We start from the raw sequence: 57,671 nt of genomic DNA, 5'->3' as shown, positions 1-57,671 counted from the left end.
TCACCGTTACGGCAAGGCAGCGGCATCTCTTGGCAGGCATCTGGTCCCCGCAGGCTGGGCGCGGGCCGAGGTGCGGTCTTTAAGGGACGGTGCCACCGGGCCGCGGTCGGCAACGGGGGACGGTCGGAGGGGATGTACCGGGGCCCGCCCGCAGGACCGGAGCAAACACCGGGGTACTCAATCCCACATAGCCGCGTCGCCCGCGCCGTGGGGGCACCTCCCGGCCGGAGGCTGGGGGAGGGTCCCGGTGCGTCCCCTCCGACCCCCGCGGCAACCACAAACCCCGCAACGGCACCAGCCACAACACAGCCGCAGCAAAACGCCACAGCCACCCCCGCAGGGGCGCGAGGAACTGCGCGCCCAGCCACAACGCACCCGCAGACAAAAAACACGCACCCCCGGCCGCAGGCCGTACGGCAGCATGGCCCCATGCCCCAACTGACGCGCGACGAGGCGCAGACCCGAGCCCGACTCATCGACGTCCACCGCTACGAGGTCGCCCTCGACCTCACCCGAGGCGCGGAGCGGTTCGGCTCCCGGACGGTCATCCACTTCACCGCGCGCACCGGCGGTGACACCTTCGTCGAGCTCAAGCCCGCCGAGCTGCTCGCCGTCACCCTCGACGGCCGCCCGCTCGACCCCGCGGCCCTCGACGACAACCGCCTCCCGCTGACCGGCCTGGCCCCCGGCGCCCACGAGCTGCGGCTGGACGCCACCATGGACTACTCCCGCACCGGCGAGGGCATGCACCGCTTCACCGACCCGGCCGACGGCGAGAGCTACGTCTACACCCAGCTGTTCATGGAGGACGTCCAGCGCGTCTTCGCCGCCTTCGACCAGCCCGACCTCAAGGCCGTCTTCGCGCTCGCCGTCCAGGCCCCGGAGGACTGGACCGTGCTCGCCAACGCCCGCACCGAGCACCTGGGGGAGGGCCGCTGGGAGGCGGCCCCGACGCCCCTCATCTCGACCTATCTGGTCGCCGTCGCCGCCGGCCCCTGGCACTCGGTCCGCACCGAGCACGCCGGACTGCCCTTCGGCATCCACTGCCGCCGCTCGCTCGCGCCCCACCTGGACGCGGACGCCGAGGAGATCCTCGACCTCACCCGCCGCTGCTTCGACCGCTACCACGAGATCTTCGAGGAGCCGTACCCCTTCGACTCCTACGACCAGGCCTTCGTCCCCGAGTTCAACGCCGGCGCCATGGAGAACCCCGGCCTGGTCACCTTCCGCGACGAGTTCGTCTACCGCTCCGCCGTCACCGACACCGAACGCCAGACCCGCGGCGTCGTGATCGCCCACGAGATGGCCCATATGTGGTTCGGCGATCTGGTGACGCTCCAGTGGTGGGACGACATCTGGCTGAACGAGTCCTTCGCCGAATACATGGGCTACCAGGTGCTGGCCGAGGCCACCCGCTTCACCGACACCTGGACCGACTTCGCCGTCGCCCGCAAGGGCTGGGGCTACGACGCCGACCAGCGGCCGTCCACCCACCCCGTCGCCCCCACCCCCGCGGACGTCCCCGACACCGCCTCCGCGCTGCTGAACTTCGACGGCATCTCGTACGCCAAGGGCGCCTCCGCACTGCGCCAACTCGTCGCGTGGATGGGGGAGAAGGACTTCCTCACCGGCATCAACGAGCACTTCGCCCGGCACCGCTTCGGCAACGCCACCCTCGCCGACTTCCTCGACTCCCTCGCCCGCGCCACCGACCGCGATGTGCACGCCTGGGCCGCGCGCTGGCTGCGTACGACCGGAGTCGACACCCTCACCCCGGTCGTGCAGGAGGCCGCGGACGGCAACTGGAGCGTGTCCGTCGAGCAGACCGGAAGTGACGACGGCACCCGCCCGCACCGGCTCACCATCGGGCTCTACGACCACGACCACGCCGCCACGGGCCGCCTCGTGCCGCGCGAACCGCTGTCCTGGGACGTGCCCGACGGCGGCTCCCACACGGGCACCGGCGGCCGCCCCGCGCTGCTCCTCCTCAACGACCAGGACCTCACCTACGCCAAGGTCCGCCTGGACCCCGTCTCCTGGGACACCGTCCTCGGCGCCCTGTCCGGCCTCCCCGACCCGCTGACCCGCGCCGTCGTATGGAACGCCGCCCGCGACATGGTCCGCGACGGCGAACTCGCCCCCACCGCCTACCTGGACGCCGCCCGCGCCCACCTCCCGCACGAGACCGACCTCGCCCTCGTCCAGGGCGTCCTCGCCTTCGCCCGCACCCAGATCGCCGACCACTACCTGCCCCACTCCGAACGCCACGGCGCCCTCACCACCCTCACCGCCCTCAGCCGCGACATACTCCGCCGCACCGAGGGCCCCGAACACGGCACCGCGGCAGGACTGCGGCTCACCGCCGTACGCGCCTTCATCGACAGCGCCACCACCCCCGCGGGCATCCAGGACTGGCTCGACGACGGCAGCGTCCCCGGCGGCCCCCGCCTCGACCCCGAACTGCGCTGGCGCATCCTCGGCCGCCTCGCCACCCTCGGCGCCACCACCCCGGAGGCAATCAACGCCGAACTCGCCCGCGACCCCAGCGCCACCGGCCGCGAGGGCGCCGCCCGCTGCCACGCCGCGCTCCCCGACCCGGCCGCCAAACAGGCCGCCTGGGACGCCCTGTTCACCACCGACGGCGCGGCCGCCCTCTCCAACTACCTGTTCACGGCCACCGCCACCGGCTTCTGGGCCCCCGAACAGCTCGACCTGCTCCGCCCCTACGTCGACCGCTACTTCGCCGAAGTCCCCGCCCTCGCCGCCGCCCGCGGCCCGGCCCTCGCCACGGCCGCCGGCCGCTACGCCTTCCCGGCGCCCTTCGTCGAGGACCACACCCTCCGGCTCGGCGAGACCTGCCTCACCGACCGCGACCCGACCCCGGCCCTGCGCCGTAAGCTCCTCGATCAACTCGACGACCTGCGGCGGGCCCTGCGGGTACGCGCCGCGGCCGGCCGCGCCTGACCGCCGGCTGAACGCACCGGGTGCCGCCGGACCGGCAGCCGGCGGCACCCGAACATCTGCGGTGCACCCGTACCACTTACGGGTGGTATGACCACGACATCAGTGGATACGCACCGTACGGGGAAAGTAACTTAGGGCCGCCTCAGGGCTCGTCCGTACCGGACCGCGGCCCGAACTCCCCTGACAGAAGAGCACATTGATGCCTGTGCCCCCTGCCGGCACCGCCCTCGCAGGCGGCACCAACGGCCCCCGCGCACTTCGCCCCCTCCTCGACACCGTCCTCGACGCCCTCACCACCGGCGCCGAGGACCGCGCCGGCCCCCTGCCACCCGGCGGCCCCGAGAAGGTCGCCCGCACCGTACGCGACGCCTGCCACCCCCTGCTCCCCGACCACGGCAGCGGCCCGGTCGCCGCCCTGCGCACCCTCGTCCACACCCTCGCCGCCGGCGCAGCCGACCCCGCCGACCCGCACTGCGCCGCCCATCTGCACTGCCCGCCACTGGCCGTCGCCGCCGCCGCCGACCTCGCCGCCGCCGCCCTCAACCCCTCCCTCGACTCCTGGGACCAGGCCCCCGCCGCCTCCACCCTCGAAGCCCTCACCGGCCGCGCCCTCGCCGCGCTGGTCTACCCCCAGGCCACCGACCCCGACGCGCTGATCACCACAGGCGGCACTGAATCCAACCAGCTCGCCCTGCTCCTCGCCCGCGAAGCCGGCGCCCCCGACGGCACCGCGACCGACCCCCACCGGCCCGCCCGCCCCCTCCGGATCGTCTGCGGCGCCAACGCCCACCACAGCATCCACCGCGCCGCCTGGCTCCTGGGCCTCCCCGAACCCCTCACCCTCCCCACCCCCGACGGCATCCTCACCGCCGACACCGTCCACAGCTGCCTGGCCAACCTCGCCGGACGCACCGGCCCCGTCCTCCTCACCGCCACCGCAGGCACCACCGACTCCGGCGCCATCGACCCCCTGCCCGCCCTCGCCGACGTCGCCGAACAGCACGGCGCCCGCTTCCACATCGACGCGGCCTACGGCGGAACCCTCCTCTTCAGCGACACCCACCGCGCCGCCCTGCACGGCCTCGCCCGCGCCCACACCGTCGCCCTCGACCTGCACAAACTCGGCTGGCAACCCGTCGCGGCCGGTCTCCTCGCCGTCCCCGGGCCCGCCACCCTGGCCCCTCTCGCGCACCAGGCCGACTACCTCAACGCCGACGACGACACCGAAGCCGGCCTCCCCGACCTGCTCAGCCGCTCACTGCGCACCACCCGCCGCCCCGACATCCTCAAAATCGCGGTCACCCTCAAGGCCCTCGGCCGCCACGGCCTCGGCGAACTCGTCGACCGCACCCTCGCCGCCGCCCAGACCCTCGCCGACCTCATCGAGGCCCACCCCCGCTACGAACTCCACTCCCGCCCCACCCTCAGCACCGTCCTCTTCCGCCCCACCGGCGCTGACCACACCACCCTCGCCACCATCCGCCGCACCCTCCTCACCGACGGCCAGGCCGTCCTCGGCCGCGCCACCACCCCCACCGGCCTGTGGCTCAAGGCCACCCTCCTCAACCCCCACACCCAACCCGGAGACCTCAGCACCCTCCTCAAACTCGTGGAAGGCCACACCCCCAGATGAGCAGCACGCCACACCCCCAAGGCCCCCTCACCCACGACACCACGAGCCCCGACGAACCCCTCGACCTCGCCGGCATCGGCGTCGGCCCCTTCAACCTCTCCCTCGCCGCCCTCGCCCACCCCCTCACCCAGCTCCGCACCGCCTTCTACGACCAGCGCCCCGCCTTCCACTGGCACCCCGGCCTCCTCATCGACGGCGCCACCCTCCAAGTCCCCTTCCTCGCCGACCTCGTCACCCTCGTCGACCCCGCCAGCCCCTGGACCTTCCTCAACTACCTCAAGACCCGCGAACGCCTCTTCCCCTTCTACTTCGCCGAGCGCTTCCACATCCACCGCGCCGAATACGACGCCTACTGCCGCTGGGTCAGCGATAAACTCCCCACCCTCCACTTCGGCCACCAGATCGACGCCATTCGCTGGAACCACGAACGCGAACTCTTCGAAGTCGACTTCACCCAACTCGACACCGACGGCGAAGCCGAAGCCCTCGGCCGCACCTACGCCCGCAACCTCGTCCTCGGCATCGGCACCACCCCCCACATCCCCGTCCCGCTACGCCCCCTCGCCGACGCCCCCGCCGTCCCCGTCATCCACTCCGCCGACTACCTCGACCACCGCGAACGGCTGCTCGCCGCCGACCACCTCACCGTCATCGGCGCCGGCCAGTCGGGCGCCGAGATCTTCCTCGACCAGCTCCGCGCCCGCCCCGCCGGCCGCGAACGCCTGCACTGGCTCGCCCGCACCCCCGCCTTCGCCCCCATGGAGTACAGCAAGCTCGGCCTCGAACACTTCACCCCCGACTACACCCGCTACTTCCACGCCCTCCCCGAACGCGTCCGCGACGACCTCGTCCCCGGCCAGTGGCAGCTCCACAAAGGCATCGACCACGACACCCTCGCCGCCCTCCACGACGAGCTCTACCGCCGCACCCTCGACGGCGGCTGGCCCGATGCCACCCTCACCCCCGGCGTCTTCGTCCGCACCGCCGGCCGCGTCGGTACCACCAAGGTCGAACTCCACCTCGACCACCTCCAGCAAGGCACCCGCTCCCGCCTCACCACCGACGCCGTCGTCCTCGCCACCGGCTACCGCGAACGCCGGATGGACACCCTGCTCGCCGCCCTCGACCCCTACGTACGCCACGACTCCGGCGCCCGCCCCCGCATCGACGCCCACCACCGGCTGGTCCTCGACCCCGCCATCACCGGCTCGATCTACGTCCAGAACGCCGAAACCCACACCCACGGCGTAGGCGCACCCGACCTCGGCCTCGCCGCCTGGCGCAGCGCCACCATCCTCAACTCCCTTACGGGCAACACCCCGTACCCGCTCCCCACCCGCACCGCCTTCACCACCTTCGGCCTCCCGCAGTCCACTACGAGCCGCGCGGGCACGGTCCCCCGCCAGGGCTCCACCCTCGTGCCCCGCCGCTGACCCGCACCCGCCGCCGCTCGGGGGTGACTTCCCGGCCCCCGGCCCGGACTCAGAACACCGGCACCCCGTCCCGGGTCAACTTCCAGTCCACCGAGGCGAATTGCGCCGGATCGATCTCCCCGGTCCCCTGCACCCACCCGATCATCAGATTCCGGATCTCGTCCGACGTCGACCACACCTGCTCGGCAGCCGCCACATGCGGGAAATTACCGCCACCGCTCGCCCGGTAATTGTTCACCGCCAGCACGAACCGCGCCGCATCATCCAACGGCTTCCCGCCGAACATCAGCTGCCCGATCCGCTGCCCCGCCGGCTTCGCGATATCGACCTCGTACGACACCCCACGCACCACGTCGTAGTTGTAGTCCGGAACACCGTCCGCATTCGTCACCTTCGACGGATCCACCGGACCCCCACCGGCCGGCGTCCGCACGTAATACCGCGCCGAGAACTCCAGATACGCCCGCAGCTGAGCACCCGTCAACACCCGGGCCTCCAGCGTGTTGTCGAACGGATAGAGCGCCGCCATCGACCGGATCGTCACATCCCCCTCCGGCACCCGCGCGGTCCGCGAAAAACACGACGCCTGCGACACCACCGGCAACGACGCATACGCCGACCCCGCCAGCGCCTTGCGCACCACCTCCGCCTGCACCCACGCGATGAAATCCAGCAGGGGCGTGTCCCGCACCGGCGCCTCGGCCGCCGTCATCTCCGCCTTCGACCGGCCGATCACCCGGTTCACATACGCCACGACCTTCCGGTGCTCCGCCCGCAGCAGCCCAGTGATCCGCGCGTCCTCCGCCACCGCATTCGCCTTCATGACCCGCGAACCGAGCGAACCCACCTCCCAGCGCCCCCGACGCCACTCGACCACCACATCGAAAAGCGTCAGCCGCTGCCCCCACTTCAACGGCTCCGACAGCACCACCTCCCGGCCCGACCGCTCATTCCGCACCCGCCGCTCGGGAACCTCCACATGCGCATGCCCCACCAACACCGCATCGATCCCCGGTACCTGCTCCGCCACCAGCGCCGCCGCATTCTCCACATACGGCAGCTGATCCCCGTACGACGACGTACCGCTCATCCCGGAATGCGCCGCGACGAACACCACGTCCGCGCCCATCGACCGCAGCTTCGGCACCCACTTCGCCGCCTGCTCCACCAGCCCCGGAAACGCCAGCTTCCCCTGCACATGCGCCTTGTCCCAGATCGCGATCCCGGGATTCGTCAGACCCAGCACGGCCACCGTCACCACCCGCCCCCGAGGTGACCGCAAACGCTTCAGCACATACGGCCGGAAAGCCGGGCGCAGGGATTTCGCCTCCACCGCATTCGCCCCCAGCAGCGGAAAATCACAGCTCTCCTCGAACTTCCGCAGCACCGGAATCCCGTAATTGAACTCATGATTCCCCAGCGCCGCCGCGTCATAGCCGATCGCATTCATCGCCCGCGCCATCGGATGCACCGGACCGTCCGGATCCGTGATCGGATCCACCTTGGCGTAGTAATACGCCAGCTGCGTCCCCTGAATGGTGTCACCCGCGTCGATCAGCAGGGTGTGCCGCCGGCCTTTCTCCCGCCGCACCTGGTTCACCAGCGTGGAAATCTTCGCCAGCCCCACATCGTTGTGCGCCGCGTCATCGAATTCCGCATCCGTGGCGTAGTCCCAGTTGAAGATATTGCCGTGCAGATCCGTCGTGCCCATCACCGTGAACGCATACCGCTCCCGACAGTCGTGCCTGTGCCCGCCTGGCTCCCGGGCCGTCACCGCCTCGGCCGTCGGCGCACCGCCCACGAGGGCCACCCCCGCTCCCGTCACCACAGAACTCCCCAGGAACTTCCTACGGTCGAGCGACATACCCACTCCCTCGGACGAACGCGGAACCATGCGGACGAACGCCGCCACACCGGTGGACAACGCGCGTAGATTCTGGCGCAGCCGCCCCGCCCGGAACACCCCTCACACGCGGCGGCCTGACGACCCGCCACCGGCCGCCCCGATATGCGACCCTTCACCACCCACACCCCCGCAATCCGGGAGCCACTCATGACCGACGCCGACGACACCCCCACCGTCCCCACCACCGGCACCACCCCCGGAGCCCTTCCCTACGGGACCCCCGACACCCCCCGCCTCGCCGTACGCGGCGAAGCCCGCCTCGAAGTCGACCCCGAAATCGCCCGCCTCGCCGTCACCGTCAGCGCCCGCGGCACCGACCGCAGCACCGCCCTCGCCGACCTCACCCGCCGCAACGAAGCCGCCCTCACCCTCATCAAGAGCTACGGCGACGCCATCGAAAAGCTCGAAACCGGCACCTTCAGCCTCACCCCCCAGCTCACCGAAAAAGGCCGCCACGAACGCATCCGCGCCTACCACGGACGCGTCACCCACACCGCCACCCTCAACGACTTCACCCTCCTCGGCGAACTCACCACCCGCCTCGCCGACCTCGACCTCACCCGCGTCGACGGCCCCTGGTGGGCGCTGCGCCCCGACTCACCCGCCCACCGCACCGCCCGCACCCAAGCCGTCCACGAAGCCGTCCAGCGCGCCCGCGAATACGCCGAAGCCCTCGGCGCCCGCCTCGACGCCCTCCTCGAAATCGCCGACCTCGGCGCCGAGAACTCCGCCCCCACGGCCGCCCCCGCCATGCGCTCCTTCGCCGGCTACGGCGGCGCCACCCAGGAATCCGCCCCCGCCCTCGATCTCGAACCCCAGCGCCAGGCCGTCTACGCCCACGTCAACGCGCGCTTTACGATGACCCGTCCCGTACTGTGAGACCGCCCGCCGCGAGGGCTATATTCCGCTCATCGGAGCGCCTTCGCGCGCATTTCATTAGTTGTCAACAGCCTTTCATCAAGCGCTCGTTGGGCAGTCACTTTCTTACAGTTCCCTACCGCTCGGTAAGTCATAGAGTCGAAACATGCGCCGAGCAAAGATCGTCTGCACTCTGGGACCCGCCACCGACTCGTACGAGCAGATCAAAGCCCTCGTCGACGCCGGAATGAACATCGCCCGCTTCAACCTCAGCCACGGCACCTACGCCGACCACGAGGCACGATTCGACCGGGTCCGCAAAGCATCCGAAGAAACCCGCCGCAGCGTCGGCATCCTCGCCGATCTTCAAGGCCCGAAGATCCGCCTCGGCCGATTCCGCGAAGGCCCCGTACTTCTCGAACGCGACGACGAGTTCACCATCACCGTCGAGCCGGGCGTGGAAGGCGACCGCCAGATCTGCGGCACCACCTACGACGGCCTCGCCGCCGACGTCACCACCGGCGAATGCATCCTCGTCGACGACGGCAAGGTCACCCTCGAAGTCACCGGCGTCGACGGACCCCACGTCCGCACCAAGGTCATCGAAGGCGGCATGGTCTCCGACCACAAGGGCCTCAACCTCCCCGGCGTCGCCGTCTCCGTCCCCGCCCTCTCCGAAAAGGACCGGGACGACCTCCGCTGGGCCCTGCGCTACGGCGCCGACATCATCGCCCTCTCCTTCGTCCGCAGCGGCCGCGACATCGAAGACGTCCACCGCATCATGCGCGAGGAGAACCGCTTCCTGCCCGTCATCGCCAAGGTCGAAAAGCCGCAGGCCGTCGACAACATCGACGACATCGTCGCCGCCTTCGACGGCATCATGGTCGCCCGCGGCGACCTAGGCGTCGAAATGCCCCTCGAAACCGTCCCGATCGTCCAGAAGCGCGCCATCAAACTCGCCAAGCGCAACGCCAAACCGGTCATCGTCGCCACCCAGATGCTCGACTCGATGATCGACAACTCCCGCCCCACCCGCGCCGAGGCCTCCGACGTCGCCAACGCCGTCATCGACGGCACCGACGCCGTGATGCTCTCCGGCGAGACCAGCGTCGGGAAGTACCCCACCGAGACCGTCAAAACCATGAGCCGCATCGTCGAGGCCGCCGAGGAAGATCTCCTCGCCAAGGGCCTCCCGCCGCTCACCGAGGCCAACAAGCCCCGCACCCAGGGCGGCGCCGTCGCCCGCGCCGCCGCCGACATGGGCGACTTCCTCGGCGCCAAGTTCCTCGTCGCCTTCACCCAGTCCGGCGACACCGTCCGCCGCCTCTCGCGCTACCGCTCGCCCATCCCGCTGCTGGCCTTCACCCCCGACCCGGCCACCCGCTCCCAGCTCAACGTCAGCTGGGGCGTGGAGACCTTCCTCGGCCCGACCGTCAACTCCACCGACGAGATGGTCGCCCAGGTCGACGAGCAGCTCCTGCGGCTCGGCCGCTGCCAGAAGGGCGACGTCGTCATCATCACCGCCGGCTCCCCGCCCGGCGTCCCCGGCTCCACCAACCTCGTCCGCGTCCACCACATCGGCGAGGACGACTCCCCGAAGTAGCCCCACCCGCACCGCGCTCCCGCTGGGCCGAGGTACCTGACTGCCGTCCCTGTCAGTACTTCGGCCCGATGTGTTGATCCATGAGGGCGACGGAGGCCTTGCGGGCTACGGAGATGTTCTCGGCTTTGCGGGATTGCCGCGCCGGCTTCCACTCGACGGCGACCTTGTCGAGCGTGTCCGTGTAGAGCCGGAGGATGTCGGTGGACATGTTGGTGAAGAAGTACCGCGGGTACTCGTAACGCTTCCGTTTTCCGGCGACCGTACGGGTGGCCCAGTTGATGATCCGGCAGCCGTCGGAGTGAACGAGTCCGCGCAGGAACGCCCAGGGATGCTCGTCCACGATCTGCTGCTGCCAGTCTTCGAGCGTGATCCGTCGTTCGTGCTTCTTGCCGGGGCCGTGCTGGGGGAGGAGGCAGGGCCAATGGTGGCTGTAGCTCGTCACCATGACGCACCCTTGCCGCTGGATCACGCACACGCTGTTCATGGGGCGGACGTCCTTGACGGCTTGGCGGCACTCTCCGATCAGCCCGGGCCACGCGTCCGCACACGCGATGCGCAGCGCGTACCCGCCGCGGTGCGGCTGTCGGCTGAGGCACCCGTCTCCCAGGTAGAGGCCGAGTAAGTACGCGTACTGTTCGGCGGATTCCGGTAATCGCGGCGCGGGCTCACACCGAGGGCACTGCGTCGTACGGGAGATGGGCTCGATCCGGGTCCGCCAGGAGCGGATCGCGTACCGGGATATCCCGGTTTGCTTGCTCACCGAGTTGAGGCTGCGGCCTTGCTCGACGAGGGCGAGGGCCCGTTCGCGCGTTTCGCGGTCGTACATGAAGGCGAGCTTGAGCGCTGCCGTACCTTCGCGAGGCAATCGAAGAAATGTTCACCTGGGCGAGTGAAGATCGCCAACGGTTTGGAGACCTTGGAATCGAAGGTGAAGTGCCCCGGGTGGGACTCGAACCCACACTGAATACCTTTTGAGGGTATCGTCTCTGCCGATTGGACTACCGGAGCCCCTGCAATCCGAAGGATAGTGTAGCCCCTCGGTGACTCAAACATACAGGAGATAGGTAGGCTCATGGGGCACCACCTGCCTGGAATGAGGAGTCCCGTGAGCGCCGCCGAGCCCGAGCAGCCCGTCGCCGATGACGATCGGTCGCATGTCCCGCCGCTGACCACGCGCGTCGTGATCGCCGAGGACGAGGCCCTCATCCGTCTCGATCTCAAAGAGATGCTGGAGGAGGAGGGCTACACCGTCGTCGGCGAGGCCGGGGACGGGCAGACCGCCGTGGAGCTGGCCCGGGAGCACCGTCCCGACCTGGTGATCCTGGACGTGAAGATGCCGGTGCTGGACGGTATCTCGGCGGCCGAGAAGATCGCCGAGGAGAGCATCGCGCCGGTGCTGATGCTGACCGCGTTCTCGCAGCGTGAGCTGGTGGAGCGGGCGCGGGACGCGGGGGCGATGGCGTATCTGGTGAAGCCGTTCTCGAAGACTGATGTGGTGCCGGCGATCGAGATGGCGGTGAGCCGGTTCACCGAGCTGCGGACGCTGGAGAAGGAGGTCGCGGACCTCACCCAGCGGCTGGAGACCCGGAAGCTGGTGGACCGGGCGAAGAGCATTCTGCAGACGCAGTACGGGCTGACGGAGCCGGCCGCGTTCCGGTGGATCCAGAAGACGTCGATGGACCGGCGGCTGTCGATGCAGCAGGTCGCCGAGGCGGTCATCGAGGACGCCGAGGAGAAGAAGCAGCAGAAGGATCAGTAGGCGCTGCCGCGCGTGTGAGCGGCCCCGTACCGGTGTTGACCGGTGCGGGGCCGCTTTTGTTGGGGCGCGGGGCGGGTCAGTCCTCGCCGAGGTAGGCCTTGCGGACGGATTCGTCGTGGAGGAGGGATTCGCCGCTGCCGGAGTGGACGATGCGGCCGATTTCCATGACGTGTCCCTGGTCGGCGAGGGAGAGCGCGGCCTGGGCGTTCTGTTCGACGAGGAGGATGGTGGTGCCCTGGGAGCGGAGTTCGCGGATGGTCTCCATGATCTTCTGCATCATGATCGGGGAGAGGCCCATGGAGGGCTCGTCGAGCATGAGGAGTTTGGGGCGGGACATCAGGGCGCGGCCCATGGCGAGCATTTGCTGTTCGCCGCCGGAGAGGGTGCCGGAGGCTTGTTTGCTGCGTTCGCCGAGGATGGGGAAGAGCTCGTAGACGCGCTTGATGTCTTTCTCGATGCCGTCGGCGTCTTTGCGGAGGAAGGCGCCGAGCTTGAGGTTTTCGGCGATGGTGAGGCGGGGGAAGAGGCGGCGGCCTTCGGGGGAGTGGGCGAGGCCGCGTTCGACGATTTTGTGGGCGGGGACGCCGTTGAGCGGTTCGCCGTCGAAGGTGATCTTGCCGGCCAGGGGCTTGAGGAGGCCGGAGAGGGTGCGCAGGGTGGTGGTCTTTCCGGCGCCGTTGGTGCCGATGAGGGTGACGGCCTGGCCTTCTTCGACGGAGAACGAGATGCCTTTGACGGCTTCGATCTTGCCGTAGGCGACGCGGAGGTCCTCGACCTCGAGCAGTGCGGTCATGGGGTGTCTCCGGTCTGTCCCTGGGCCGGCCGGTCTGTGGGGGCCGTCCCGTCTGCTGCGTCGGGTGCTGCTGCCGGGGCCGGGGCGGGGGCCGGGTCCGGGGTGTCGGGGGCGGCCGGGTCGGGCGCGGCCGCGGTGTCCGTGGGCCGGTCCGGTGGTGTGACGTCCTCGACGGGGGTGCCCAGGTAGGCGGCGATGACGCGTTCGTCGGCCTGGACGACGTCCGAGGTGCCTTCGACGAGTTTCTGGCCCTGGACGAGGACGGCGACGCGGTCGCACATGTTGAAGATGAAGCGCATGTCGTGCTCGATGACGAGGACGGCGATGCCCTGTGCGCGGATGGCGAGGACGAGGTCCTGGGTGGCGCGGGTTTCCTGGGGGTTCATGCCGGCGGTGGGTTCGTCCAGCAGCAGCAGTCCGGGTTCGCTGGCGAGGGCGCGGGCGATTTCGAGCTTGCGTTGTTCGCCGTAGGGGAGGTTGCGGGCGAGGTGGTCGCGTTTGTGGGCGAGGCCGGTGAACTCCAGGAGTTCCATGGCGCGTTCTTCGCTGGTGCGTTCGGCCTTTTTGAAGCCGGGGCTGCGGAGGAGCGCGGACCAGAGTCCTTCTTTGGTGCGGGTGTGCCGTCCGACGAGGACGTTTTCCAGGACCGTCATGTTGGCGAAGAGGCGGATGTTCTGGAAGGTGCGGGCGACGCCGGCCTGGGTGACGAGGTGGGGTTTGCGGGAGAGGCGGGTGCCGCGGTAGCTAACGGTGCCTTCGGTGGGCACGTAGAGGCCGGTGAGGCAGTTGAAGAAGGTGGTTTTTCCGGCGCCGTTGGGGCCGATGAGGCCGACGATTTCGCCGGCGCCGACGGTGAGGTCGACGCCGCGTACGGCCGTGAGTCCGCCGAAGCGCATGGTGACGCCGTCGGCCTTGAGGACGGTGTCAGTGGCGGGTGCGAGGCTGGGTGCTGTGGTCATGGTCGTCACGCCTTTGCCTTGGTGGCGCCGAGGGTGGCGTCTGCGTCCGGGAGGCGCTGGTCGGGCACGTCGAGTTGGCCGGTCTCGTGGAATTCCAGCTGCTTCCTGCGGTCGGGGATGAGGCCCTCGGGGCGGTAGCGCATCAGGAGGACGAGGGCGATGCCGAAGAGCAGGAGTTGGTAGTCCTGGATGAAGTCGAGCTTGGCCGGGATGAGGAAGAGCAGGGCGGCGCCGACGAGGGGTCCGCTGAGGGTGCCCATGCCGCCGAGGATGACGGCGGCGAGCAGGAAGGCGGAGTTGGGCGGCTGCGGCCCGGCGAACTGGAACTGTTCGGGGGTGGCCGTGGTGACGACGTGGGCGTGCACGGTGCCGGCGAGTCCGGCGAGCGCGGCGCCGAGCGCGAAGGCCAGGAGCCGGAGCCGGAAGCTGTTGATGCCCATGGCGACGGCGGCGGTCTCGTCCTCGCGGATGGCGATCCAGGCGCGGCCGATGCGGGAGGCCGCGGCGCGCCGGAAGACGAGGACGACGAAGGCCGTCACGAGGATCATCAGCAGGTAGTAGTTGCCGTAGGTGGCGATGGGGATGCCGAGGATGGTGTGCGGCTCGCCGAAGTTGAAGCCGAAGATTTCCAGGTTGGGGATGTTGGGGATGCCCATGGCGCCGTTGGTGATGTCGGGGCCGGTGGTGCCGTTGAGGTTGAGCATGGCGATGCGGAAGATCTCACCGAAGCCGAGCGTGACGATGGCGAGATAGTCGCCGCGCAGGCGCAGGGTGGGGGCGCCGATGAGGACGCCGAAGATGAGCGAGGCCGCGGCGCCGGTCAGCAGGGCCGCCCAGAAGGGGAAGTGGAGCCCGAGGGCGGATTCGGGGGAGCCGGAGACGAGGGCCGCCGCGTAGGCGCCGACGCCGAGGAAGGCGACGTAGCCGAGGTCGAGCAGGCCGGCGAGGCCGACGACGACGTTGAGGCCCAGGGCGACGGTCGCGAAGATCAGGATGTTGGCCCCGATGATCGTGTACTGGTCGGTGTCCTGGGTGAGGGGGAAGCAGGCGGCGGCGACGAAGGCCGCGCCGAGGGCCACACCGCGGTGGGTGTGGGTGAGTGCGGTGAGCCGCGCGATGAGACCGGCCCGGTTGAGGGCGGGGATGGCCAGCACCATGAAGATCAGGTAGCCGACGAAGGGGGCGCCGTCGTCGGTGTCGATCCCGTAGGTGAAGACCAGGAGCCCGGCGGCGAAGGCGGCCGCGATGATCAGGATCTCGGCCCAGGAGGGGAGTTCGAGGGTGCGCCGCCGTAGGGGGGAGGCGGCCAGGCTCGCGGTGAAGCGCTGCCACGGGTTGGCGGGCGGTGTGTCGGGGACCTGATCGGGTGGCAGCGCGAGGGCGCCGGCGACGGTGATCAGGGAGGCGATCCCGGCGACGGCGCCGCCGGGTTCGAGGTTGACCAGGCCGTGCAGCTCGACGGCGATGGAGAGCAGGGTGAACCAGGTGGCGGCGAAGGTGGCGAGGGCCGCGAGGAGGGTGGGGGCGTTTCGTCCCGCCGGGGTGAGCCATTGCAGGCCGCGGACGCCGAGCGCGGAGCAGGCGAGGAGCAGGGTGAGGAGGCCGCCGACGAGGGTGACGATCTGGAGGCCGGCGGGGGAGAGGTAGTAGGTGAGGTCGCCGGGGAAGTCGCTGCTCCAGGTCCAGGCGAGGGCGGTGCTGGCGGTGGTCGCCAGGGCGCCTGCGGCGGTGATGAGGCGCGCGGTGCGCTCGGGGAGCGGTATCAGGCCGCGGGCCGGGGTGGTGGTGTGGGTGGTCATCGGTATCACGCCCGATCCGCGACGCGTTCGCCCAGGAGGCCTTGTGGTCTCAGGAGGAGTACGAGGATGAGGAGTACGAAGGCCCAGACGTCCTTCCAGGCTCCGCCGCCGAATTGCTCCATGCCGGGTATTTCCTCGATGTAGGCGGTGGCGAGGGCTTCGGCGACGCCGAGGACGACACCGCCGAGCATGGCGCCGTAGATGTTGCCGATGCCGCCGAGCACGGCCGCGGTGAAGGCCTTGAGGCCCATGATGAAGCCCATGCGGAACTGGACCTCGCCGGTGCGCAGTCCGTAGGCGACGGCGGCGACCCCGGCGAAGGCGGCGCCGATGGCGAAGGCCAGGACGATGATGCGGTCGGTGTTGATGCCCATGAGCTTGGCGGTGTCGGGGTCCTGCGCGGTGGCCTGCATGGCGCGGCCGCTGCGGGTCTTGGCGACGAAGAAGCCGAGGGCGATCATGCAGGCGGGGGCGGCGATGAGGACGAAGACGTCGCCGCGCTGGACGGTGGCGCCGAGGATGTCGAAGGCGTGGCCCTTGAACTGGGGGAAGACGCGGGCCTGTTTGCCGTCGGGGTACCACTTCCAGATGGCTTGCTGGAGGGCGATGGACAGGCCGATGGCGGTGATGAGGGGGGCGAGGCGTGGGGCGCCGCGCAGCGGGCGATAGGCGAATCGTTCCGCTGCGATGCCGACGAGGACGGATACGGCGATACCGCCGAGGAGCATGATCGGCAGGGCGAGGGCGAGTGAGGTTCCGGCGGGCAGTGCGAGGAAGACGCTGAGCGCTCCGAAGCCGCCGACCATGAAGATCTCGCCATGGGCGAAGTTGATGAGCTGGACGATTCCGTAGACCATCGTGTAGCCGATCGCGATGAGACCGTACATCGCGCCGAGGATGAGTCCGTTGGCCAGCTGTTGCGGCAGTTCGCTCACCGCAGGGCCTCCGTTGCGTGGGAGTGAGGAGAAGCCGGGGGGTTCCGGTGTGCCACGGGCCGCGCCAGGGTCGTTGGTGCGTCCTGGCGCGGCCCGTGGTGATGAGGAGTGGTGCGGTCGGTCAGCTCTTGTCGAACTTCTTGAATTCGGCGCTGAAGCGGGAGGCCCACTTCCCCTTGTCCACCTGGTAGGCGGTGATCATGGTGTTGGTGGTGTCGCCGAATTTGTCGAAGGCGATGGGGCCGGTGACACCGTCGAAGGTGACCTTGTTCATCGCGTCGACGACCTTCTTGCGGGCGTCGTCGGGGAGCTTGCCGTCGCTGTCCTCGACGACCTTCTTCACGGCCTGGATGATGGCCCAGGTCGAGTCGTAGGTGGAGCCGCCGTAGGCCTCGTAGGACTCCTTGAAGCCGCCTGCCTTGTAGTCGGCGATGAACTTCTTGGCGGAGGGGAGTTCCTCGACGGGCTTGCCGACGGAGGAGGCGTAGTCGCCCTGAGCCTTCTTGTTGAGCTTGATGTAGTCGCCGCTGTACATGCCGTCGCCGCCCATGAGGGGAACGGTGACGCCGCCGTCCTTGAGCTGCTGGCTGAGCGGGCCGGAGGCGGGGTATTCGCCGCCGTAGAAGACCAGGTCGGGCTTGGCGGACTTGACCTTGGAGACGACGGCCTTGAAGTCACGGTCGTCGGGGCTGACGTGTTCGGTGCCGGCGATCTTTCCGCCGAGCTTGCTGAACTGGTCCTTGAAGGAGGAGGCCAGGCCGACGCCGTAGGTCTTCTGGTCGTCGATCACATAGGCCTTCTTGACCTTCATCTTCTCCCACGCGTACTGGCCGTCGAAGGCGCCCTGCACCTCGTCCGTGGTGGCGGTGCGGAAGTAGGTGGGGAAGGGGCGGACGCGCTTGTTCTGCTTCCAGTCCTTGCCCTGGGTGAGGTCGGGCGTGGTGTTCGCCGGCGAGATCAGGGTGAGGTTGTTCTGCTTGGAGACCTGCTGCATGGACTGGGCGACGCCGGAGTTGAGCGGGCCGACGACGCCGAGCACGTCCTTGTCGCCGGCGAGTTTGGTGGCGTTCTGCTGGCCGACGTTGGGGAGGGCCTTGTCGTCGAGGGCTTCGAGCTTGAAGGTGACGCCCTTGACCTCGCCGGCCTTGTTGGCGTTGTCGATGGCGAGCTGGGCGGAGTTGCGGATGCCCAGGCCCAGGGCGGAGAGCTCGCCGGTGGTGGGGGCGTCGAGGCCGATGACGACGGTGGTCTTGGAGCCGTCGCCGCTCTTGTTGTCGCCGCGGGAGCCGCACGCGGAGAGCGTGAGGGCGCCGGCGGTGACTGCGGTGGTGAGGAGAAGCAAGGAACGGTGACGCACGATCAGTCCTTTCCCTGGCGCGGCCACGGCTGTCGCATGGCCGTTCCGCGGCCGGGCGGGCTGGGGCGCGAGGGTGCGTGCTCCGTCAGCGGGCCCGGCGGCGCGGTGACTGGCGGTGACTCTAAGCCGGTGTTCGCCGCATCGGCAGAGGCGCCGACCAGGATGTGACGCTCTTGTTATGACCTTCGATGAGCGTTATGCCGTTATGGTCCTTACACCGCAGGGCGAACGCGGTGCGGAGGGTGAACTCGCACTTCCACGGGGGGATGGGGCGCGTGGTGACGGAACGGCGTCCGGATAGCGGATGCGCCGGTCAGGGTGGTGCCGATGCCCGTGGGGGGTACGGGAGTTGCGTCGGATGACGCACGGCGCGGGGGTTACTCAGAGTTACGGATACGCGGACGGCCCCGCTCCCGGAACCGGGAGCGGGGCCGTGACGGCGGCGGGCGGAGTGCCGGCCGGGGTGGCTCAGGCGCGGTAGGCGTCGGCGTCCACCTCGCGCAGCATGCAGGTCAGCCGGGCGGTGCAGACCCGCTTGTCCTGTTCGTCGGTGATCACGATCTCGTAGGTGGCGGTGGAGCGGCCGCGGTGCACGGGGGTGGCGACACCGGTGACCAGTCCGGAGCGCACGCCGCGGTGATGGGTGCAGTTCAGGTCGACGCCGACGGCGAGCTTGGTGGGGCCGCCGTGCAGCATGGCGCCTACGGAGCCGAGGGTCTCGGCGAGGACGGCCGAGGCGCCGCCGTGCAGCAGTCCGTAGGGCTGGGTGTTGCCCTCGACGGGCATGGTGCCGACGATGCGCTCGGGCGCGGCTTCGGTGACCTGCACGCTCATCCGCTCGCCGAGGTGGCCGGCGGAGAAGAAGGAGGGCAGGTCGAGGCCGAGGCCGGCCCACTGGTCCAGGATCTCCTGCGGAAACTTGGTGGTGCTGCGCTCACCCATGCCTACGGCTCCGTTCGCTCGCCCGTGATCGTCGTCGATCCGTGCTGTTCCTATCAGGCTCCTGAGCAAGCGCTCAGCGCGGGGTCGTTGTTCCCGCCCGGCCGCCCCGTGGGCGGTCAGTCCTCCCGGGGGCTCTCCAGGCGGATCACGATCGACTTGGCGGCGGGGGTGTTGCTGGTGTCGGCGGTGTGGTCGAGCGGGATCAGGACGTTGGTCTCGGGGTAGTAGGCGGCCGCACAGCCGCGGGCCGTCGGGTAGTGCACGACGCGGAAGCCGGGCGCGCGCCGCTCGCTGCCGTCCGTCCATTCGCTGACCAGGTCGGTGTACGCGCCGTCGGCCAGGCCCCGTTCGCGGGCGTCGTCGGGGTGGACGAGCACCACCCGGCGGCCGTTCTTGATGCCGCGGTAGCGGTCGTCGAGGCCGTAGACGGTGGTGTTGTACTGGTCGTGGGAGCGCAGCGTCTGGAGCAGCAGCCGCCCTTCGGGGGCGGTGGGGTATTCGACGGGCGCGGCGGTGAAGTTGGCCTTCCCGGTGGCGGTGGGGAAGCTGCGCTTGTCCCGGGGGGCGTGCGGGAGGGCGAAGCCTCCGGGGCGGGCGACCCTGGTGTTGAAGTCCTCGAAGCCCGGGATGACATGGGCGATACGGTCGCGGATCGTCGCGTAGTCCCGCGCGAACTCCTCCCAGGGGGTGCGGCTTCCGGCGCCCAGGACACGGCGGGCCAGCCGGGCGACGATGGCCGTCTCGGACAGCAGCTGGGGGCCGGCGGGTGCCAGGCGGCCGCGGGAGGCGTGCACCATGCCCATGGAGTCCTCGACCGTCACGAACTGTTCGGCGGGCGCGCCGTTTGGGCCGGTCTGCACATCGCGTTCCGTACGGCCCAGCGTCGGCAGGATCAGTGCGCGGGCGCCGGTGATCACATGCGAGCGGTTGAGCTTGGTGGAGACATGGACGGTCAGCCGGGCGCGGCGCATGGCGGCCTCGGTGACGTCGGTGTCGGGGGTGGCGGAGACGAAGTTGCCGCCCATCGCGAAGAACACCTTGGCCTGCCCGTCGCGCAGCGCGCGGATGGCGCGGACGACATCGAGCCCGTGCTCCCGGGGCGGGGCGAAGCCGAACTCCTTCTCCAGGGCGTCGAGGAAGGCGGGCGCGGGCCGCTCGAAGATGCCCATGGTGCGGTCGCCCTGGACGTTGCTGTGGCCGCGTACGGGGCAGACGCCGGCGCCGGGGCGGCCGATGTTGCCGCGCAGCAGAAGGAAGTTGACGACTTCCTGGATGGTGGGGACGGAGTGCTTGTGCTGGGTCAGGCCCATGGCCCAGCACACGATGGTGCGCTTCGAGGCGAGGACCATGGCGAGCGTGCGGTCGATCTCCGCGCGGGTCAGGCCGGTGGCGCGCAGCGTCTCGTCCCAGTCGTCATCGGCGCGGGCCGTGCGCGCGAACTCCTCGAAGCCGTGGGTGTGTTCACGGATGAAGTCCTCGTCGAGGGCTCCCTCGGTGTCGAGCACGAGGCGGTTGAGGGCGCGGAAGAGTGCCTGGTCCCCGCCGAGGCGTACCTGGAGGAAGAGGTCGGTGAGCGCGGTGCCGCCGCCGGCCAGACCGCGCGGGGTCTGCGGGTTCTTGAAGCGCTCCAGCCCGGCCTCGGGCAGCGGGTTGATCGAGATGATCTTCGTGCCGCCGGCCTTGGCCTTCTCCAGGGCGGTGAGCATCCGCGGGTGGTTGGTGCCCGGGTTCTGGCCGGCGACGATGATCAGGTCGGCCTTGTAGAGGTCCTCCAGGAGGACGCTGCCCTTGCCGATGCCGATGGTCTCCGTCAGGGCGGAGCCCGACGACTCATGGCACATGTTGGAGCAGTCGGGGAGGTTGTTGGTGCCGAATTCGCGGGCGAAGAGCTGGTAGAGGAAGGCGGCCTCGTTGCTGGTGCGCCCGGAGGTGTAGAAGACGGCCTCGTCGGGGGAGTCGAGGGCGGTCAGCTCCTCGCCGACGATGTCGAAGGCCCGCTCCCAGGTCACCGGCTCGTAGTGGTCGGCGCCCTCGGCGAGGTACATGGGGTGGGTGAGGCGGCCCTGCTGGCCGAGCCAGTAGCCGCTGCGGTCCGCGAGGTCGGCGACGGAGTGCGCGGCGAAGAAGTCCGGGGTGACGCGGCGCAGGGTGGCCTCTTCGGCGACGGCCTTGGCGCCGTTCTCGCAGAATTCGGCGGCGTGCGGCTTGTCGGGCTCGGGCCAGGCACAGCCGGGGCAGTCGAACCCGTCCGGCTGGTTGACCCGCAGCAGGGTGAGGGCGGTACGGCGCACGCCCATCTGCTGCTGGGAGATGCGCAGCGCGTGAGTGATCGCAGGCAGCCCGACGGCGGCGTGCTGGGGTGCGCTGACCTGGGGCGCGTCCTGGATGGGGTCCGACGCGGGCGGCTTGCCTGCCATGGCGCTCTCCCTTGAGCCGTGAGCTGCTCCGCCGCACCGGCGGATCGTTGCGGTACGCATCAGATCCTGTCACGGACCTACGAGGCGGTGTAGGGGTGATCGTTGCAGGGGCGGGCCGGGGCGGATCCCGGGCGTGCGGAGCGGCCCGGAGCGGTGTGCGGGCGGGTGTGTGGCGCGGTGTACGGCGGGGGCGGAGCGGTGTACGGCGAGGGGCCGGGGCCGCCGCGGCAGGGATTGTCAGTGGGGCGTGGCAGGATCGGGGGCGTGGCAGCAAAGGCAGCGAAGAAGAGCGAAGCGACCGGGACCGAAGCGGCGGCGGGCGGTCGTCCCCGCCTGCTCCTGATGGACGGGCATTCCATGGCATACCGGGCGTTCTTCGCCCTGCCCGTGGAGAATTTCACCACCGTCACGGGACAACCGACCAATGCGATCTACGGCTTCGCGTCGATGCTCGCGAACACCCTGCGCGACGAGGCGCCCACGCATTTCGCGGTGGCGTTCGACGTCTCCCGCAAGACCTGGCGGTCCGAGGAATTCGCGGACTACAAGGCGAACCGTTCCAAGACGCCCGACGAGTTCAAGGGCCAGGTCGAGCTGATCGGCGAGATGCTCGACGCGATGCGGGTCAAGCGCTTCGCGATCGAGGGCTTCGAGGCCGACGACGTCATCGCCACCCTCACCGAGCAGGCCACCGCGCAGGGCTTCCACGTCTCGATCGTCACCGGCGACCGCGACTCCTTCCAGCTGGTCTCCGACGATGTCACGGTCCTCTACCCCACCAAGGGCGTCTCGGAGCTGACCCGCTTCACCCCGGAGAAGGTCTTCGAGAAGTACGGCCTGACCCCCGCCCAGTACCCGGACTTCGCGGCGCTGCGCGGCGACCCGTCCGACAACCTCCCCGGCATCCCGGGTGTCGGCGAGAAGACCGCCACGAAGTGGATCAACCAGTTCGGCTCGTTCGCCGAGCTGGTGGAGCGCGTCGACGAGGTCAAGGGCAAGGCGGGCGCCAACCTCCGCGAGCACCTGGACGCGGTGAAGCTCAACCGCCGGCTGACGGAGATGGTGCGCGATGTCGAGCTGCCGTGCGGCCCGGCCGAGCTGACCCGTGAGGCGTACGACCGCGACGCGCTCGCGGTCCTCTTCAACGCCCTGGAGATCCGCAACCAGGGCCTGCGCGACCGGCTGCACGCCGTCGACCCGGGCGCCGCCGAGGCCGCCGACGAGGCCGCCCCGGCCCCGAGCGTCGAGGTGGACGGCACCGTCATCGGCGCGGGTGAACTCGCTCCGTGGCTGGCCGCACACGGCACCGGACCGCTCGGCGTGGCCACGGTCGACGTGTGGACCCTGGGCAGCGGCAGTGTCGCCGAGGTCGCGCTGGCCGCCGCCGACGGCCCGGCCGCCTGGTTCGACCCGTCGCAGCTCGACGAGGCCGACGAGCGCGCCTTCGCCGCCTGGAGCGCGGACGCCGCCCGCCCCAAGGTGATGCACAACGCCAAGGGCCTGATGCGGGTCTTCGGCGAGCACGGCTGGACCATCGACGGCGTCGGCATGGACACCGCCCTGGCCGCCTATCTGGTCAAGCCGGGCCGCCGCTCCTTCGCCCTGGACGCCCTGTCCGTCGAATACCTGGGGCGTGATCTCGCCCCGGCGGCGGCCGGTGACGGCCAGTTGGCGTTCGGCGCGGACGAGGAGGCCGAGGCGGACGCCCTGATGGGGCAGGCCCGTACGGTCCTCGATCTGGGGACGGCGTTCGAGGCGAAGCTGGCCGAGGTCGGTGCGGCCGAGCTGCTGCGCGAGGTGGAGCTGCCGACCAGTGTGCTGCTGGCCCGGATGGAGCGGGCCGGTATCGCCGCGGACCGGGGCTGGCTGGAGCGGATGGAGCAGCAGTTCGCCGGTGCGGTGCAGCAGGCCGTCAAGGAGGCGCACGCCGCCGCGGGCCACGAGTTCAACCTGGGCTCTCCCAAGCAGCTTCAGGAGGTCCTCTTCGGCGAGCTGGGCCTGCCCAAGACCAAGAAGACCAAGACGGGTTACACCACCGACGCCGATGCGCTCGCGTGGCTGGCCTCGCAGACCGACAACGAGCTCCCGGTGATCATGCTCCGGCACCGTGAGCAGGCCAAGCTGCGCACGACCGTCGAGGGCCTGATCAAGACCATCGCCGCCGACGGCCGGATCCACACCACCTTCAATCAGACCGTGGCGGCCACCGGCCGGCTGTCCTCCACCGACCCCAATCTCCAGAACATCCCGGTGCGCACGGACGAGGGCCGGGCGATCCGCCGTGGCTTCGTCGTCGGCGAGGGCTTCGATTCGCTGCTGACCGCCGACTACAGCCAGATCGAGCTGCGGGTGATGGCCCATCTCTCCGAGGACGAGGGCCTGATCGAGGCGTTCACCTCCGGTGAGGACCTGCACACCACCGTCGCCTCGCATGTCTTCTCGGTCGACAAGACCAAGGTCGACCCGGAGATGCGCCGCAAGATCAAGGCGATGTCCTACGGCCTGGCGTACGGCCTGTCGGCCTTCGGCCTCTCCCAGCAGCTGGGTATCCAGCCCGATGAGGCCCGCAAGCTGATGGACAACTTCTTCGAGCGCTTCGGCGGGGTGCGCGACTACCTCCAGCGCGTCGTGGAGGAGGCCCGCGCCACCGGCTACACGGAGACGATGCTCGGCCGCCGCCGCTATCTCCCCGATCTCAACAGCGACAACCGCCAGCGCCGCGAGACGGCCGAGCGGATGGCGCTCAACGCCCCGATCCAGGGCACCGCCGCCGATATCGTCAAGATCGCGATGCTGCGGGTCGACGCGGCGCTGCGGACCGCGGAGCTGGAGTCCCGGCTGCTGCTCCAGGTCCATGACGAAATCGTCGTCGAGGTGGCCCCCGGCGAACGCCGGCAGGTCGAGGAACTGGTCCGCCGCGAAATGGCCGCCGCGGCCGAACTGAGCGCCCCGCTGGACGTCTCGGTCGGCTTCGGCAAGGACTGGGAGTCCGCGGCCCACTGAGCCGGGATACGGGTGGTGGCGCGAACGCCCCGCGCCACCACCCGCCGCATCACCCAACCCGGCCCGCACCGCGGCGAATTGCGATGCGTCCGGACCGCCCGCCGGTGGCTTGAAACCGGTCGTCGCCCGGCGCGTCATGGAGCGTGTTCCGCCCGGAAGCCCTGTGCTTTGATCACCGCGTGATGCGTCGTGCGGCCCGCGCCCTGGGCACCTATGTCTCCCGTAGCCCGGTCACCGTCGGCTATCTCGCCCTGCTGCTGGCGACCCATGTGTGGTGCACCGCGGTGCTGTCCACCGCGGAGGCCCAGCGGGTGCTGCTCGGCGTCAGTACCCATCTGGACAACCTTCAGGACCGCCCGCTCCGAGTGCTGGCGGGCAGCCTGCTGTTCTTCGACGGCACCCTGACCGAGATCGCCTCCGAGGCCTTCGCCGGCACGCTGATCACGCTCGGCCTCGGCATCGCCGTGAGCCTGGCGTGGCTGGAACGGCGGTACGGACCGGGGCGCGCCTACGGCATCTTCCTCCTGGGGCATCTCGCGGCGACGCTGCTCACCGTGCCGGTGATCCAGGTGGCCCTCGCCCACGGCTGGTACCCCGACAGCGTCCGGCACGCCACCGACTTCGGCATCAGCTACGGGGCCGAGACGGTGCTCGCGGCGGGGGCGCTGCTGCTGCCCCGGGCGCGCTGGCTCGCGGCGGCCGGAGTCGTCGCCTGGCCGGTGCTCGGCGGCGACTGGAGCGGGGTGCTGCCCGACTTCACCACCATCGGACATCTGCTCGCGGCCGCCATCGGCTTCGTCTGCGGCGCCTTCCTGCTGCGGGCCGCCCGGCGCACCGCCCCGGCCCCGGTACCGGAGGCCGGCCCGGCGCTCGTCGAGTAGCCCGACGGGCGCGGCGGCGCGGGCGCGGGGGCGAGCGGGCTCCGCGGGCGCCGTCACTCCGTGGTGGACGGCGAGTTCGGCGAGGTGGCCGCGGCACCGGACGGGGTCACGGTCGACGCGTCCGCCGCCCCCGACGGCGCCGCCGCCCGGGGCACGGTCCGCTCCGCGGGCGTCGGCGGCAGGCCCGTGGCGTCGGCCGCCCGGTCGCGGAGACTGCGGCGGTGCACCAGCCGTACGGCCACCCCATAGAGCGGCAGCCCGAGGACGAGGCCGGCCCCGGCGCCGAAGAGCGCGGTCGGGAGGTAGTTGAGCGCGCTCACCTCGGGCCCGAACACGGCGCGCGCCCGCAGGACACGGTGCCCGGCACCGGCCGCCACACACAGCGCGAGCAGGGCGGTCAGCAGCAGCCGCAGCCGTACGGTCAGATCCGGCACCGCGACCGGCACGGCCGCCCCGGCCGCCCCGTCGCCGTCCCGCCGCCGCAGGATCGGCCACGCGAACGTGCTCATCGCGACCAGGGCGAGCGCCGAGGTGCCGTACTGGACATACGTATAGAGCGGCAGGCCGCCCACGACCTGGTCCAGGACAGGCACCAGCCGGGTGCCCCAGCGGCCGGGGTGGGTGAAGGCGTCCCAGACCACATGGGTCACCGCCCCGAGTACCGCCGAGACCACGAACCAGCCCACCAGGGCGGCGAGTTCACGAGGCCCCTGAGGGCGCCAGGACCGGCCGCGGACGAAGGTGTGGACCGTGCCGCGCCACGCCCGCGGCACCAGCGCGGTCAACGGCTCGCGCACCAGCAGCCAGCCGCCCACGAGCGCCGCGGTGACCAGCACATCCACGGTCAGCACCCCGGGCAGCGAGTGGGTGAAATCGCCGAAGGCCATGCCGCCGGGAACCAGGGAGTCCGCGTAGTACGTCATATCGGGTGCGAACGACCCCGCCACGAGCGCCGAGGCGACCAGCGGACCGCGGGCCGCACCGTTCCGCCGGATGGCCGGCAGCACGGCGGCGGCATGGCTGAGCGTGAACGGCATGTGCCTCTCCTTGATCGATTCAGATCATTATGGGTCTGAAGCGGGTGGTAGATGCCAGGCCCGAGTTGTCGTAGTCTCGCCTGAGTTGGCGCGCTGGGGAGCGCGATACCGCGTCAGGAGCGCGGTCAGGCAATGCGGAGGGGAACCACGTATGGCAGCCACATTCCGACGGCGGCTCCAAAGGGGAGCGGCCTCGACGGCCGTGGCAGCCCTGGTGCTGGCCGCGCTGACCGCCTCTCAGGCACCGGGAGCCACCGGCGCCGCGGTAGCGAAACGGCGGCCGGCCCCGCCGCCCGCCGATGTCCCGATCGACGGCGGTTCCGCGTACTACACCGACCTGCCGCCCCTCAAGAGCCCGGTGCCGCCGCACGGTTCGCCGCACACCGGCAAGGACCCCGCCACCGGCCGGGGACCCGCCGAGGCCGGCCTCCCCGCCACCGTCCTGGCCGCGTACAAGAAGGCCGCGACCACGATCGACGGCTCCGACCCGGGCTGCCGGCTGCCCTGGCAGCTGCTCGCCGGGATCGGCAAGGTCGAGTCCGGCCAGGCGCGCGGCGGCGCGGTCGACGCCGAGGGCACCACCCTCCGGCCGATACTCGGCCCGCAGCTCAACGGCCACGGCTTCGCGCGGATCACCGACACCGACGCCGGCCGCTTTGACGGCGACCTCACCCACGACCGTGCCGTGGGCCCGATGCAGTTCATCCCGTCCACCTGGTCCAACGGCGGCCCCGACGGCACCGGTTGGGGCGCCGACGGCAACGGCGACGGCAAGAAGGACCCCCATAACGTCTTCGACGCGGCGCTCGCCGCGGGCCGCTATCTCTGCGCCGGCGACCGCGATCTGACGGCCCCGGACGACCTGGACCGGGCGATCCTCGGCTACAACCACTCCGACGAGTATCTGCGCACGGTGCTGTCCTGGTACGCGTTCTACCGCAACGGCACCCACGAGGTACCGGACGGCAAGGGCGTGCTGCCGGTCCACCGCGACGCCGGCCGGTCCGGCGACGACAACGGCGGCCGGTCCGAAGGCAAGCGGCACCACGGCCGCGGCCCCGGCGCCGAGCCGGACAAGAGCCCGCGCCCCGGCGGCTCTGACAAGCCGTCCAAGCCCGGCAAGCCGTCCAAGCCCGGCAAGCCGTCCAAGCCCGGCAAGGGGCAGCAGCACGACCCCGGCAAACCGGGGCGCCCGGACGGCACTCGCCCCACCCCGGGCGGCACGCTGCCCCCCACCCAGAAGCCCACCCCCAGCCCCGAACCCGCACACCCCACCACCCTCGTACGGGTCGGCGACAAGGACCTGACGGCCACCGCGGGCAGCGAGTTCGCCACCCCGCTCCAGGTCCGCGCCCAGGACGACCGGGGCAAGGCCGTCGCCGGTGTCCCCGTCCGCTTCACCCTCCCCCCGACCACCGACGCCCGCTTCCCCGGCGACGCGGCCACCGTCACCGTCACGACGGACAAGGACGGCCTGGCGACCGCCCCCACCCTGCGCGCGGGCGACCGGACCGGGGACTTCCGCATCCGGGTCGGCACCGTGCGGCACACCGCGCCCGCCGTCGAGGTCGGCGCCACCGTCAAGGCCAAGCCCGCCCCCAAGGCCGACAAGCTCGCCCGTACCTCGGACAAGGAGCTGACGGCGACCGCCGGAAAGGCCTTCGCGGAGGACGCGGTCGAGATCAAGGCGACCTACCAGGGCGAGCTCGCGGCGGGTGCGGCGGTCACCGCCACCATGGTCACCAACGATCCGCAGCGGCCCGTGGAGAACGACAAGGGCCCCTACTTCAAGGACCCCGAGGCCACCGGCCACGACGCGGACAAGCCGGTCCGCACACTCACCGGGCTCACCACGGACGCCAACGGCCTGCTGAAACTCCCGAAGATCTACACCGACGCGCACTCGGGAACATTCCTGCTGAGGCTGACCACCGCCGACGGCGCCGTCCTCACCGTCAAGCTGAAGGTCGCCGCCCCGGCCGGCTCCTGACCACGCCGACCGGCCCGCCCACGCGGCCGGTTCCACACCCCGGGCCGCCGTCCGCGCCCGGTATGCCTCCGCCGTCCTGCCCGCCGTCCCGGGCAGGACGGCGGTGCCACGTGTTCTCATCTGCGCCGCCCGTTGCTACGGTGCCCCCGCCCTGACGCAGCATCAGCTCCCGGGAGGCCGACCATGCGCGCCCTGACAGCAGCCGCGGTCGGACTGGCCGCGGCGTTCGCCCTCGTCCTCACCCTCACGGCGACCGGCGCACCCAGCGGCACGACCTCCCCCAAACCGCTGCTGACCACCGTCCCCAAGCACCCCTGAGGGAGGGACGCGACCGCCATGCGCCGTACCGAGCCCACCCCGAGGACCCCCGACGGCCCGCCGCCCGGCCCCGGCCGGCGCCGCCCCGCCCGCGGCATGCGCCGCCGGTCGAGCCTGGTGCTGCTCGCCTGCGCCGTCTTCTTCACCGCACTGTCCCCGCTGATGCGGTGGTACGCCTTCCCCCGGCTCGCCAAGATCCCGCCCGGCCAGTACCAGGACATGGTCCTGGAGGCCCGGCCCGCCACCCTCCTCAACTACGGGACGATGAAGGCCGAACGCGTCCCGAAGGTCACCATCGTGCAGACCCTCAAGGGCGATGTGGCGGCCTCCGACCGGATCGAGAAGTCCGCGGGCCGGGACATCGTCGTCTGGGACGCGCTGTCCTACGTCGCCGGACCCGACGGCAAGATGGTCTCCGCGATCCCCGAGCGCTATCTCTTCGACGCCCACTCCCAGGAACCCGTGCACGCCACCGGCGAGATGGTCGACGGCGACCCGGTGCGCCGCGAGGGCATCGAGTTCAAGTGGCCGTTCCTCACCGAGCGGCGCGACTACACCTACTTCGACGCCCAGACCCGCACCTCGGCCCCCATCCACTACAAGGGGACCCGCACCTTCCGCGGCCTGGAGGTCTACTACTTCGAGCAGACCATCCCCTGGACCAAGGTCGCCCTCCCCAAGAAGATGCCGGTCAAGGGCATCACCCCGCAGTCCGTCGCGAAGATGGGCACCACCCGCTGGTACTCCACCAAGCGGATGTTCTGGGTCGAACCCGTCACCGGCGCCCCCGTCAACGGCCAGGAGATCCACAAGGAGGAGCTGCGTGGCGGCGATCTGCTGCCCGGCGGCGGCAAGGTCACCGCCTTCGCCGGCCATGTGAAGATGCGCGCCGACTACGTCGACTCCACCGTCGCCCTGGTGACCTCACAGCGCACCCTCGTCCTGCTGCTCACCCGCTACCTCCCCTGGGGCTTCCTGCTCCTCGGCGGCGCGCTGCTCGCCCTGAGCCTGTACCTCGAAGCCCGCGGCCGCCGCCCCGCCCCCGCGGCGGCCCGGCCGCCCGCCCCCGCGGCGACGGCTGGTGACGGCGCGGCCGGCGGCGGCCCGTGACGCGGCTCAGCCCCGCCTGAGCCGTGCCGACGTGTGCCGCGTCGGCTCCGCCGCCGACGGATCCTCCGGCCAGGGATGCTTCGGGTAGCGGCCCCGCAACTCCGCGCGCACGGACCGGTACCCGTCCCGCCAGAACGAGGCGAGATCGGCCGTGACGGCGGCCGGCCGCCCCGCGGGGGAGAGCAGATGCACCAGCACCGGCACCCGCCCGCCGGCCACCCGCGGTGACTCCTGCCAGCCGAACAACTCCTGGAGCTTGACCGCCAGCACCGGCTGCGCACCGCCGTAGTCCACCCGGACCCGGGAACCGCTCGGCACCTCGAGACGCTCCGGCGCCAGCTCGTCGAAACGGGCCGCGTCGCCGGTCGCCCACGGCAGCAGCCGGGGCAGCGCCTGCCCCGCATCGATCCGCTCCAGATCGGCCCGCCGCCGCGCCCGCCCCAGCTCCACCCCCAGCCACTCCTCGACGCACTCCAGCAGCGCCGCATCCGAGACATCTGGCCAGGGCGCGCCCAACTCCCGGTGCACGAACGCCATCCGCTCCCGCAACGACGCCGCGGCGGCCGACCACCGCAACAGCCCGAGCCCCTCCCGCCGCAGGCCCGCCACCACCGCGTCCCGCAGCAGCCCGGGGTCGGGGGCGGTCAGCGGCCGGGCCGCCAGCTCGATCGCCCCCAGCCGGGTCACGCGCCGGGCCACCACGTCCCCGTCCGACCAGCGCACCTCCTCACCGGACGCGTACAACGCCGGCGCCGCCGCGACGGCCGTCTCCTCGTCGATCACCGCCGCCAGCCGCACCCGCGCCGACGCGGCCGCCACCGGCCGGTCCGCCACCGCCACCGCCAGCCACGCCGCGTCCCGCAGCCCCGAACCGCCCCCCGCGCCCGGGGAACCCGGCCGCTGCCCCCAGCCGCCCGACGCCCCCGCCGTCTCGGCCCCCGTCCCGGACGCCATCAGGTAACTCCCGCCACCACGGGCCCGGGCCACCCGCTCCGGGAACGCCAGCGCGGCGACGAGACCGGCCACGGCATCATCGGTGAGCGCCGCGCCGGCACCCCGGCCGCCGTCCCCGCCCGACCCGGTACGAGGCTCCCCGGCCGCCGACGCCAACCGCCGCGCCTCCTGCCGCCACCTGGCTCCGTACGCATCCCCGCCCCGCCGCGCGGTGCGCCACGCCGCCGCCAGATCGTCCCCATAGGCCCGCGGCGGCTCCTCGCTCAGCAGGGCGACCACCTCCGCCGCCCGCCGCACCCCGGCCTCCGGCGCCCCGTCCAGCAGGGCCCGCGCCAGCCGCGGATGCAGTCCGAGCCGCGCCATCCGCGCGCCCCGCTCCGTCGCCCGGCCGGCCCCGTCCACCGCACCGATCGCCGTCAGCACCTCCCGCGCCGCGGCCAGCGCACCGGCCGGCGGCGCGTCGAGCAGGGCCAGCCCGTCCGCCGCCGGATCACCCCAGCAGGCCGCCTGAAGCGCGAACGCGGTCAGATCGGCGACCTTGATCTCCGGATCGGGGAACGCCGGCAGCCGCCCGTCCTCCCCCTCCGGCCAGCAGCGGTACACCGCGCCCGGCGCCTCCCGCCCCGCCCGGCCGGCCCGCTGCCGGGCCGCCGCCCTGGAGGCCCGCACAGTGGTGAGCGCACTGAGCCCGCGCGCGTGATCCGTCCGCGGCACCCGCGCCAGCCCGCTGTCCACCACCACCCGCACGCCCGGCACGGTCAGGCTGGACTCCGCCACCGACGTCGTCAGCACCACCCGCCGTGCGCCGTTCCCGCCCGCCAATACGGAATCCTGCACCGCCGCCGGCGCCCGCCCGTGCACCTGAAGCACCTCGGCGTCCACCCCGGCCAGCTCCCCGGCGACCCGCCCGATCTCCCCGACACCGGGCAGGAAACACAGCACATCCCCCGACCGCTCACGCAGCGCCCGCCGCACCACTCCCGCCACATGCGACAGCAGCGCCGGATCGACCCGCGTCCCATGGGGCGGCCGCACCGGCCGCTCCGGCGGCGCCCACACCACCTCCACGGGATGCGACACGCCCGCCGCCTCGACCACCGGCGCCGCGCCCTGCGCACCGCCCAGCAGCCGCGCCCACCCCTCCGCGTCCGTAGTGGCGGACGCCGCCACCAGCCGCAGCTCGGGCCGCAGCGTCTCCCGTACGTCCAGAAGGAACGCCGCGGCGGTATCGGCGTCGAGATGCCGCTCATGGCACTCGTCGAGCACCACCACATCGACCCCGGCCAGCTCCGGATCGCGCTGCAGCCGCTGAAGCAGCACACCGGTGGTCACCACTTCCACGGTGGTACGGGGCCCCGCCCGGCGCTCACCCCGCACCGTGAACCCCACCCGGCCCCAGCCCTGCGCCGGGGCGGCCCCCGTGCCGACCTCCTCGCCCAGGAGCCAGGCCATCCGCCGCGCGGCCGCACGGGCCGCCATCCGGCGCGGCTCGGCGACCAGCACCCGCTGCACCGGCCCCTCGCCGGTCAGCCCCGCCAGATCCAGCGGCACCAGCGTGGTCTTGCCGGTACCAGGCGGGGCACACAGCACCGCGCTCCCGGGCCCGTCGAGGGCGGCGCGCAGCGCGGGCAACGCGGTACGGACGGGCAGCTGGCCAAGGGCGTCACGGCGGATCACGCCCCCAGTCTGCCGCCCCGGCCCCGCACCCCGGCCCGCTGCCCCGGGCCTCCGCGTTGACCACGGCCCCTAAGAGACAGCCCTAGGAATCCGCCGTACACACGAAGATCGCCGTCCCCGGGATCAGATCCCCGCGCAGCGGGGACCAGCCGCCCCACTCCTGGGTGTTCCACTCCGGCCATTCCGGTTCCACGAGATCCTCCAGCCGGAACCCGGCGGCCACCACGTCCCGCACCCGGTCACCCAGCGTCCGGTGGTGCTCGACATACACGGCCCGGCCGGCCTCGTCCTGTTCCACATACGGCGTGCGGTCGAAATACGACGCCGCCACCGACAGCCCCTCCGGCCCCGGCTCGTCAGGGAAGGCCCACCGGATCGGATGGGAGACGGAGAAGACGAACCGGCCCCCCGGCCGCAGCACCCTGCGCACCTCCCGCAGCACCCGCACCGGATCGGCGACGAACGGCAGCGCGCCATACGCGGAGCAGGCAAGATCGAAACTGTGGTCGCGGAACGGCAGCGCCCGCGCGTCCGCCTCCACCAGCCCGACGGCGTCGTCCGTCGCGCCGTCCGCGATCCGCAGTGCGTGCTGGAGTTGCCGGTGGGAGAGGTCCAGCGCCACCGGGAGCGCGCCCTGCGCCGCCAGCCAGCGGGAGCACTGCGCCGCGCCGGCCCCGATCTCCAGTACCCGCCGCCCCTTCAGCTCGGCGGCCGACCCGAGCAGCGCGGCCTCCGCCTCGTCCAGCCCCTCGGGCCCCCAGATGAACCGGTCGTCCCCGAGGAACGCACCGTGCTCGCTCTGATACTCGTCCGCGTTGCGGTCCCACCACCCACGGCTGGCCCGGCTGCTTTCGGTGTCCGAGGCGTCACGGCGGGTCGCCTCGGGCTCGTGGTCTTGGTTCATCGCGCCCGTCGTCGTATTCTTTGCTCTGCTTGTCGCTGCAGGGACTGTGAGGCCGTTCGACCTCGCGGAACATCGCGTGTGCCGGTAATGGGGTATTCCGCCCCCGGTGTGCGCGTTCGCGCATTGACCGGGTCCGGCTGCCCCCGTATGCTACAAGTTGCGCTGCGGGCTTGCGCGCCTCAGACGGAGCAGGCCGCGCTCGCATCTGTATGTATGTCCCCTCGGTTTGAGGCGATTCGGGTCGTTCCGGATGCTTTGCATTTGACGAACGTCTCCCAGACTCGCCCTTCACACTGTCCGGTCTTATGCAGAGGCGATAGAGGCTCTCGGCGTAGCAGTACCTACGACTTCAATGTCCGCACCGGAGCCTTTACCCACATGACGAGCAGCACCGAGACCACCGCCACCACCCCGCAGGTTGCGGTCAACGACATCGGTAACGAGGAAGCCTTCCTCGCCGCGATCGACGAGACGATCAAGTACTTCAACGACGGCGACATCGTCGACGGCGTCATCGTGAAGGTCGACCGGGACGAGGTCCTGCTCGACATCGGTTACAAGACCGAAGGTGTGATCCCGAGCCGCGAGCTCTCGATCAAGCACGACGTCGACCCCAACGAGGTCGTTGCCGTCGGTGACGAGATCGAGGCCCTGGTCCTCCAGAAGGAGGACAAGGAAGGCCGCCTGATCCTCTCGAAGAAGCGCGCCCAGTACGAGCGCGCCTGGGGCACCATCGAGAAGATCAAGGAAGAGGACGGGATCGTCACCGGTACCGTCATCGAGGTCGTCAAGGGTGGTCTCATCCTCGACATCGGCCTCCGTGGCTTCCTCCCGGCCTCCCTGGTCGAGATGCGCCGCGTCCGCGACCTCCAGCCCTACGTGGGCAAGGAGCTCGAGGCCAAGATCATCGAGCTGGACAAGAACCGCAACAACGTGGTCCTGTCCCGCCGTGCCTGGCTGGAGCAGACCCAGAGCGAGGTCCGCCAGACCTTCCTCACCACCCTCCAGAAGGGTCAGGTGCGCTCCGGCGTCGTCTCCTCCATCGTCAACTTCGGTGCCTTCGTGGACCTGGGCGGCGTCGACGGTCTCGTCCACGTCTCCGAGCTGTCCTGGAAGCACATCGACCACCCGTCCGAGGTTGTCGAGGTCGGCCAGGAGGTCACGGTCGAGGTCCTGGACGTCGACATGGACCGCGAGCGCGTCTCCCTGTCGCTCAAGGCGACCCAGGAAGACCCGTGGCAGCAGTTCGCCCGGACCCACCAGATCGGTCAGGTCGTCCCGGGTAAGGTCACCAAGCTCGTTCCCTTCGGTGCGTTCGTGCGCGTCGACGAGGGCATCGAGGGCCTGGTCCACATCTCCGAGCTGGCCGAGCGCCACGTCGAGATCCCGGAGCAGGTTGTCCAGGTCAACGACGAGATCTTCGTCAAGGTCATCGACATCGACCTCGAGCGCCGCCGCATCAGCCTCTCGCTGAAGCAGGCCAACGAGGCCTTCGGTGCCGAGCCGTCGGCGGTCGAGTTCGACCCGACCCTCTACGGCATGGCCGCGTCGTACGACGACCAGGGCAACTACATCTACCCCGAGGGCTTCGACCCCGAGACCAACGACTGGCTCGAGGGCTACGAGACCCAGCGCGAGGCCTGGGAGAACCAGTACGCCGAGGCGCAGCAGCGCTTCGAGCAGCACCAGGCTCAGGTCATCAAGTCCCGCGAGGCCGACGAGCAGGCTGCGGCCGAGGGTGCTGCGGCACCGGCGGCGCAGAGTGGCGGCCAGGCCGGCGGCGGCAACGCCGGTGGCGGCGGCGGCTCCTACTCCTCGGAGTCGGCGGACAACGCCGGCGCCCTGGCGTCGGACGAGGCCCTCGCCGCGCTCCGCGAGAAGCTGGCCGGCGGCCAGAGCTGAGCTCGCGCCGATAGGCAGCGGTCCGCCGCTGCCAGGCACTAGCCGATAGACGAAGGCCCGTTCCCCTAGGGGGGAGCGGGCCTTCGTCGTTTTTGGGGGTGGGGCTTCGGGGTGGAGCTGGGTCGTGTGGGAGAGCGGCAGCGGTGGTGCGCAGGGGGCGGGGGCGTTGTGCGGGAGGGCGGCGAGAACCGGACGGAAGGTGGGGGCTGGGGCGGGGAGCCGGGGGTGAGCTTGCCTGCTTTGTGGGGGAGTTGGTGGTTCTGAGGGGGAGGGAGCGGGAGGGGCCAGGGGGTCGGGGGACTTGGCGTGCGTTGGGGGCGGAGGTGTGGGGATGGCCCGTGGGCGTGCGGCGTCCGTGGGCTCGGGGGTGCGGCAGGCCGGATGGGGGCGCGTGGGGCCGTGGGGCCGTGGGGGGCCGGAAACGGCCGGTTTCGGATGGGCGGGGCGGGGTCCGTGTGTGGCGCCGGTGTGGTGGGGGACTGGCCTGGTGTGGGGCCGGGCGGTGTGCACGGTGGGCCGGGTCATCTCCGTTGGCGGGAATGCCTGCGCCGGGTCGTGCGTTGCCGCTCATGAGAACGAGGAGGAGCGGTCACTGTGTTGGATCCCCAAGGTTTGTACGAATGGGAGCCGAGCGGGCTCGCGGAGGTGGAGGCACTTGCCTCCAGGGACTCTGCCGGACTGGTGCTGCTGTACCACTTCGACGGGTACATCGATGCCGGTGAGACCGGCGACCAGATCGTGGAGCGGCTGTTGGACGGCCTGCAGAACGAGGTCGTCGCCCGCTTCGACCACGATCGCCTCGTCGACTACCGCGCCCGCCGGCCGCTGCTCACCTTCGAGCGCAGCCGCTGGACCGCCTACGAGACCCCGAGCATCGAGCTGCGGCTCGTACGGGACACCACCGACGCGCCGTTCCTGCTGCTGTCCGGCCCCGAACCGGACGTCGAGTGGGAGCGCTTCGCGAGCGCCGTGAAGGAGATCGTGGAGCGGCTCGGCGTGCGCCTCTCGGTGAACTTCCACGGCATCCCCATGGGCGTCCCGCACACCCGCCCCGTGGGCCTCACCCCGCACGGCAACCGCACCGACCTGATGCCGGGCCACGGCGGTTTCTTCGACGAGGCACAGGTGCCCGGCAGTGCGGAGGCGCTGATCGAATTCCGTCTCGCGGAAGCCGGACACGATGTCCTGGGAGTGGCGGCACACGTACCGCACTACATCGCCCGCTCCGCCTACCCGGACGCCGCACTGACCGCGCTGGAGGCCGTGACGGCCGCGACCGGCCTGGTGCTGCCGGGCGCCGCGCACTCGCTGCGCACGGAGGCACTGCGGACCCAGGAGGAGATCGAGCGGCAGATCTCGGAGGGCGACGAGGAACTGGTCGCGCTGGTCAGCGGCCTGGAGCATCAGTACGACGCGGTGGCCGGCGCGGAGAGCCGTGGCAGCCTGGTCGCCGAACCGGCCGAACTTCCATCAGCCGACGAACTCGGCCGGGAATTCGAACGCTTCCTGGCGGAGCGGGAAGGCGATGGCGGGGCGGGCGGGGCCTGAATCGGGTGGTGCCGGAACCGGCGGGTGGCGGAGCTGGACAGGCCCTGATCGGCGACAGGCTCCGGCCCCGGCCGTCGGGCGCCTGATTCGGCCGATGCCTGAGCTGGTCGGCGCCTGAATCAGTGGGAGTCTCCTGCCGTCCGGGCGCAGCGTATAGCGTGGGCCCATGGTGAAGGTGGGGCTGACCGGCGGAATCGGCGCGGGCAAGAGTGAGGTTTCGCGACTGCTGGCGTCGTACGGCGCGGTGATCGTGGACGCGGACAAGATCGCACGCGAGGTCGTCGAGCCGGGTACGCCCGGACTGGCGGCGGTGGTCGAGGAGTTCGGGGCCGACATCCTCGCGCCGGACGGCACGCTGGACCGGCCGAAGCTGGGCGGCATCGTGTTCTCCGACCCCGGCAAGCTCAAGGCGCTGAACGCGATCGTGCACCCGCTGGTCGGGGCACGCTCGGCCGAACTCGAAGCCTCGGCGGGCCCGGACGCGGTGGTGGTGCACGACGTGCCACTGCTGACGGAGAACGGGCTGGCCCCGCTGTACGACCTGGTGGTGGTCGTCGACGCCGCACCCCGGACCCAGCTCGACCGCTTGGTACGGCTGCGTGGCATGGCGGAGGACGAGGCGAAGTCCCGGATGGCAGCCCAGGCGACCCGCGAACAGCGGCTGGCGGTCGCGGATCTGGTCATCGACAACGACGGACCGCTGGAGGCGCTGGAACCGCAGGTCCGCGCAGTGTGGGAGCGCCTGCGGACCGCTTGAGGCCGGACGATACCCTCGCCGCCATGACTGCTGCTTCCGGCGTTGACGCCAAGACCCCTGACAACGAGCCCGATCTCGCCGCGGAGCCCGGCTCCGACACCGCCGCAGAGTCCCCCACTGGCGGGGACGCGGCGCCGGCATCCTTCGTGGTCAACATCCCCGGCATCGCGGACGACGATCTGGAGCCCGATCCTCTGGACCCTTCTCAGATCGTCTCCGGTGATCCGGTGGTGACGGGCAAGGTGCTGTGGGAGGCCCCCGACGGCCGGCAGATACGGGGAATCTGGCAGATCACTCCGGGCGTGGTGACGGACACCGAGGCCAATGAGCTGTTCGTGGTCGTCAGCGGGCGCGCCACCATCGAGGTCGAGGGCGGCTCGGTACTGGAGGTCGGCCCCGGCGACGCCTGCGTCCTGCGCGAGGGCGACCGCACCCGCTGGACCGTGCACGAGACCCTGCGCAAGGCGTACCACATCAGCTTGTAGCGGTAGGGCCCGGCGGGCTGCGGGCTGCGGGCTGCGGGCTGCGGGCTGCGGGCGGGGACGCCTGGTGCCTGGAGGCGGGGCGGTGGAGGCGGAGTAGTGGAGGTGAGGGGGGCGTGGCTCTGGGGCCCCTCCCCTCCCCCCCCGCCCTCCCACCCTCCGCCTCCCCCTCCGAGGTGCCTCGTCGGTCTCCGCCTCGGCCGGTGCCACCTCCTCGGTCTCCGCTTCCGCCCGTGCCACCTCGTCGGGCTCCTCCTCTATTGGTGCCGCCTGCTGCTGCCGGCGCCTCCGCTTCTCGCCCTTCTGCGTTCTCTCGCGTGACACCCCGCCGTCTGTTTTCGGAACCTCCAGGCTGGGGCCGGGGACGGACCGTTGCCCCGCGCCGTCCCTCCATCCCGGTGCACGGTGCGAGCCTCACGCGGGGGCGCCGCTAGGGCCGGTTGAGGCCGGGTCGGCGGGGGAATGCCCGGACCGATGGGATTGTTGTGCCGCAGGCAACGCCGTACGGTCCGCAGGTAAGGGAAGTCCCGACGGCGACCGAGAGGAGCAGGCCGTGCCCGAGAGCAGCCCCGAGACGCATGTCATCGACTTCCGCGCCGCGGAGCAGCTGTTGGCGGCCCGCGACCCGCGCGGGGCGATCCGGCTGCTGGACTCGGTCATCAGCGCGCACCCCGAGAACACCGCGGCTCGGCTGTTGCGCGCCCGTGCCTTCTTTCTCGCCGCTCAACTGCGCCCTGCGGAACTCGAGTTCCAGATCGTTCTGGAGCGCGAACCGGACAATGCCTTCGCGCACTTCGCGCTCGGCCGCACTTTGGAGCGCGCCGGCCGGTCCGAGGAGGCTCTGCGCCACTTCCGACTGGCGGCGGCTCTCGACCCGCGCCCGGATTTCATCGAAGCCGCCCGCTTCGCACGCGACACCGGCGACGGCGATGGCGAACGCGACTCTGGCCCGGCTAACGGCGACCAGTAGTAGCTGAGCGGAGGCCGTTCCACGTCCGCGTCACAGTCGTGGAGCCCGAATCCGGGAGTGCTGGTCGTGAGGCCGCTCTGGGCCCCTCCCGCCCCACTCCGTCTCCATTCCCGACGGTCCTGGGACAGGTAGGCGGTACGGGCCCTGGCAATGCCGCCCCGCAGCTCGTACGGGCACCACCTCGGTGCGCGGGGGCCTCGGCACCGTTGCGCCGCCCCCTACGGCCTGGTGTCCCGTCTCCGGCCTGTGCCGTTGCGTATGCCGAACGCGTCGTTCCGGCCTCGGTCTGGGGCGTAGGGCGGTATGTCCTTGCCCGGCTGGTAGTGCGGTCCCTGGCGGATGTGGCGGATCACCATCGTCAGGTCTGCGGCCGCCACCATCGCCAGCGCGGCACATGCGGCGGCCCATTCCGGCCTGCCGGCGTTGACGAAGGCCACGGCTCCGGCGATCGTCCACAGCAACCCCCACAGCGCCAGCCCACAGCGGATTTTCAGCGGGCTGCGTGCGTGAAGGGGCTCATCTCCTGTACGCATCGGAACCCATCTCCCACCTCCAGGATCCTCCCGATCGACGAGCCAGTCACCTGTCCCTGGCACCTCTTTCCCTACTTTTCACCCTTTGCTCCACGGCTTTGTCGGTGATGGGGCGTGGATCGCCGGCGGGGTGGCTGTTGATCCATGAGAGTCCGCCGAGGCGCCCGGACTCGAGGTCGTGAGCGGCGCGGGCAAGGGCGCCGAGTGCCTCGCCGCCGCCGGCCAGCGCGACCCGGCGGTCCGCGTCCAGGTGTCGTGTCACCTCCACCATCGCTCCCACATTGGTCCGGCACAGGACCGCGTCCGGTACACGGGCCGTGCCCACTCCGTCTCCAGACCGGGCGAACCCGTGAGCCGGATCGGTGCGCCGATGATCGTGAGCCAGCGGTTTGCTTCGGCCGCGAGCGGCGGGCCGAAGCGGAACGAGCGGCAGAGGCTGAGCTGTCTGCCGTCGAATCCCGTCATCACGTCGCGTGCGCCGCGCCAGCCGTAGATGGCCTGGGCGGAGTCCCCGACCAGCACCAGCTGAGCGTGGTCGTGCTGGGCGGTGAAGACCTGCTCGACGACGGGGTTGGTGTCCGGTGCCTCGTCGAGGAGCAGGAAGTCCGCCGGGATGACGGGATCGCGCAGCGCCCACATCTTGAGGTAGTGGTCGTGCTCGAAGCGGACCACGCCGTGATCGGAGTGCTGGAGATCGGCCCAGGCCTTGCGCGCGTAGGGAAGGGTGAGCTCGGCGAGCTGTGCACGCAGCGGCTCGGCTTCGGCTCCGCGCAGGGCGGGACATGGTGTGGTGCGAGCTCCTCGTCGGCCGACTGGCAGAACCGGGTGACGGTGCGCAGGACCGTGTGGGAGAGCGCCCTGTGGGTGACCTTGCGTGCTCCGAGGCGTAAGGACATGCCTTCGTCGATGCCCAGGGCCGCTCCCGTGCGCCATCCCGCTTGCCGGGGGGCTTTCATCCGCGCCTGGTAGTTCCTGCCCACGGCGGTGTAGGCGAGGGCGTGGGCGGTCCCGCAGGTCACCTCGGCGGGGAAGGCGCTGGCGGCGTGGCGGGCGACGGCTCTGTTGAAGGCGATGTAGCGGCCCCGCCGGCCCAGTCGCCGGGCGGTGCGGGCGAGTAGGACGAGGGTCGTCGTTTTGCCGGTGCCGGCGCCGGCCTGGATCACGAGATGCGCGCCGGTTGGGAAGGCCTCCGTCGCGGCGGTTTGTTCGTGCGTGGGGGTGTGCATGAGAGCTCCTCACCGATGCCGATTGATTGATCACTGAGAGTGATGACGTCACTCACCGTAGCGGATTTCGGGGTGTGGGCAAGGAGATTTTCGTGGGCTGTGGATAACCCTGGTCGGTGGGTGAAACGCGCAGGTGGGGGGCGTTGTCAGTGCTGTCTGCTTCCATCGGGGTCAGGCAGCGGCGGTCGGACGATCGTCGGCGGGCGGGGGCGGCATGGCTGCCGTCGGCCGGACGAGGGCGACAGGCCGTGCGCTCGCTGTCTCCGTCATGGCGTCGGGCTCGTGCCGCGGCGGGGCGGGGCCGAGGGCGGGGTGACCGGTGATTCATCGCCTGCCGCTCAATCGGTGGCAGGCGCAGACGCGGGAGAGGGGGCGGGAGACGCAGTGGGGACGACCGTAGACTCGCAGGTCGGGGGCGTAGGAGCAGGGCGGGCGCGGCAGGCTCGGAGGGTGCCGCGACCGGGGCGGAGCGACCAGGCATTCGACCAGGCGGCAGGGGACGGAATGGCGAGGCGGTGGGAGACGGCAGCGAGGGAGACCCGGTCGCCGGACGGCGCGCCCGCTGCCACCCTGCCTGGGGGCACGGGGCAGGGTCGCGGAATCGGCGACGCCGCCCTGGCCGGCTGCGCCGCGGTCTTTCTCCCCGCCCAGCTGCCACGCGCCGGGAAGATCGCTCTTTGGCAGCCTGATGGCGGGCCGCTTCCGGACCTCACCGCCCGGGGAAGCGACGAAGCGGCGTGGGACGGGCACGGAGCCGCCGAGCAGGGGACGCTGACCGTCGCCCGCCGTCATGGGAACGGTGCCCGCAGTCGTACGGTCCCCGCCGTCCTGCTCCCGGTGGCTGAGGCCGTCCCCTTGCTGGTCGATGCCCGGCACGACACGACGGCTCACCCGGCCGCCGCCTGCTGGGGCGCGGCCACCCTGTATGCGCTGCACCTCGCTGCCCGCGGTCGCATGCTGCCCGGACTGACCCTCGACGACACCGACGCCTGGCGCGCCGGCCCGCTGGACGCCGAGGACATCGCGCACCTCCGGGCCATCGCCGCCGCCATGCCCGCCGAGGCGCATGCCGTGCCGATCCCCGGCAGCCGTCCTCTTCAGGTGACCGATCCCGCGGTCCTGGTACGGCTCTACGTGGACGCGGTCGTTGATGCGCTGCCCCGTACGCCCGCCGCCGGGCTGGTGGCCGGTGCCCCGTTCGCCGCGAGCGCGCCCCAGCACCTTCCCGGCGCCCGGGAATGGGCCGCCGAGGTGGCGGCCGGTGTCGATGCCGGTGTGCGGCTCTCCCTGCGCCTCGACCTCGCCCCCCACAAGCTCTTCGACAGGGCAGAGGAGGGCGCGGCGGGCGGCACCGAGGAGCGCAGTGCGGCCGCCGCCGTCCTGCAGGTGCACAGCCTCACCGACCCCACCCTGGTCGCCGACGCCCGGGACCTGTGGGAAGGCGAAGGCCCCGACCACTTCGGGCCGCGTTCCCGGGTGGACACGCTCCTTGCGCTGCGCCGCGCCGCCCGTATCTGGCCGCCGCTCGCCCGGCTCCTGGAGCGGCCGGTCCCCGACGTACTGCCGCTCGGCGAGGACGAGTTGTACGACCTGCTGGGGGAAGCCGCGCCACGCCTGGGCGCCGCGGGCGTCACCGTCCACTGGCCCAGGGAGATCGCCCGTGGCCTGACCGCCGCGGCGGTACTGCGCCCGGCGCCGGGCTCGGCCGCGGACGGTTTCGGCTTCTTCGACACCAGTGAACTGCTGCAATTCCGCTGGCAGCTGGCGATGGACGGAGTGTCGCTGACCGAGGCGGAAATGGATGCCCTTGCGGAGGCACACCGGCCCGTCGTCCGGCTGCGTGACCAGTGGGTGCTGGTGGACCCCGGGCTGGTCCGCAAGGCCCGTAAGCGCGAACTGGGCTACCTGGAGCCGGTCGACGCCCTCGCCGCCACGCTCAACGGCACCGCCGAGGTGGACGGCGAGGAGGTTGAGGTGGTACCCCAGGGCGCCCTCGCCGCACTGCGCGGCCGCCTCACCACCGAGGCCCGCCCGCTGCCCCAGCCGCCCGGACTGCGGGCCACCCTCCGCGACTACCAACTACGGGGCGTGGCCTGGCTCGACACCATGACCTCCCTCGGCCTCGGCGCCTGCCTCGCCGACGACATGGGCCTGGGCAAGACCCTCACCGTCATCGCGCTCCATCGGCACCGGCGGCCGAGCGCACCCGTCCTGGTGGTCTGCCCGGCCTCCCTGCTGGGCAACTGGCAGCGCGAGATCGAGCGCTTCGCCCCCGGTACACCCGTCCGCCGCTTCCACGGCGCCGGCCGCAGCCTCGACAGCCTCGACGGCGGCTTCGTGCTGACGACCTACGGGACGATGCGCAGCAGCGCCACCCAGCTGGCCGGGCGGTCATGGGCCTGGGTCGTCGCCGACGAGGCCCAGCACGTGAAGAACGCGCGCTCCTCGACGGGCAAGGCGCTGCGCAGCATCAAAGCCCCCGCCCGGATCGCCCTCACCGGCACGCCCGTGGAGAACAACCTCTCCGAGCTGTGGGCCCTCCTCGACTGGACGACCCCCGGGCTCCTCGGAACCCTCAAGACGTTCCGCGCACTGCACGCCCGTGAGGTCGAGGGCGGCGAGGATCCGGCGGCGGCCGAGCGGCTGGCCAGGCTGGTGCGCCCGTTCATCCTGCGCCGTAAGAAGTCCGACCCGGGGATCGCGCCCGAACTGCCGCCCAAGACCGAGACGGACCACCCGGTGGCACTGGGGCGCGAACAGGCCGCGCTCTATCAGGCCGTCGTCCGCGAGACCCTCACCCGGATCGAGACCGCCGAAGGCATCGCCCGCCGCGGCCTGGTCATGAAGCTGCTCACCGCCCTCAAACAGATCTGCAACCACCCCGCGCAGTACCTGAAGGAGGCCGCGCCCGGCATCGCCGCCCGCTCCGGGAAGCTCGAACTCCTCGACGAACTCCTGGACACCATCCTGGCCGAGGGCGGCGCCACCTTGATCTTCACCCAGTACGTGGGCATGGCGCGGCTGCTGGAACGGCACCTGGCCGTCCGCGGCATCCCGGCGCAACTCCTGCACGGCGGCACCCCCGTCGCCGAACGGGAGAAGATGGTCGACCGCTTCCAGTCCGGGCACGCGCCGGTCTTCCTGCTGTCCCTGAAGGCGGCGGGCACCGGTCTGAATCTGACCCGCGCCGGACATGTGATCCACTACGACCGCTGGTGGAATCCGGCGGTGGAGGAGCAGGCCACCGACCGTGCCTACCGGATCGGCCAGACCCAGCCCGTCCAGGTCCACCGGCTGATCGCCGAGGGCACCGTCGAGGACAACATCGCCCAACTCCTCAGCGCCAAACGGGCGCTCGCCGACGCGGTGCTCTCCGGTGGCGAGACCGCGCTCACCGAGCTCTCCGATGCCGACCTGGCCGACCTCGTCTCCCTCAGGAGGCCCGGATGAACCCTCGCCGCACCTCCGGGCGCGCCGCCGCCGCGGACCGGCTGGCCCGCGCGGACCGTTCCCGTACCTTCCCGCCCCTGCCGGTCCGGCCCGGTGCCCGGGGGCTGTTCGCCGAATCCTGGTGGGGCAGCGCCTGGCTGGACGCACTGGAGACCGCCGCGCTCGACAGCGCCCGGCTCGCCCGCGGCCGCACCTACGCCCGCGACGGCCATGTCGACACCATCAACGTCACCCCGGGCCGCATCGTCGCCACCGTACGCGGCAGCAGGCCCCGGCCCTACAGCGTGGACATCCGCCTGCGGACCCTCAGCGACCAGGAGTGGGACGGCCTCCTGGATGCCATCGCCGCCGAGCCCGACCAACTGACCGCCCTGCTGGCCAAGAAGCTGCCCCGGGCGCTGGCCGAGGGCGAGACGCGTCTCCTCCCCGGGCCGGGCGACCTCGTCCCCCGATGCTCGTGCCCCGACCACGGCAGGCCCTGTAAGCACGCCGCCGCACTCTGCTTCCAGGTGGCCCGTCTCCTGGACGCGGACCCGTTCGTGCTGCTGCTGATGCGCGGCCGCGGCGAACGCGAACTCCTCGACGACCTCTCCCGCCGCAACGCCGCCCGCACCGCCCACGAAGCCCGCGCCCACAGCGTCGCCACCACCTCGCCGCTCCCGCAGGGGCAGGGGCCCGAGGGCCGTCCGGCGACGCCAACTGCCGTCCCTGGAGCGGCTGCTGAGGCGGCCCCCGGAGAGCGTGGGGCACCGAGGACGTCCACACCGCACGGTGTCCTGGCCAGAGTGGCGCTCGCCGACCGCCCCCGGCCGCCGCTACCGCCCCCGATGCCGGCGCCCCCACAGCCCGGCCGCCCGCCGGCCCTGCCGGACGGCGACGGCTTGCCCTTCGACCCCGCCGCCCTCGAATTCCTGGCGGCCGACGCCGCCGCCCGCGCACACGCCTGCGTGACCGCCGCCGCGTCCCCCAGTCCTGGCTCCGGACGCCCGCCCGTCCACAGCCCGTTCCCGTCACTGCCCCCATGGGAGGACGCCATCCGACTGACGGCCACCGCCCACCCCACCGCGGGCCTGACCTCCACCACCCGGGCTCTCTACCGCGACCTCGCCGCGGCGACCGGCCGTACGACCACGGACGTGGCGCGTGCCGTCGCCGCCTGGCGGCAGGGCGGACCCGAGGGCCTCACCCTCCTCGACACCCCCTGGAACCCGCCGGCCGGCGACTTCGACCGGGCCCGCAGCGCCCTCCTCGCCGCAGACCTGCCGTCCCTGCGCCCGCGCCACAACCACCTCACCGACCCGGCCCGCGGCATCCAGCTCCGCTTCGGCCACGACCACCGCTGGTATCCGTACGAATCCGAGCCCGGCACCGAGGACTGGTGGCCCACCGGCCCGGCCGACCCCGACCCCGTGGGCGCCCTCACCGCCCTGCTCGCGCGATGACTAACCTCAACGCCGTGGAAGGTCTCGACGCACTCACCCGGTCCCTCGCCCGGCGCACCCCCGAACAGCTCGCCGCGCTCCTCAGCCGCCATGCCGAGCCGCTCGCCCGCCGGCCCGCCCCCACCGAACTCCGCGGCCTGGCCGGTGCCTTGTGGTCCTACGAAACCCTCCACCAACTGGTGCTGCACCTCGACCACCCCCGGCTTCAGGTGCTCACCGCCACCGCCCGCATCAGCCAGGAGCGCGCCCGGAACGCCGCCCCCGGCCCCGCGGCCCCCGCCCCGGGCGCCGACTACCAGTCCCTGATGGCGCACCGGCTGTCCTTCGCCCACCTGGCCACCGAACCCGTCCTGCCCGAAGACGTCTTCGCCGCCCTCGGCGCCACCCCGCCCGGCCCCGCTCGCACCGCCGCCGAAACCGCCCTGCACGCCCTCTACGAGGACGGACTCGCCGCGCCCACCGAGGACGGCGCGATCGTCGTCCCGCCGCGCACCCCGCAACTCCTCGCCGCCCACGACACCGGCCCGCTCCTCGCCGACGCCCCGCGCCCCACTCCGGACGGCCCGGACGACTCCGCCACACCCGCCGCATCCGTCCCGTCGACCTCGCTGTACGACGAATCCCGGGCCGCCGCGGCAACCCTGGCCGCCACCCTGGACCGCCTGCTGGCTTCCCTGGCGACGCAGCCCGCCGCGCTGCGCAAGTCGGGCGGGCTGGCCGTACGGGAGATCAAACGGCTGGCCAAAGCGGCCGGCGCCACCGAACCGCACAGCCGCCTCCTTCTCGACCTGGCGCTCGCCGCCGACCTGATCGCGCTGACCCGCACCCCGTCCGGCATTACCGCGCTCCCCACCGGCGCCTACGACGACTGGCTCGGCCGCCCGCCCGGCGCCCGCCTCGCCCCCGTATTGGCCGCCTGGTCAGGGCTGTGGGACATCCCCACCCACACCCCGTTCGGCGAGACCCCGACCGCGCTGGTCCGCGGCCACGACCGGCACGCGCCCGCCCTCCGGCACGCCCTCCTCGCCGCCCTGGCCACCGTCCCCGACGGGGCGGGAGCGCCCCTCCCGTCACTGCCGTTCACCGAACCTCTGGAGCACGAGACCGGCAGCGACACCCCCTGGAACGCTCTCCTCCGGGCGGCGGACTGGCACCGCCCCCTCGCCGTCACCCACCAGCCGATGGCCGGGGAACGTGCCGCCCACACCCTCCACGAGGCCGCCTACCTCGGCATCGTCGCCCACGGCACCCTCACGCCGCTCGGCCGCGCACTGCTCACCGACCCCCGGTCGCTGGACCGGCCACTCGCCGATCTGCTGCCGCCGCTCCTCGAACAGGCCCATTTTCAGGCCGATCTGACCGTCGTCGTGCCCGGCCGCCCCGCCGCCGCGCTCGCCGCCCTGCTCACCTCCGCGGCCGATCGCGAATCCGAGGACCACGCCGTGACCTGGCGCTTCACCCCCGCCTCCGTACGCCGCGCACTGGACGCCGGCCACACCGCCGACACCCTCCTGGCGGACCTCACCCGCGCCTCGGCGACCGGCGCCCTGCCGCAGCCCATCGACTACCTCATCCAGGACACCGCCCGCGCCCATGGCCGGATGCGCGTCCTGCCCGCCGCCTGCTGCATCCGCTCCGACGACGAGGCCCTCGTCAAGGAACTCGCCGCCCACCGAGGGCTGCACGACCTCGGGCTGCGCGCCATCGCCCCGACCGTCCTGGTCAGCGCCCGGCCACCGGCCGCCACCCTGGACGCGCTGCGCGCCGTCGGCTACGCACCGACCCTGGAATCCGACACCGGCACCACCACCGTCGAACGCCTCCCCACCCACCGCGCCACGGCACCCGCCCCCACCCGTGACCACCGGGCGCCACTCGCCCTCGCCCACCGCCTCCTGGGGGTTCCGGCGCCACGCCAAGAGGCCACAAAGCCCGCGGGGGAGTGACCCGTTGGCGGGGGACGCCTCCGTCCACGACGGGATCAACGGTTCCGGCGAGCTTCCTCGGCGTCCGCCGCGCCCCAGGACCGCCCCTCGCCGCTGCGTGTGCGCAGTCGTGGAGCGAGGAGGGCCACCGGGCTGACGGGCGCCCACGATCACCCCGTCAGCCGTCAGCCGTCAGCCGTCAGCCGTCAGCCGGTTTCCGCCGCGTCGCCCAGTTGATCCGGCGCAGCGCCGTCGGCCCGAAGCTGAGCGGGCGGGGGAGGCGTCTGGAGGCGGGCGTGGAGCCGGGAGGGAGGGGCGGGGCCGTGGGCTGTCCCGGAGCGGGCGGCGCGGCCGAGAGGGCGGTGGCGGGCCGCGCCGAGAGGGCCGGGGCGGCACCGGCGGCGGACGGGCTTCCGGGCGGCGCTGCGAGGGGCGCCGGGACCGGACCGGGCGACATCTGCCGGGCCGGTGCGCTGCCGGCCGTGGGCCGGGTCCGTGCCGTCCCCCGGAGCAGGCCGAGTGCGGCGGTGGGGCGCAGGAGCGGGGCCGCGGGGGAGGCGGGCGCGAGGACGTCGAGGTAGGCGCGGCGGACGGCCCGGCCGGTCGTGGGGGAGGGGCGCAGGTCGCCGGTGGCCACGGACCACGATTCCTGGGCGAGGCGTCCGATGGTCCGCTGCATCTTGCGGGCGAGGGACGGCTCGTCGATGCCGTGCCGTCGTAGTGCCCCGCGCAGCGCGGCGGCCCCGTGGGCGGCGAGGGACAGGCCCTGACCGCAGTCGTGGGCGAGCGAGACCACGGCGCCGCCGAGGGCGATGAACCCGGTCGGCCAGGACGGCAGCTGCTCATAGCGCCGCCGCCGGTTCGAGGTGTCGCGGGTGAGCCGCACCTCGCTCAGCGGCTCGGCGTCGGCGATGAGGTCGGCGATGGCGGGGTGGCCGGTGCGGCGGGCGAACGGGACGAAGCGGCCCGCGTGTTCGGAGGGCCGGTCGTCCCCGGTGCCGGTGAGCGTGACCAGCCAGCGTCCGCCTTCGATCGGAACCAGCGTCGCCGTCCTCCCCGGAAACGGGCGGCGGTGCCGTGGGCCAGGGCCGGTGAGCGCCGAACGGGCGGTGAGCACCGCGCAGTTCTCCGCGCCCTCGGTGGCGCGGAAGATCCGGGTCGCCGAGACGGTCCCGGAGTCCGCCACGTCCTCGTGAGCGGCCGGCAGCCCCAGCGTGGTCAGCCACTCCCGGGTGGGGGAGTGCCGACCCGTCGCGTCGACGACGAGGTCGGCGTCGAGCAGGTAGCCGGCGCCGCTGGTGGTGTCCCGGACGCGTACCCCGGTGATGTGTTCGGCGGTACCGGTCAGTTCGGTCGCTTCGGTTCCGTCGAGGACGGTCACCCCGGGGAGGGCCGGTACCTGCCGGCGGATGACCCGGTCGAGCAGATCGCGGGAGCAGGCGAGCAGATACCGGGAGCGCGCGCGGCGGCCCGGCCGGCCCTTGGGGGAGCGGCCGGCGAACTCCGCCGGTAACGGCATCCGGCGGGCGCCCTCCGCCAGCCAGCGCGCGGCACTGCCGGGCAGCACGGAGTCGATCAGCCGGACGCCGTCCGCCGTCAACAACTGCGCGTGCCGGGCCTGCGGGAGGTCCGTGGGGTGGGCGGGGGTCCGCGGCAGCCGCTCCCGTTCGACGACGATCACATCGGCGTGTCCGGACAGGGCCGCGGCGGCGAGCATGCCCGTGAAGCCGCCGCCGAGCACCACGGCGAGGTAAGGGTGGGTGAACTCGAGCCCGTTGCTGCTCGACGCGTTCATGGGCAGTCCCTTTCTCGGCAGCGGCGCGCCGTTCCCCGGCGGGAGCGGGACACGTCCAGAAAGGGCGGTGCCGCATACGGTCGGGAACGTCGGCGGGCGGCGGCGATGACGGCGTCGGAGGCGGCCGCGAAGGAAGCCGTGAAGGATGCCGCCAACGAGGACGGCAAGGATGCGGAGGCGTTCCGCAGGAAGCGCAGCGCTGCCGATGGAAGCGGCTGTGCGCGTTGTGGGTCCCGGCAGGCCGACGCGAACGCCGGCCTGCTGCCCCCCGATTTCCCCATCATGATTCCCCCTCAGGCCGTGCCCGCCCCGCCCTGCGCACCGCCACGTCCTCCTCCGCCACCCGCCCGAATTACCGGGTGCGGTGGGCGGGCACATCTGCCTCGCGGAGCGTGCTCCGCCCGGGGGACGCGGCCGTCACATGTGGTCGGCAGCGGACACATTTCGGGATCGTAGGCGGCGGCGATCACTTCCGACAGCCGGGTTTGAGCGAGAGATACGAGGCAGCCACCCCCGGGATACCGATGGGTAGATGCGCAGCAAAACGGCCCAATGGGCGGAAAACGCCGTGGCGTTTTCTCGCGACGCGAGAAAGCGGGCGGGAAATCCTCACGGGAAGAGGAGCGGGGGCGTCCGGAGCCCCGCATGGTTGGCGCGAAATGATCGGGTGACCGCGGGCAGTTGGCCGCCGTGCCTACCCTGTGCGGGCACCGCACCGGAGAACCCGAGGGAGAGTCGTGCGCGCGATTGTGATGCGAGAATTCGGCGGCCCGGACGTGCTGCGGCTCGAAGACATGCCCGAACCCGCACCCCGCGGCGGCCACTCGCTGGTCGACGTGACCCTGGCCGGTATCAATTACGCGGACGTGCACGCCCGGGGGGACTCCTATCTCGCGCCCGTCGAGCTGCCGTACGTACCCGGCAACGAGGTCGTGGGGACCGTCGACGGCGGACGGCGCGTCGTCGGGCTGTGCCGCGGCGGCGGATACGCGGAACGGACGCTGCTGCACCGCCGCGTCACCTGGGACGTCCCCGACGCCATCAGCGACGAACAGGCCGTCGCCCTGGCGCTCCAGGGCAACAGCGCCTGGCATCTGCTGTTCACCTCGCTGCGCCTCACCGAGGGCGAGACCGTGGTGGTGCCCGCCGCGGCGGGCGGCGTCGGTTCGCTGGCCGTCCAGCTCGCCGCGCGCGCCGGCGCCAAGGTCATCGGTCTCGCCGGCTCCCCGGGAAAGCGCAAACTCGCCGCCGAATTGGGCGCCCACGCGGTGGTCGACTCGACCGCCGAGGACCTGACGGAGCGCATCCTGGACGCGGCCGGCGGTCCCGTGGCGGCGGCGCTGGAGATGACCGGTGGCGTCACCTTCGAGCGGACCCTCGCCGCCGTCGCGCCGCGCGGCCGGCTCGCGGTGTACGGGTTCGCGGGCGGCGAGCTGGCGAGCGTGCCCACCCGGGAGCTGATGGAGCGGAGCCTCACCGTCTCGGGCTTCTGGCTGCCGCAGCTCTACGCGGACCGTACGGCGCTGCCGACGTCCATGCGGGCCATGTTCGACGCGGTCGCCGAGGGCACCCTCAAGCCGCTGACCGGCGCCGTCTACGGGCTCGGGGAGGCGGCACGGGCGCACCACGAGCTGGCCGCCCGCACGCCGACCGGGAAGCTGGCGCTCGACGTCACCCGGTAAGACGGGCGGCCCGGGGGACCGGACGGGTACCAACAGCGCGGGAGCACCGCCCGGGGCCGTCCATCGGGAGCAGCGGGCAAAGGGGGCGGCCCGTACCGCACATGCCGTGCGCCTTCGGGCGCGGATCACCGCCAGGGGAGAGAGCACACGATGGGTCACAGCACCACAGCCACGGGATCGCCGGCCTCGGCCGCCGAGCCCGCCACCGGCGTGGCGCCGCGCACCGCGGGCCACTCCAAGAAGACGCGCCAGGCGCCCAAGGGCACGTCGTCCACGGGCTCCCGGACATCGGGATCCGGCCATGCCGAGCGGGTCTTCCTCGTGCAGACGGCCTTCGCCGAGCTGGGCGGATCCGCTCACGGGCCCGGTGAGATCGCCGAGTTCACCGGCCTGGACGACTCCGTCGTCTACCGCATCCTTCAATCCGGTATCTACCAGCGCATCTTCGAGCGGGTGGACCGCGGCCTCTACCGGCTGCGGACCTCGGCCGCACAGCTCGCCTTCACCGCGCTCGACCACCGGATCGACGGCGAGATCTCGCAGACGGTGCTCCGTGGACTGCGGACGGCCACCGACAGCGGGCTGGCGTTCCTCTACATGGTGGCCCCGTTCTCCGGCGCCCAACGGCAGTGCGTCGACATGGCCGTGGGCGACTCCGACCTCGCGGAGCTGGGCATGACGCCACGCGATGTGCTGTCCGTGACGCGTTCCCTGCGCACCGGCGCCTCCGGGCGGACGATCCTCGCCTACCTGCCGGAGGTGCTCCAGCAGCGGGTGCTTGGCGAGCCTGTACCCGACCAGGCAGGACCCGGTGTCTTCCGCGACAACGCCGCCCTGCTGGACTCCCTCGCGGAGGTGCGCGACCTCGGTTACGCGCTCGGGTACGAGGAGTGCATGGCCGGCTGGAACTCCTGTGCGGCGCCGATCATGTGGGACGGCTCCATCATGGGAGCGGTCCTGCTCCTCAAGCTCAAGTCCGTGATGCCGGTGGCCCCCGACGGCGTCATCGAGGCGACGAAGGAGGCGGCGGCCGAACTCAGCCGCTACGGAGCGGCCCGTCCGTCCGCGGACCAGGACTGACGCGCGGCCCCCGGCCGCCCGCCCCCTCATGAGGCGGCCCGCGCCGGACGGCCGTGCAGAATGGCGGGGTGCGGCTCGAAGCGATCACCTGGGAACGGCTCACCGACGCGCTCGCCGAGCGGCTGGCCGCGAGGCCGGCGAAGGACGGGAGCCCGTGGCTGCGGGTGGCCGTCGACGGGGCTCCCGCCGCCTTGCCCGGTGAGCTGGCCGCCCGGCTCGCCGAGGCGCTGCGGCTGCGGGGGCGGGCGGTGCACAAGGCCGGCACCTTCGGCTTTCTGCGCCCCGCCTCGCTGCGGCTCGAATACGGCCGGGAGGATCCCGACGCCTACCACGACGAGTGGTTCGACCGGCAGGCGCTGTGGCGCGAGATCTTCCAGCCGCTGGAGCCGGGCGGCACCGGGCGGGTGCTCCCGGACCTGTGGGATCCGGTGGCGGACCGGGCGACCCGCAGCGCGTACGTGGAGCTGCCGCCCGGCGGCGTCCTGCTGTTGCACGGTCCCCTGCTGCTCGGTCACTGGTTTCCCTTCGATCTCTCGGTCCACCTGAAGCTGTCGCCGGCCGCGCTCGGCCGCCGCACCCCGGAGGCCGAGCGCTGGACACTGCCCGCCTTCGCGCGCTACGAGGCCGAGACCCGGCCCGAGGAAGCGGCCGATGTCGTCGTACGGGCCGACGATCCCCGCCGGCCGGCCTGGAGCGGACCGGAGTGAGCGTCCGCCCCGTCGTCGGAAGTGACCGTCCCGGTAAGCGCGTTCGTCTTAGCCGGGCGCCCGCTCTCAGACGGGCTGCCGATCAACTCGTCGGCGCCGCAGTCCTCTTGTGGCTTCTCCGGATACCTCGCTGCCCCGACATATTTCTCCCCCTCCCGGGGCGGCCCCGACGGCCGTCCCCCGCTGTAAAAACCGTACGGCCGACCACTGACAATCGACCGCGGAGACGCCGGGCGCGGACCGCTGACCGGCGCTGGTGGGACGGCGGTTAGCGTGGCCCTGTGACGACTTCATTCCCTGCATCCGACGAGCCCGAAGCGCTGCCCGGCAGCCAGGGCCCCACCGCCACCGTGGAGGCCCGGCCGCGCTCGGTCGGCGCCGTGAAGATGACCTATGCGCCGGACCCGGACGGCGACCCGGACCCCGGCGAGATCGTGTGGACCTGGGTGCCCTACGAGGAGAACGACGGCCGGGGCAAGGACCGCCCGGTGCTGGTCGTCGCCCGGGAGGCGGGCGGCACGCTGCTGGCCGTGCAGCTGTCCAGCAAGCGCCACAACAACGACCGGGAGTGGGTCCCGATAGGGGCCGGCCCGTGGGACCGCGCGGGGCGCGACTCATGGGTCGCCGTGGACCGGGTGCTGCGGGTGCACCCGGCCGGGATGCGGCGCGAGGCCTGCGCCCTCGACCGGGGCCGCTTCAACCTGGTCGGCAACCGGCTGCGCGAGCGCTACGGCTGGCGCTGACGGCGCCGGTGGCGGGGGCTCAGTCGGCCGCCAGGGCCAGCAGCTTGGTGACGGTGTTCCAGTTACGGGCGGTGGCAGTGACCCCGAGCGGTGCGCGGCTCACCGCGTCGGCCAGCTTGGAGCGGCCGATGCCGCCGGGGCACCACAGATACAGTTCGCGCCCGATCAGCCGGTACTGATCGGGCGTGAACGCGGCCGGGTCGAGCGCGTCGAGCCGGGAGGTGTCGGCCGGCACCGCCGACAGGAACGTGACATGGAGGCTCTTGGGCTCCGGCACGGCCTGCGGAAACGGGTTCGCGGCGACGGCGGCGGCCAGCTCGGCACCGGTCCGCACGATCACCGGCACCGTCAGACCGAGCTCGGCGGCGATCCGGTCATGGATCACCCGGGCCGTCTCCTCCGGGGGCGTACCGGGGTCGGCAAAGACGATGTTGCCGGTCTGGAGCAGGACCGAGACGTCCTCGTAGCCCAGCGACTCGGCCAGCTCCAGCTGCTTCGCCTTGGGGAAGGAGTTGTGGCCGCCGACGTTGATGCCACGGAGCAGAGCGATCTGACGGGACATGGTGCTGCCTTCATGAGAGTCGGCCTCGGCGAGGCCGGACGACGGTCGGGATCAGAAGAGCGGGGCAGGCAGCACACCCTCCAGGGCCAGCAGCAGGCGCTTGGTTTCCAGACCGCCGCCGAAGCCGCCGATCCCGCCGTCACTGGCCACGACCCGGTGGCAGGGGACGACGACCGGCAGCGGATTGGAACCCATCGCCGCACCCACGGCACGGGCGGCGCCCGGCTCCCCGACCCGGTCGGCGAGGTCCTGATAGCCGACGACACTGCCGTAGGGGACGCCGTCGGCCAGGGCATGCAGGACCCGGGCGTTGAAGCCGGAGGACAGTGACCAGTCCAGAGGGACGGTGAAGGACCGCAGCTCTCCGGCGAAGTAGGCGGTCAGCTCGGCGGTGGCCGTCGTCAGATGCGGTATCTCCGCCAGGGGCGGTCCGCCGAAGAACTGCTCCAGACGGGCCAGCGCACCGCGGGTCGTCCGCTCGTCGGCATGGAAGACGACCTGGACCAGGCCCTCCCGGGTCGCGGCGAGCAGCAGCGGGCCGATGGGGGTCGTCAGCCGTCTCCAGGCCCAGTCGCGCCGCGCCGCCGCGTCCGGTGCCGCGTCCGGCGCTGTCGCCGGACCGGAATCCTGCTCTGCATACGTCACCTGATCAGGGTAGGACGCACCACTGACAACGCGACGGGGAACGGCCCGGCGCCGCCCGCCCCCCGTCCCGTCGGTCGCTCAGTCGTCGTCGTGCTTCTCCAGGGCGTCCCGCACCACGTCGGGCTTGTTGGTGATGATCCCGTCGACGCCCAGACCGGCCGCCTTCACCGCTACCGCCGGGTCGTCGACGGTCCAGGTGTACAGGTCCAGCGCCTTGCGGTGCGGGCCGCGCAGACCGTGCACGGCGGCGACGTACTCCCGGGTGACCGCCGTGTGGACGGGATTGATCTGGTCGCAGTACTTCGCGAACTTCGGGAGGTCGGCGACGGAGGGATTGCCGAGGAAGCCCGTCTTGATGTCCGACCGGAGGCTGTGCACGGTCTTGATGGCGTCGGCGTTGAAGCTCTGGATGACCAGACGGCGCTTCACATGCCCCTTGTCCAGCCAGCCCGCGCGGCGCAGCTCCGTGAGGGCCTGGAGCTCGATGCCCGGGTAGAGCTCCGGCGACTTGAGCTCCATCAGGAGGCTCTGGTCGTTGTGCTCGACCTCGTCCATGTAGTCCTCCAGGGTCGGCACCCGCTCCCCCCGGAACTTCGGCCCGAACCAGCTGCCCGCGTCCAGCTTCTCGATCTCGTCGAGGGTGAAGTCCGAGACGTTCCAGGGCGAGCGCCCGGGGAAGACCTGCTCCACGTTCGTCGTCCGGGCGAGCGAGTTGTCATGGAGGATGACCAGCTCGCCGTCCTTGGTGCGCTGTACGTCGTTCTCGACCCACTCGATTCCGAGCCGGTCGGCCGCGTCGATCGCGGCGAGGGTGTTCTCGGGCGCGTAGGACGAGGCGCCGCGGTGGGCGACCGTCAGCGGTGTGTGTCCGGCCGGCGCGGCCTGGGCGGCGGCCGGGGAGAGGACGAGCGTGGACAGGCCCATGAGCGCACCGGAGACAACGGTGGCGACGGGGCGAATACGCATACGGGCTCCTCGTGACGTCGTGGACGTGAGCTGACGTGAAGTGACGTGAACCGGGTCGGACGGACAGAGGCTCGCAGCCGGGCCGTAGCGGGAGGCGGTCGTGTGGTGTCCGGGACCTGAACGAGACGTGGCCGGTGTTCCGTTCTGGAGCAGCGCGCAGTTGCAGGATGCCCGGATCAGCCCTGCCACAGACGTACGCTCCGCCGCCGTCCAACTTGCCGGAGGCGCGGCATCCGCGCATCTTGGCCGATGATGCGTCACCCCTCGTGCTTCTGACCGGTTTTGGTCGAACAGCTCGCTGGACGGACCGGCGCGGCGGGTTCCGGGCGAGGGCGCGACGCGCTCACGGACCTGCTTCCGGCCGGGAACAAGGGGGAGTCCCGGGGACGCAGAGGGCACGTCCCGCGCGGCGTCCCGCGTGCGCCCTGATCCCGCTGCGGCCCCGGCCCGCCGGGCACCGCGACCTCACCGCCCCGCGCCGCCGCGTCAGCTCCCCCCCGCACGGCCGTCCCGCGCTCACCGCCGTCCCGCCGCGTCGCCCGGCCGCCGCACCACCCGACGCCCGCCGCCGAACGCCCCGCGCCCGCCGCGGGCACCGGCCGCTCCCGCGGTAAAGCCGCAGGTCGCAGCGTCGTCCACGTCGGTTGTCAGTGCCGGGTCGTACGGTGGATCCCATGCGGCCCGTATCAAAGATCGAACGCACGGTGGCGCCCTTCGAGGTCGTCAGCCCCTACCAGCCCAATGGCGACCAGCCGGCGGCCATCGCCGAGCTGGAGCGGCGCATCCGCGGGGGTGAGAAGGATGTCGTCCTGCTGGGTGCGACCGGCACCGGCAAGTCGGCGACCACCGCGTGGATGATCGAGAAGCTGCAACGCCCCACACTCGTGATGGCGCCCAACAAGACCCTCGCGGCCCAGCTCGCCAACGAATTCCGCGAGCTGCTGCCCAACAACGCCGTCGAGTACTTCGTCTCCTACTACGACTACTACCAGCCCGAGGCGTACGTCCCGCAGTCCGATACGTACATCGAGAAGGACTCCTCCATCAACGAGGAGGTCGAACGGCTGCGCCACTCCGCGACGAATTCGCTGCTCACCCGGCGTGACGTCGTCGTGGTCGCCTCGGTGTCCTGCATCTACGGTCTGGGCACCCCGCAGGAGTACGTCGACCGGATGGTGCCGCTGAAGGTCGGCGACGAGATGGACCGCGACCAGCTGCTGCGCCGCTTCGTCGACATCCAGTACACCCGCAACGACGTGGCCTTCACCCGTGGCACCTTCCGGGTGCGCGGCGACACCATCGAGATCTTCCCGGTCTACGAAGAGCTGGCCGTGCGGATCGAGATGTTCGGCGACGAGATCGAGGCGCTCTCCACCCTGCACCCGCTCACCGGCGAGGTGATCAGCGACGACCGGGAGCTGTACATCTTCCCGGCCAGCCACTACATCGCCGGCCCCGAGCGCATGGAGAAGGCCATCGCGGGGATCGAGGCGGAGCTGGCGGACAGCCTCGCCACGATGGAGAAGCAGGGCAAGCATCTGGAGGCCCAGCGGCTGCGGATGCGCACCACCTACGACATCGAGATGATGCGCCAGATCGGCTCCTGCTCGGGCATCGAGAACTATTCGATGCACATGGACGGCCGTGACCCCGGCTCCGCGCCCAACACCCTCATCGACTACTTCCCGGACGACTTCCTCCTGGTCATCGACGAGTCGCATGTCACCGTCCCGCAGATCGGCGCCATGTACGAGGGCGATGCCTCGCGTAAGCGGACCCTGGTCGAGCACGGTTTCCGGCTGCCGTCCGCCCTGGACAACCGGCCGCTGAAGTGGGAAGAGTTCCTGGGGCGCATCGGCCAGACCGTCTATCTGTCGGCGACCCCGGGCTCGTACGAGCTCGCCCGGGGCGACGGCTTCGTGGAGCAGATCATCCGCCCGACCGGCCTGGTCGACCCGGAGGTGGTGGTCAAGCCCACCGACGGGCAGATCGACGACCTGGTGCACGAGATCCGTACGCGTACG

At 71.8% G+C, this 57,671-nt stretch carries 41 protein-coding genes, 1 tRNA gene and 1 pseudogene (1 of these 43 cut by a window edge); 24 read left to right on the top strand and 19 right to left on the bottom strand.

The window, feature by feature from the left end; genetic code table 11:
• Positions 1-429: 429 nt before the first annotated feature.
• The 3 genes from pepN (at position 430) to QT196_RS10435 (ending at position 6,030) form a co-directional block, all read left to right on the top strand.
• Positions 430-2,964 (top strand): aminopeptidase N, encoded by a 2,535-nt coding sequence (gene pepN, locus QT196_RS10445; protein WP_290354790.1) that lies wholly within the window; start codon positions 430-432, stop codon positions 2,962-2,964.
• Between the two features lie 199 nt (positions 2,965-3,163).
• Entirely contained in the window at positions 3,164-4,597 is a 1,434-nt protein-coding gene (locus tag QT196_RS10440) for a pyridoxal-dependent decarboxylase (RefSeq protein WP_266730265.1), read from the top strand.
• Positions 4,594-6,030 carry a SidA/IucD/PvdA family monooxygenase gene (locus QT196_RS10435; RefSeq protein WP_266730263.1) on the top strand — a complete coding sequence of 479 codons (1,437 nt, stop codon included), beginning with the start codon at positions 4,594-4,596 and terminating at the stop codon, positions 6,028-6,030. The genes QT196_RS10440 and QT196_RS10435 overlap by 4 nt, the downstream gene beginning before the upstream one ends.
• 49 nt (positions 6,031-6,079) lie before the next feature.
• Here QT196_RS10435 and QT196_RS10430 read toward each other — a convergent pair whose 3' ends face one another.
• On the bottom strand, positions 6,080-7,894 hold the full coding sequence (locus tag QT196_RS10430; RefSeq protein ID WP_168483672.1) for a 5'-nucleotidase C-terminal domain-containing protein: 1,815 nt from the start codon (positions 7,892-7,894) through the stop codon (positions 6,080-6,082).
• 189 nt (positions 7,895-8,083) lie between these two features.
• Here QT196_RS10430 and QT196_RS10425 point away from each other — a divergent pair, with 189 nt between their 5' ends.
• Together QT196_RS10425 and pyk are read left to right on the top strand one after the other, a co-directional pair.
• On the top strand, positions 8,084-8,815 hold the full coding sequence (locus QT196_RS10425) for an SIMPL domain-containing protein (RefSeq protein WP_168478618.1): 732 nt from the start codon (positions 8,084-8,086) through the stop codon (positions 8,813-8,815).
• 145 nt (positions 8,816-8,960) lie between these two features.
• Positions 8,961-10,397 (top strand): pyruvate kinase, encoded by a 1,437-nt coding sequence (gene pyk, locus QT196_RS10420; protein ID WP_168478617.1) that lies wholly within the window; start codon positions 8,961-8,963, stop codon positions 10,395-10,397.
• Positions 10,398-10,449: 52 nt separating this feature from the next.
• On the opposite strand, the gene QT196_RS10415 is transcribed toward pyk, so the two are convergent.
• Together QT196_RS10415 and QT196_RS10410 are read right to left on the bottom strand one after the other, a co-directional pair.
• The gene (locus QT196_RS10415; protein WP_290356634.1) at positions 10,450-11,223 is read right to left on the bottom strand and encodes a transcriptional regulator; all 774 of its coding nucleotides are present in this window, start codon (positions 11,221-11,223) and stop codon (positions 10,450-10,452) included.
• A 108-nt stretch (positions 11,224-11,331) separates the two neighbouring features.
• A tRNA-Leu gene (locus QT196_RS10410) sits at positions 11,332-11,405 on the bottom strand.
• A gap of 97 nt (positions 11,406-11,502) precedes the next feature.
• Here QT196_RS10410 and QT196_RS10405 point away from each other — a divergent pair.
• Positions 11,503-12,156 carry a response regulator gene (locus QT196_RS10405; RefSeq protein ID WP_211117329.1) on the top strand — a complete coding sequence of 218 codons (654 nt, stop codon included), beginning with the start codon at positions 11,503-11,505 and terminating at the stop codon, positions 12,154-12,156.
• Positions 12,157-12,232: 76 nt separating this feature from the next.
• On the opposite strand, the gene QT196_RS10400 is transcribed toward QT196_RS10405, so the two are convergent.
• From QT196_RS10400 to QT196_RS10370, 7 genes are all read right to left on the bottom strand, one after another.
• A complete protein-coding gene (locus QT196_RS10400; RefSeq protein WP_168478615.1) occupies positions 12,233-12,949 on the bottom strand; it encodes an ABC transporter ATP-binding protein in 717 nt (238 codons plus the stop codon).
• On the bottom strand, positions 12,946-13,908 hold the full coding sequence (locus QT196_RS10395) for an ABC transporter ATP-binding protein (protein ID WP_290354789.1): 963 nt from the start codon (positions 13,906-13,908) through the stop codon (positions 12,946-12,948). The genes QT196_RS10400 and QT196_RS10395 overlap by 4 nt, the downstream gene beginning before the upstream one ends.
• 5 nt (positions 13,909-13,913) lie before the next feature.
• Positions 13,914-15,707, bottom strand: coding sequence for a branched-chain amino acid ABC transporter permease (locus QT196_RS10390; protein ID WP_168478613.1), 1,794 nt, complete (start codon positions 15,705-15,707; stop codon positions 13,914-13,916).
• 5 nt (positions 15,708-15,712) lie between these two features.
• Entirely contained in the window at positions 15,713-16,642 is a 930-nt protein-coding gene (locus QT196_RS10385) for a branched-chain amino acid ABC transporter permease (RefSeq protein WP_168478612.1), read from the bottom strand.
• 121 nt (positions 16,643-16,763) lie between these two features.
• Positions 16,764-17,984 (bottom strand): branched-chain amino acid ABC transporter substrate-binding protein, encoded by a 1,221-nt coding sequence (locus QT196_RS10380; RefSeq protein ID WP_168483670.1) that lies wholly within the window; start codon positions 17,982-17,984, stop codon positions 16,764-16,766.
• A gap of 483 nt (positions 17,985-18,467) precedes the next feature.
• A complete protein-coding gene (locus QT196_RS10375) occupies positions 18,468-18,941 on the bottom strand; it encodes a hotdog fold thioesterase (RefSeq protein ID WP_168478611.1) in 474 nt (157 codons plus the stop codon).
• Between the two features lie 116 nt (positions 18,942-19,057).
• Positions 19,058-21,358 (bottom strand): FdhF/YdeP family oxidoreductase, encoded by a 2,301-nt coding sequence (locus tag QT196_RS10370; protein ID WP_266730249.1) that lies wholly within the window; start codon positions 21,356-21,358, stop codon positions 19,058-19,060.
• A gap of 264 nt (positions 21,359-21,622) precedes the next feature.
• On the opposite strand from QT196_RS10370, the gene polA reads away from it, so the two are divergent.
• Entirely contained in the window at positions 21,623-24,361 is a 2,739-nt protein-coding gene (gene polA, locus QT196_RS10365) for a DNA polymerase I (RefSeq protein ID WP_266730247.1), read from the top strand.
• Positions 24,362-24,543: 182 nt separating this feature from the next.
• Entirely contained in the window at positions 24,544-25,242 is a 699-nt protein-coding gene (locus tag QT196_RS10360; protein WP_168483669.1) for a rhomboid-like protein, read from the top strand.
• A 53-nt stretch (positions 25,243-25,295) separates the two neighbouring features.
• Here QT196_RS10360 and QT196_RS10355 read toward each other — a convergent pair whose 3' ends face one another.
• Entirely contained in the window at positions 25,296-26,279 is a 984-nt protein-coding gene (locus QT196_RS10355; RefSeq protein WP_168478608.1) for a DUF4184 family protein, read from the bottom strand.
• A gap of 151 nt (positions 26,280-26,430) precedes the next feature.
• On the opposite strand from QT196_RS10355, the gene QT196_RS10350 reads away from it, so the two are divergent.
• The 3 genes from QT196_RS10350 to QT196_RS10340 all read left to right on the top strand — a co-directional run bounded on the left by QT196_RS10350 (position 26,431) and on the right by QT196_RS10340 (position 29,697).
• Positions 26,431-28,269 (top strand): lytic transglycosylase, encoded by a 1,839-nt coding sequence (locus tag QT196_RS10350; RefSeq protein ID WP_290354788.1) that lies wholly within the window; start codon positions 26,431-26,433, stop codon positions 28,267-28,269.
• A gap of 183 nt (positions 28,270-28,452) precedes the next feature.
• Positions 28,453-28,587, top strand: coding sequence for an SPW_0924 family protein (locus QT196_RS10345; protein ID WP_107050279.1), 135 nt, complete (start codon positions 28,453-28,455; stop codon positions 28,585-28,587).
• A 96-nt stretch (positions 28,588-28,683) separates the two neighbouring features.
• Entirely contained in the window at positions 28,684-29,697 is a 1,014-nt protein-coding gene (locus QT196_RS10340; protein WP_266731417.1) for a DUF3068 domain-containing protein, read from the top strand.
• A 6-nt stretch (positions 29,698-29,703) separates the two neighbouring features.
• Here QT196_RS10340 and hrpB read toward each other — a convergent pair whose 3' ends face one another.
• Both hrpB and QT196_RS10330 read right to left on the bottom strand, forming a co-directional pair.
• A complete protein-coding gene (hrpB, locus tag QT196_RS10335; RefSeq protein WP_290354787.1) occupies positions 29,704-32,328 on the bottom strand; it encodes an ATP-dependent helicase HrpB in 2,625 nt (874 codons plus the stop codon).
• An 82-nt stretch (positions 32,329-32,410) separates the two neighbouring features.
• Positions 32,411-33,232, bottom strand: a complete 822-nt coding sequence (locus tag QT196_RS10330; protein ID WP_168478607.1) for a class I SAM-dependent methyltransferase — start codon at positions 33,230-33,232, stop codon at positions 32,411-32,413.
• 378 nt (positions 33,233-33,610) lie between these two features.
• On the opposite strand from QT196_RS10330, the gene rpsA reads away from it, so the two are divergent.
• The 5 genes from rpsA (at position 33,611) to QT196_RS10305 (ending at position 38,891) form a co-directional block, all read left to right on the top strand.
• A complete protein-coding gene (rpsA, locus tag QT196_RS10325; RefSeq protein ID WP_266730236.1) occupies positions 33,611-35,134 on the top strand; it encodes a 30S ribosomal protein S1 in 1,524 nt (507 codons plus the stop codon).
• Positions 35,135-35,728: 594 nt separating this feature from the next.
• Complete coding sequence (locus tag QT196_RS10320; protein ID WP_168478606.1) at positions 35,729-36,682, top strand: PAC2 family protein; 954 nt, start codon at positions 35,729-35,731, stop codon at positions 36,680-36,682.
• Positions 36,683-36,848: 166 nt separating this feature from the next.
• Entirely contained in the window at positions 36,849-37,439 is a 591-nt protein-coding gene (gene coaE, locus QT196_RS10315) for a dephospho-CoA kinase (protein ID WP_168478605.1), read from the top strand.
• Positions 37,440-37,462: 23 nt separating this feature from the next.
• Entirely contained in the window at positions 37,463-37,924 is a 462-nt protein-coding gene (locus tag QT196_RS10310) for a cupin domain-containing protein (protein ID WP_248001083.1), read from the top strand.
• Positions 37,925-38,474: 550 nt separating this feature from the next.
• On the top strand, positions 38,475-38,891 hold the full coding sequence (locus tag QT196_RS10305; RefSeq protein WP_168478604.1) for a tetratricopeptide repeat protein: 417 nt from the start codon (positions 38,475-38,477) through the stop codon (positions 38,889-38,891).
• A 218-nt stretch (positions 38,892-39,109) separates the two neighbouring features.
• Here QT196_RS10305 and QT196_RS10300 read toward each other — a convergent pair whose 3' ends face one another.
• A complete protein-coding gene (locus QT196_RS10300) occupies positions 39,110-39,424 on the bottom strand; it encodes a DUF6343 family protein (RefSeq protein WP_168478603.1) in 315 nt (104 codons plus the stop codon).
• 160 nt (positions 39,425-39,584) lie between these two features.
• A pseudogene (locus QT196_RS10295) lies at positions 39,585-40,650 on the bottom strand (UvrD-helicase domain-containing protein); the annotation flags it as partial.
• Between the two features lie 504 nt (positions 40,651-41,154).
• Here QT196_RS10295 and QT196_RS10290 point away from each other — a divergent pair.
• The 3 genes from QT196_RS10290 to QT196_RS10280 are packed head-to-tail and all read left to right on the top strand — an operon-like array spanning position 41,155 to position 47,488.
• Positions 41,155-44,100, top strand: coding sequence for a DEAD/DEAH box helicase (locus QT196_RS10290; RefSeq protein WP_290354786.1), 2,946 nt, complete (start codon positions 41,155-41,157; stop codon positions 44,098-44,100).
• Positions 44,097-45,542 carry an SWIM zinc finger family protein gene (locus QT196_RS10285; RefSeq protein ID WP_266730227.1) on the top strand — a complete coding sequence of 482 codons (1,446 nt, stop codon included), beginning with the start codon at positions 44,097-44,099 and terminating at the stop codon, positions 45,540-45,542. Before QT196_RS10290 ends, QT196_RS10285 begins: the two co-directional genes overlap by 4 nt.
• On the top strand, positions 45,539-47,488 hold the full coding sequence (locus tag QT196_RS10280) for a helicase-associated domain-containing protein (protein WP_290354785.1): 1,950 nt from the start codon (positions 45,539-45,541) through the stop codon (positions 47,486-47,488). Before QT196_RS10285 ends, QT196_RS10280 begins: the two co-directional genes overlap by 4 nt.
• 178 nt (positions 47,489-47,666) lie before the next feature.
• Here the strand turns inward: QT196_RS10280 and QT196_RS10275 are convergent, their stop codons facing one another.
• On the bottom strand, positions 47,667-49,262 hold the full coding sequence (locus QT196_RS10275) for an FAD-dependent monooxygenase (protein WP_168478602.1): 1,596 nt from the start codon (positions 49,260-49,262) through the stop codon (positions 47,667-47,669).
• A gap of 737 nt (positions 49,263-49,999) precedes the next feature.
• Between QT196_RS10275 and QT196_RS10270 the strand changes: the two genes are divergently transcribed.
• The 4 genes from QT196_RS10270 (at position 50,000) to QT196_RS10255 (ending at position 53,474) form a co-directional block, all read left to right on the top strand.
• Complete coding sequence (locus QT196_RS10270; RefSeq protein WP_290354784.1) at positions 50,000-50,944, top strand: zinc-binding dehydrogenase; 945 nt, start codon at positions 50,000-50,002, stop codon at positions 50,942-50,944.
• Positions 50,945-51,094: 150 nt separating this feature from the next.
• Complete coding sequence (locus QT196_RS10265; protein WP_168478600.1) at positions 51,095-52,024, top strand: IclR family transcriptional regulator C-terminal domain-containing protein; 930 nt, start codon at positions 51,095-51,097, stop codon at positions 52,022-52,024.
• 68 nt (positions 52,025-52,092) lie between these two features.
• Entirely contained in the window at positions 52,093-52,731 is a 639-nt protein-coding gene (locus tag QT196_RS10260; protein ID WP_168478599.1) for a uridine kinase, read from the top strand.
• Between the two features lie 281 nt (positions 52,732-53,012).
• The gene (locus QT196_RS10255; RefSeq protein ID WP_168478598.1) at positions 53,013-53,474 is read left to right on the top strand and encodes a type II toxin-antitoxin system PemK/MazF family toxin; all 462 of its coding nucleotides are present in this window, start codon (positions 53,013-53,015) and stop codon (positions 53,472-53,474) included.
• A 19-nt stretch (positions 53,475-53,493) separates the two neighbouring features.
• On the opposite strand, the gene QT196_RS10250 is transcribed toward QT196_RS10255, so the two are convergent.
• The 3 genes from QT196_RS10250 to QT196_RS10240 all read right to left on the bottom strand — a co-directional run bounded on the left by QT196_RS10250 (position 53,494) and on the right by QT196_RS10240 (position 55,647).
• On the bottom strand, positions 53,494-54,036 hold the full coding sequence (locus tag QT196_RS10250; protein ID WP_168478597.1) for a DUF1697 domain-containing protein: 543 nt from the start codon (positions 54,034-54,036) through the stop codon (positions 53,494-53,496).
• A gap of 51 nt (positions 54,037-54,087) precedes the next feature.
• On the bottom strand, positions 54,088-54,681 hold the full coding sequence (locus QT196_RS10245; protein WP_211117328.1) for a methylated-DNA--[protein]-cysteine S-methyltransferase: 594 nt from the start codon (positions 54,679-54,681) through the stop codon (positions 54,088-54,090).
• Between the two features lie 78 nt (positions 54,682-54,759).
• Positions 54,760-55,647, bottom strand: a complete 888-nt coding sequence (locus QT196_RS10240) for a glycerophosphodiester phosphodiesterase family protein (RefSeq protein ID WP_168478596.1) — start codon at positions 55,645-55,647, stop codon at positions 54,760-54,762.
• A 674-nt stretch (positions 55,648-56,321) separates the two neighbouring features.
• Here QT196_RS10240 and uvrB point away from each other — a divergent pair.
• Positions 56,322-57,671, top strand: partial view of an excinuclease ABC subunit UvrB gene (gene uvrB, locus QT196_RS10235; RefSeq protein ID WP_168478595.1) — the 5' portion only. Its footprint extends 783 nt past the window's final position; only the first 1,350 of its 2,133 coding nucleotides appear in the window; its start codon is at positions 56,322-56,324; its stop codon lies off the right edge, out of view.

Origin of the sequence: Streptomyces sp. P9-2B-2, assembly GCF_030406865.1 — a bacterium.
Lineage (GTDB): Bacteria > Actinomycetota > Actinomycetes > Streptomycetales > Streptomycetaceae > Streptomyces > Streptomyces platensis.
Note: the sequence above shows the minus strand (reverse complement) of the source record. Positions and strands in the feature narration are given on the sequence as shown.

Excerpts from the sequence above, each read along its gene's own strand:
- pepN (WP_290354790.1), top strand. The coding sequence starts at position 430 with ATGCCCCAACTGACGCGCGACGAGGCGCAGACCCGAGCCCGACTCATC.
- QT196_RS10440 (WP_266730265.1), top strand. The coding sequence starts at position 3,164 with ATGCCTGTGCCCCCTGCCGGCACCGCCCTCGCAGGCGGCACCAACGGC.
- QT196_RS10435 (WP_266730263.1), top strand. The coding sequence starts at position 4,594 with ATGAGCAGCACGCCACACCCCCAAGGCCCCCTCACCCACGACACCACG.
- QT196_RS10430 (WP_168483672.1), bottom strand. The coding sequence starts at position 7,894 with ATGTCGCTCGACCGTAGGAAGTTCCTGGGGAGTTCTGTGGTGACGGGA.
- QT196_RS10425 (WP_168478618.1), top strand. The coding sequence starts at position 8,084 with ATGACCGACGCCGACGACACCCCCACCGTCCCCACCACCGGCACCACC.
- pyk (WP_168478617.1), top strand. The coding sequence starts at position 8,961 with ATGCGCCGAGCAAAGATCGTCTGCACTCTGGGACCCGCCACCGACTCG.
- QT196_RS10415 (WP_290356634.1), bottom strand. The coding sequence starts at position 11,223 with ATGTACGACCGCGAAACGCGCGAACGGGCCCTCGCCCTCGTCGAGCAA.
- QT196_RS10400 (WP_168478615.1), bottom strand. The coding sequence starts at position 12,949 with ATGACCGCACTGCTCGAGGTCGAGGACCTCCGCGTCGCCTACGGCAAG.
- QT196_RS10395 (WP_290354789.1), bottom strand. The coding sequence starts at position 13,908 with ATGACCACAGCACCCAGCCTCGCACCCGCCACTGACACCGTCCTCAAG.
- QT196_RS10390 (WP_168478613.1), bottom strand. The coding sequence starts at position 15,707 with ATGACCACCCACACCACCACCCCGGCCCGCGGCCTGATACCGCTCCCC.
- QT196_RS10375 (WP_168478611.1), bottom strand. The coding sequence starts at position 18,941 with ATGGGTGAGCGCAGCACCACCAAGTTTCCGCAGGAGATCCTGGACCAG.
- QT196_RS10370 (WP_266730249.1), bottom strand. The coding sequence starts at position 21,358 with ATGGCAGGCAAGCCGCCCGCGTCGGACCCCATCCAGGACGCGCCCCAG.
- QT196_RS10360 (WP_168483669.1), top strand. The coding sequence starts at position 24,544 with ATGCGTCGTGCGGCCCGCGCCCTGGGCACCTATGTCTCCCGTAGCCCG.
- QT196_RS10355 (WP_168478608.1), bottom strand. The coding sequence starts at position 26,279 with ATGCCGTTCACGCTCAGCCATGCCGCCGCCGTGCTGCCGGCCATCCGG.
- QT196_RS10350 (WP_290354788.1), top strand. The coding sequence starts at position 26,431 with ATGGCAGCCACATTCCGACGGCGGCTCCAAAGGGGAGCGGCCTCGACG.
- QT196_RS10345 (WP_107050279.1), top strand. The coding sequence starts at position 28,453 with ATGCGCGCCCTGACAGCAGCCGCGGTCGGACTGGCCGCGGCGTTCGCC.
- QT196_RS10340 (WP_266731417.1), top strand. The coding sequence starts at position 28,684 with ATGCGCCGCCGGTCGAGCCTGGTGCTGCTCGCCTGCGCCGTCTTCTTC.
- QT196_RS10330 (WP_168478607.1), bottom strand. The coding sequence starts at position 33,232 with ATGAACCAAGACCACGAGCCCGAGGCGACCCGCCGTGACGCCTCGGAC.
- rpsA (WP_266730236.1), top strand. The coding sequence starts at position 33,611 with ATGACGAGCAGCACCGAGACCACCGCCACCACCCCGCAGGTTGCGGTC.
- coaE (WP_168478605.1), top strand. The coding sequence starts at position 36,849 with ATGGTGAAGGTGGGGCTGACCGGCGGAATCGGCGCGGGCAAGAGTGAG.
- QT196_RS10310 (WP_248001083.1), top strand. The coding sequence starts at position 37,463 with ATGACTGCTGCTTCCGGCGTTGACGCCAAGACCCCTGACAACGAGCCC.
- QT196_RS10300 (WP_168478603.1), bottom strand. The coding sequence starts at position 39,424 with ATGCGTACAGGAGATGAGCCCCTTCACGCACGCAGCCCGCTGAAAATC.
- QT196_RS10290 (WP_290354786.1), top strand. The coding sequence starts at position 41,155 with ATGGCGAGGCGGTGGGAGACGGCAGCGAGGGAGACCCGGTCGCCGGAC.
- QT196_RS10285 (WP_266730227.1), top strand. The coding sequence starts at position 44,097 with ATGAACCCTCGCCGCACCTCCGGGCGCGCCGCCGCCGCGGACCGGCTG.
- QT196_RS10280 (WP_290354785.1), top strand. The coding sequence starts at position 45,539 with ATGACTAACCTCAACGCCGTGGAAGGTCTCGACGCACTCACCCGGTCC.
- QT196_RS10275 (WP_168478602.1), bottom strand. The coding sequence starts at position 49,262 with ATGAACGCGTCGAGCAGCAACGGGCTCGAGTTCACCCACCCTTACCTC.
- QT196_RS10265 (WP_168478600.1), top strand. The coding sequence starts at position 51,095 with ATGGGTCACAGCACCACAGCCACGGGATCGCCGGCCTCGGCCGCCGAG.
- QT196_RS10250 (WP_168478597.1), bottom strand. The coding sequence starts at position 54,036 with ATGTCCCGTCAGATCGCTCTGCTCCGTGGCATCAACGTCGGCGGCCAC.
- QT196_RS10240 (WP_168478596.1), bottom strand. The coding sequence starts at position 55,647 with ATGCGTATTCGCCCCGTCGCCACCGTTGTCTCCGGTGCGCTCATGGGC.